This window comes from Cardiobacterium valvarum (genome assembly GCF_900460955.1).
Classification (GTDB): domain Bacteria; phylum Pseudomonadota; class Gammaproteobacteria; order Cardiobacteriales; family Cardiobacteriaceae; genus Cardiobacterium; species Cardiobacterium valvarum.
Genome location: NZ_UFUW01000001.1, coordinates 1,767,824 through 1,825,494, shown reverse-complemented (window position 1 = coordinate 1,825,494; position 57,671 = coordinate 1,767,824). Strand labels below are relative to the sequence as shown.

Here is a 57,671-nt window from a genome sequence, read left to right as displayed (position 1 = left end):
CGGTGAAGTTGAATTCGGTGTGCAGCCAGTAGGAATGGCGGATGGCGTCTTTGAATTCGAGCAGTTCCGGGTATTCGTAGGGTTTGATTTCCAGGCGTTTTTCGAAGAGATTGCGGGGTTTCATGGGGTTTCCGTCTGAATAAAAAGAAGGGTACGCGCAGGCGCGATTGTGCGGCATTGTAGGGAGATTTTTCCGGATGGAAATCTTGACAAAATACACGCCGGCTTAGTCGGCTGAAATGGTGGAGATTTTTGTTAAGCGCAAAATATGGGGTGGGGTTTGTGACGGAAGCACCATATGTTGTGTCGGCGCGTGAGGTGCGCACATTATTGAGGCGGCTGTCAGGACGGCACAGCGGGGATGGTGGCGTGTCGTCCGGTTATAGGCGCCTGCCCGTCATGATGTTGCGCGGCAATAGAAGGGATCCGCCAAGCGGCGTGGTTGCTGGGTTTGCCAAGCGGTACGGTTGCCGGGTTTTGTCGCTACGCGGGTTGGGAGGAAGGGATTTTTTTGATGATTAGAGATTTTTGATGGCATCCGCGCCGAGGATGCCGGGGTGGTTTCTGATGAGGTCGTAGGGCAGGATGGTGTCTTCGGGATGGGCATGGGCGGCTTTGCTGGGCGGCAGCAGCGGGCCGATGTAGAGACCGCGCGGGGTCAGGTAGAAGTAGGGGTATTGGTAGTCCTGGGCGCGGTAGGGATAGCGGCGCATGCTTTGTGGTGCCGCCGCTTGTAACGCATCCAGCAGCCAGGCGGCGCGGGTTTCGCGCAGGGCTTGATCGGCGGGGGCGTCGTCAGCGAGGAGGTGCGGTGCGCCATCGCCAATCCAGAGTAGATCTTCGAGTTCGAGGCCGCGCGCCTGCTCAATGTCGTAGGTGATGCCGTAGTGGCCGCCAAAGCCGCAGGGGGTTTGTTCGTGGATATGGGCGCTGATGTAGCGCGGGCCGAGGTAGGTTGGCTCCATGTCAACGCGGTAGTTGAGCGCGGCGCGTTTGTCCGCCGGCAGGGCAGCCAGGCATTGGCGGCGGGCATAGAGGGTGGTGAGTGCTTGGGCGCGCAGGTAGGGGTTGATGGTGTCGCGGTTATCGTCGTAGCCGCCGCTGATGAGGAAGTGTTCGAGACCGCTGACAGGTTCGCGCCAGTATTGCAGCTTGATGGCGTTGTCGTTGTGAGCGGTGGTTTGGCTCGGTGTAAAGGTGATGTCGTCCAGCAGTGCTGCTTCGTAGGGCAGTTCGGTGGCGAAGAGGCGGTTGGCGGGGTCGCGGACGGGCGGGGTGTAGGGCGTGAGCGTCGAGTCGCCCTTGATGTGCCAGTTATCGCCGCGCTGTTCGAGGTGACTGCCGGTAATGGTGCAGTAGCAGCGGGTCTCTGCCGGGCAGTTATCATTTGGTGTGAGCGGGAAAGGCAGGCGTTCGTCTTCGTAGTGGTGGGTCAGGGTGTCGCTGTCGAGGACAAGGACGCGCCCCGCATCGTTGCCGCGATAGACGGCAGAATGGGCGATGCAGGCGGCGGTTAACGTGAGTGGGGCAAGCAGGCGACGCATGGTTCAGAAGCGGTAGCCGACGGAGATCGCGCCGAAGCTGGAGCTTTTTGCCAGTGGGCTTTTGAATTCGCGACTGCGCCAGTTGACGGTGTAGCTGATGCGGAAGTTTTTGTGGTTGTAGGCGGCGCCGAGGGCAAGGTCGTGCACGAAGGGGCGGCGTTTGACGTGATGGCTGTCTTTCCAGGTGTTGCCATCGAGGAAGATGTTGTGCGCCATAAGGCGGGCATCGTAGCCGAGGTAGGTCATCCAGCCGTGGCCATCGGTATATTCGAAGTAGCCGCTGCCAGGAATGGCGGGACGGACGCGCACCGGCTGGGTCTGCCAGCGCAGGTTGGTCGGGGTGAGGTCAATGGTGAAACCGGCGTTGGCGTAGGTATAGACGTTGCCGAGGGTTACGCCGCCATGCGGGGCGAAGCGGGCGTGCAGATTTTTGCCAATATCGGCGGTGTACCAGCCCGGCCAGGAGCGTTCCCAAGAGAGGATGATGCCGGGCTCGTCGCGCAGTTGGTACTTCCAGCCGTGCGGCTGGTAGTCGGCGTGAATGAGACGGTGGAATTTGTCCTGGATAAATTCGCCTTGTGCGGAAGGGCCGATCCAGCCGAGGGTGAGTTCGACATCGTCCATGTGGCGGTCGGTGATGGTGCTGATGCCTGCCGAGCCATAGAGGAAAGCGGCGTAGGGACGGTCGCGCACGTCAAGGGTGCTGCGGTCAATGTCGCTGGGGGTGTAGAGATTGTGGCCGAAGGAGAGATAGGTGCTGGTGGTTTTGTTGGCGTCGAAAGTCGGTACGAGGCGGTCAATCCAGTCGGCATAGAAGGGCTGCCCGGCACCAACGTTAAACCAGGTGATACGCAGGCCGTTGGTGTAGTCGCGGTCGTAGCCGCTGCCGAATTTGTCGTTTTCGATATTGAGGGTGAGGAAGCGGTCATTGCCGTTCAGGATGTGTTCAGGTAGGCGTTCGACCAGCGGTTCTTTCGGCTTTTCGATGGTGACTTCCGGGGTTTCCAGAATCACGCCTTCCTTGGGGGTAAAGAGTTGTTTCCATAGGTTGCGTTCTTCGGCGCGAGCGGTGACAGCAAGCAGCATCATGACGAGGTAAGAAAGTTTGCGCATGGGTTTTGGCGGTGGTTTGTGAGGAAGTGGTAATGTAACGTAATCCGACCGTGCGCGGTAGCCCTGCCGTTGACTTTATATAGGGGCGTCCGTATGATTGCGCGCTTTGAATTTTCCCCGATGGAGTTACCGAAATGTCAAAAAGAACGTTCCAACCGAGCAATATTTCCCGCAAGCGTACGCACGGTTTCCGTGCCCGTATGGCTACCAAAAACGGTCGTAAAATCCTGAGCCGCCGTCGTGCCAAAGGACGCCATCGTTTGACCGTCTGATGACGCGGGTCGTCGCGCCGTGAACGCATCTTTTCCCCACACGGCAAGGCTGACACAGCGCCGCGAATACGACCACGTTTTTCAAGCCCCCGAACGTAAAAGCAGCGACCGCTGTTTTACCGTTTTGGGGCGTTCTCGTTTACAGGGCGAGCCGGCCCGCCTCGGACTGGTCGTCGCCAAGCGGCAGATCCGCCGCGCCCACGAACGCAACCGCGTCAAACGGCTAGTGCGGGAGGCTTTTCGCCAACTACCGCAACGTGAAGAGGCTGCGCTGGATATCGTCGTCATCGCGCGGGCGGCAGCGCAGGATACCGACAACGTCGCCTTATTTCGCACATTACACCGTCACTTTCAGCGGATCATTCCATGAAACGGCTGCTTATCGCTCTCATCCGCCTCTACCGCCGCACTCTCAGCCCCTTCATCGGGCAACAATGCCGCTTCGAGCCGACCTGCTCACACTACGGAGAAGAAGCCATTGCAAAACACGGCGTATGGCGCGGCACATTACTGACCCTTTGGCGCATCCTGCGTTGCGGTCCGTGGTGCAAAGGCGGTTATGACCCCGTACCTGACACATTCTTGGTGAAGCATGAAAAATAACCCTAAATTACTTCTTTACATAAGCGCCGCTATCCTGGCGTTTATGCTGTGGCAAAAATGGCAAATTGCCAATCTGCCGCCCGCGCCACCGCAGACTGCGGTGACCCCTGCGGCCGTTACCCCGAGCAATACCGGAGCGGATGTGCCTCAGGCAACGGCTGGCAGCGACATCCCGGCCACCGCCGCCAGTAGTGACATCCCGGTGACGAACGCAGAAACCGGTGCCACCATCCGTGTCAAAACTGACGTATTTACCCTGCAAATCACCAGCAAGGGCGGCACCATCGTCCATGCCGATCTGCTGCGCTACGCCGCGAACAAAAATAGCGATCAGCCGCTGGCCCTGCTCCATCCCGACAACCCGGCACGCTTCCTGCTGCAAAGCGGCCTGACCTCAGGTAATGGCGACAAAGCACCAACCCATCACGCTATTTTTACGGCGCCCGCCAGTGAATACACCCTGGCCGACGGGCAGGATAGCCTGAGCGTGCCGCTTACCTGGCAAGAAAACGGCATCACCGTCACCAAAACCTACACCTTCAAACGCGGTGCCTACGACTTTACCCTCGAACAAAAAGTCCAGAACGACAGCGACAAAACCTGGTCAGGCAACGCTTACCAACAATGGGTATTCGGCCAACCGTTGCCATCCGGCGGCATGGGGCAAGTCGGCACCTACACCGGCGGCGTTGTGTCCTATGACAGCGACCCCTACGAAAAAATCAAACTGGGCACCCAATTCAACACCAAAACCGAAAACGGCTGGGTAGCGATGATCCAGCACTACTTCGTTGGCGCCATCGTCCCGCCGCAAGGACAAACGCAGGAGTTTTACACCAACACCAACGCCACCAGCGGTGATCACTTCATCGGCGTGACCAGCGGCGTGCAACAAATCGCCGCAGGCCAAAGCGCCCGCTTCACCAACACCATCTACATCGGTCCGAAAATCCAGAAAGACCTCAAAGCCGTCGCCCCCAACCTCGATAAAACCGTTGATTACGGCTTCCTCTTCATGATCGGCCAGCCGATGTACTACGTCCTGCACTTCATCCATGGCATCGTCGGCAACTGGGGCTGGGCACTCATCCTCATGACCCTGCTCATCAAAGTGCTCTTCTTTACCCCGTCCGCCTGGGCCTACAAATCCATGGCGAAAATGCGCCGCTTGGGGCCGGAAATGCAGCGCATCAAAGAACAATACGGCGATGATCGTCAGGCCGCGAGCATGGCGATGATGAAACTCTACAAAGACGAAAAAGTGAATCCGGCCAGCGGCTGCCTGCCGATGCTGCTGCAAATCCCCTTCTTCATCGCCTTCTACTGGGTACTCATCGAATCCGTCGAACTGCGCCATGCGCCGTGGCTCGGCTGGATACACGACCTCTCGGCGATGGATCCCTACTTCATCCTGCCGATCATCAACGCCGCGCTGATGTTCCTGCAACAAAAACTCAACCCGCCGCCGCCCGACCCGACCCAGGCCAAAGTCATGATGATGTTGCCGCTCGTCTTCGGCTTCATGTTCATGTGGTTCCCGTCCGGCCTTGTCCTTTACTGGACCGTCAGTAACGCCTTTGGCATCGTTCAGCAATACATCATGAACAAACGCTACGGCGACCGTAAGCACCCGCCGCACGACGCCCACGGCAAAAAACACAACAAAAAATGACGGCACACGACACTATAGCCGCTCTCGCAACGCCGCCCGGAACGGGCGGCGTTGCCATAATCCGCATCAGCGGCCACGACGCCCTCGCCATCGGCACCCGCCTTAGCGGCAAAACCCCGGTGCCGCGCCACGCCACCCTCGCCGCATTACACGACGCGGACGGCAGCCTCATCGACCAGGGCCTGCTACTCTACTTCCCCGCGCCCCATTCCTACACCGGCGAAGACACCCTCGAAATCCACGGCCACGGTGGCATCGCCGTCAGCCAAACCGTCCTCGCCGCCGTCTTGAACGCCGGTGCCCGCCTGGCCGAACCCGGCGAATACAGCCGTCGCGCCTACCAGAACGGCAAAATCGACCTTGCCCAGGCCGAAGCTATCGCCGACCTCATCAACGCCCGCACCGCCGCCGCCGTCAAAGCTGCTACACGCTCACTACAAGGCGCCTTCTCCCAGGAAGTGAACGCGCTTGCCGCCGAACTGCTCGCTCTGCGCGCCTACATCGAAGCCGCGCTGGACTTCCCCGAAGAAGAAAACGACTACCTCAGCGAAGGCGACCTCGAAACGCGCCTGTACCGCTGGGGCGAACGCCTCACCCGCCTGCTTGCACAAAGCGCCCAGGGCCGCCTGATGAACGACGGTATCAACCTCGTCATTGCCGGCAAACCGAATGCCGGCAAATCCAGCCTACTTAACGCCCTCATCGGTGAAGAGCGCGCCATCGTCACCGCCCAGGCAGGCACCACCCGCGACATCGTGCGCGAAACCCTCAACATCGCCGGCGTCCCGGTCAACATCCTCGACACCGCCGGCCTGCGCGATGCCACCGACCACATCGAACAAGAGGGCATCCGCCGCACCAAACAGGCGCTTGCCAGTGCCGACCTCATCCTGCTGCTGGTGGATGGCAGCACCCTCGCGGACAGCGACGACCCTGCCGCTGACCTGCCGTCGGAAACCGCTACCACCCCACGCCTGCTCGCCTACAACAAGGCCGACCAAACCCCGGCGGACATCCAGGCAAACTACCGCGAAGGCCTGTGGCTGTCGGCAAAAACCGGCGACGGTATTGACGCCCTGCGCCACGCCATTGCCGCCGCTGTCGGTCGTGACGAACGCGAAGAAACCCCCTACATCGCGCGCGAACGCCACCTGCGCGCCCTCAAACAGGCCGCGCAACACCACCGCGACGCCCTTGCCCAACTGCATGGTGCCCGCAACGGCGAACTACTGGCGGAAGACCTGCGCCTCGCCCACGACGCCCTCGGCAGCATCACCGGTGCAACCAGCAGTGACGATCTGCTCGGCCACATCTTCTCCACCTTCTGCATCGGTAAATAAACCCTTCGCGCAGCCGCCAAGCGGGATAAACACTGGGTTCCTGAATCGCGGCCAAGCGGGATGAATACTGGACTTCCGAACCGCTACCAGGCGGGATAAACACAGGGCTCCTGAATCGCCGCCAAGCAGGATAAACGCTGGGTTCTCAAACCACCGCCAAGCGGGATAAACACTGGGCTCCTGAATCGCTGCCAAGCGGGATAAATGCTGGATTCCCGAACCGCCGCCAAGCGGAATAAACACTGGGCTCCTGAATAGCGGCCAAGCGGGATAAGACCAGGGTTTTGTGGGCAGGTAATTAAAGGTTATCGCCCCAGCTTGCTTTCCACTTGCGCGCCTTCGCTGTCGCCCGCACTTTTCAGGCGGTTGAGCAGTTCCTGCCAATCGATTTCGCGGGTGTGGCCGATGATGTCGAGGTGTGGCACGCCGCGTCCTTTCACAAGGTAGTAGCCGTCGCTGCCGTCTTTTGCAGGGGCGATGCCGTCCAGGGTCAGCACGCCGTTTTCAAGATGGGCGGTGAAGCCGAGGCGGTCGTAGGGGAAGCGGTTCAGAACGCGGATAAACTGGTTGAGCATGACGTTGCCGCCACCGGCGCGGGCCAAGTAGGCCACCGCTTCGTGGCTGATGCGGCGGTGCCCCGGGTTGTGATTCGCCGTATGCAGCGCGGCGCGGAAGTGCTGCGGTTTCCAGTTGGTGAGGATGACGTCCGTTGCTTCGCCTTCAATGCGTCCTTCGATTTCACCGATACCGAAAGCCTGGGTCAGCGGTTGCAGGTCAAGGTCGCGCAGGCGCAGGGCAAAGCCGGCATAGGGGGTGTCGCTGAAGAAGCGGCTGATGTGCAGGTGGTCGATATGGATGGTGCCGCCGAAGGTATGGAGGTTGACCGGCTGTTGTAGTTGCAGGCCGTCGCGGTTGAGGCGGATGTCCGGCAGGGTACCGCCGAGGGTGCCGGGAAAGCGGATGGTGTCAAGCGCTGCGCCGAGTTGGCTGAGGCTGATGGGCTCAATGCGGGCGCTGATTTTGTAGGCTTCCCGCTGCGGTTCGAGGCGGTGCACGGTGATGCCGCCGTCGAGGATGGGGATGTGCAGCGGTTTTGCGAGGGTGATGCCGCGTTCGTCCCAGCGGTAGTCGGCATGGATGGCGCCAATGGGCAGTTTGCGCCAGCGGCCGCCGGCGAGGGTGAGGCGCGAGGGGCTGCCGTTATTGCCGGTCTGGCCATCAAGGTCGCGCAGTTGGTAACGGTCTTGTTGGTCTTCGATGTGGATGTGGTGGAAGACGGCGGCGAGGTCGGTCAGGCGGCCGTCGCGGTAAGCCCCGCGCAGGTAGAGGCCGCCTTTGAGCGCAGCGTCGCCAAAGAGGCCGTCGCCGAGGTAGGGCTTGAGGTAGCGGCGGTAGAGGTGGTCGGCGTCGCCCGTGAGTTGGTATAGGGTGAGGGCGGCGAGGCGGTTTGTGCGACGGTTCCAGTCAAGGTCGGCGCTGGCGCTGGCGCGAGCATCATCAAGGTTGAGGTTGCGGATTTGCAGACGATCGGGGTGGTACTCAATGTGGGCACGGACGGTAAGCGGTGCGCCTTCGTGCCGGTAGTAGTAGGGGGTGAGGAGGATTTCGCCTGCGCTCAGGGTGAGGGCGATGTCGCCCCGCCAGTGATCGCCGCTGCCATGCAGGTCGAGCTGGATGCTGCCGCGCAGGTGTTCTGCCGCTTGCAGGCTGTCGGCACTGTTGTAGCGGGCGTCGTGCAGGGTGATGCTGCCGCTTGTGTGGTAACCCGTGTGGTCACGGCGGATCGTGAGGCTGGGGCGTATTTCACCGCCGAGCTGCTGCGCTTTGAGCAGGGGTTCGAGCAGGGCAAGCGGCAGTTCGGCGTCAATAGCGGTAGTGTTATCCGCATAGGCAAGCGTGGTGTGCAGGCGGTGTTTGCCCGCCTCCAGGATGAGGCGGCTATCCGGCGGGAGGTGCAGTGCACCGCGCAGGATGTTCGCGAGGATGAGACGGTCACTATGCAGGTGTAGCGCGGTGCGGCCAAGTGTGCCGCGCAAGTGGAGGGTTTCGAGGGTGAGGGTGTCGTGCGCACGGCGCAGGCGGGCGTCAAGGCGGGTGTTTTTCAGCGGGCTGCCGGCGAGGCGGGTTGCGGGCAGGTCGCCGCTGATGCGCCAGTCGCTGCCGTCTGTGCTTTCGGCACGCAGGCGCAGGTTGTTCACCGGTACGCCGCCGATTTTGCCGCTGCCAATGTCAAGTTCGATGGTAATGGCGGCGGTGGCAGTGCAGATAAGGATGAGGAAGGAGAGGGAAAGACGCCGCTTCATGGGATTTTTATGCCGCCCGGTGAGTGTTTGCTGCGCGGGTGTTGCGATGATAAAGCCGCCCAAGCGGGCGGCTCTTGTCGTATCAGCGTTCTTGCAATGCCTGTTTCATCCGGGTAATCGGTTTGATGAGGTACTGGAAGACGGTTTTTTTGCCGGTCTTGATGTCCACGGTCGCGACCATGCCGGGGATGACGCGCAGTTCTTTACCATTTTTGTCGGTAAGGTGGCTGTCTTTGGTTTCAACGAGCACGCGGTAGTAGGACTGGTTGGCATCAAGGTTGAGCTCGCTGCGGCGGCGTTCGTCGCTGAGGGTATCCGGGCTGATGAGGGTGACGGTGCCGTCCAGGCCGCCGTAGATGGCGTAGTCGTAGGCGGTGATTTTGACGACAGCGGGCAGTCCGGGACGGACGAAGGCAACGTCCTGCGGGCGGATGTAGGCTTGCACCAAGAGGTTGTCGTCCATCGGCACGATTTCCATGATGTCCTGCCCGGCGCTGATGACGCCGCCGACGGTGGTGATTTTGACGTTATTGACGATGCCGCGCACGGGCGAGCGGATTTTTGAGCGTTCGACCGGATCGGCATGCATGGCGAGGTTTTCGCGTGCCTGGGCGAGTTCGGCTTCAGTGCGGACGAGTTCGTTGTTGGCTTCGGTTTTGTACTGGTTGCGGCGCTCGTTGATTTGCAGGGCGAGATCAGCAGATTCGCGCTGCATGCGCAGCAGTTCGATTTCGGAGGAGACGCCACGTTTGACCATAGCGGCTGTACGGCGGATTTGTTCGTCAAGGATACGTTTGCTTTGTTGCAGGCCGGTGACGGCTTCGTCTAGCGCTTTACGCCGTGCTTTGTAGGCGCTGGTTTCGCGGTCACGCAGCTCTTTGGAGACGATGTCGGGGAATTTGAGCGGCTTATCGTAAGCTTCGCTGCGGTAGCGCGCCAGCATGGCTTCAAGGTTGACGACCTTGGCTTCGCTTTCGCGCAAGACGGCAGAGCTGCGGGTATCGTCAATAGTGACGAGGACATCGCCCGCTTCGACCTGATCGCCTTCTTTGACATGCAGTTCGGCGAGGATGCCGGGATCAAGGCTCTGGATGACTTGCAGGCGGCTGCTGGGGATGATGGAGCCCTGGCCGCGTGTAACTTCTTCGAGTTCGTTATTGTAGGCCCATATGACGAAAGCGGTGAGGAAGGAGGCAAGGAAGAAGACGCTCCACCACAGGCCGCGATGTTTTTCTTCTTGCAGGGCGGCGTTGAGGTCGCTGACGAGTTTCAGGTCTTTTTGCGACAGTTTTTGTTTTTTTCTAAATGCCATGTACGCCTCAGATGTTTTCTTGTTTGCCGTGACCGGCAATGATGGTTTGTCCGCTGGTCTGCGCTGGTGGTGGCGGGCTGGCAGGTTTGCCGCTCAAGCGGTCAAGTACAGCCTGTTTCGGGCCGTCCATCACGATTTGTCCTTGTTCCATCACGATGATGCGATCCACCAGCATGAGAATTTGCGGGCGGTGGGTGACAACGATCATGGTGCGGTCGCGCACCCAGTCGGCAAGCGCATGCAGGACTTGTTGTTCGGTATTCTGATCGAGACCGCTGGTCGGTTCGTCAAGCAGGACGACGCGCGGGTTACGCAAGGTGAGGCGGGCAAGATTGACGATTTGTTGTTGTCCGCCGGAAAGGCCGGCACCGTTTTCGCCGAGCTGCATGTCTAGGCCATGTGGATGCGACTGGATGAGGCGTTCGAGGCCGAAGCGTTTTAGGGCATTCAGCAGGATTTCGTCGCTGTAAAAGCTGTCGGCACGGGCGAGGTCAAGGTTGTCGCGCAGGCTACCGAGGAAGAGGCGTGGCGACTGGGCAAGGAAGGCGATGGTGTTGCGCAGGTAGTAAGGATCGATTTGCCGCTCGTCCACGTCGTCCAGTGCGACCAGGCCTTTTTGTGGTTCGTACAGGCCGGAGGCGAGTTTGAGCAGGGTGGATTTGCCACTGCCGATGCGGCCAAGGATGGCAACTTTTTCACCGGCGCGGATGTGGACGGTGAGGTTATCCAGCACGCGCTTGCCTTCTTTGCCGTAGGCGAAGCTGACGTTTTCGAAGGTGATTTTGCCTTGCGGGTGGTCAAGAGTGATGTATTGACGGTCAACGTGGCGCTCAATCGGACGCTTGGTGATGTTGTTCACGCCCTGCAAGGCAAGGCGCGCCTGCTGGAAGCGCACGGCCAGGCCTGCAATTTGTGCGACCGGGCCGAGGGCTCGACCGGACAGGATGACGCAGGCAATAAGCGCGCCCATGGTAATACGGTCATGCGGGCTATCGGCGTGGATGAGGTAGGTGCCGTACACGACGAGGATAACGGTGTTGAGCTGCTGTACGGCGGCTGAGAAGCTGGTGACGAAGTTACTGATGTCACGGGTTTTGATACTTGATGCCGAGGTTTTTGCGGTGTAGGCGTCCCAGCGGCGCTGCGCCCAACTGAAGGCATTGTTGGCTTTCAGGGTTTCGATGCCTTCTATGGCTTCAACCGCAAGCCCCTGCCGCTGCGAGGATTCACGCATGGATTCGTTGATGGAACGCGATAATGGGAATTGCGCCAGTATGCCGGCAAGCATAACAACTGGAATGATGGTCAACGGTACGATGGCAAGTCGCCCGGCTACTAAATGCATCACTGAAATGAAGAGCAGGAAGAACGGCATATCAACAAAGGCGAGCAGGCTGGCACTGGTCATGAAATCGCGCACGGATTCGAAATCACGCAGATTGTTGGCGTAGGAACCGGATGAGACGGGTTTTTCCGCCATGCGTAACTGCATGACACGGCGGAAGAGGGCTGAAGAGATAATAAGGTCGGCTTTTTTGCCGGCGATATCGGTCAGGTGACCGCGGATGAGTTTGGCGATGAATTCGAAGGTGATGGCGAGTGTCACGCCGATACTCAGTACCCACAGGGTTTCCATGGATTTATTCGGGATGACGCGGTCGTACACGTTCATGACGTACAGCGAGCTGACCAGCGCCAAGAAGTTAATGATAAAGGTGGCAACAACGACCTGGTAGTAGTAGCGGCGGAAACGCCAGATGACGCGCCAGAACCAGCCTTTTGGCAGTTCGTATTCGGGCAGTTCGGAGCGAACGTCTTTTTCAGCTTTGGGCTTGATGAACCAGGTGTAGCCGAGGTATTGGCTTTGCAGGTCGGCAAGGGCGATGCGCCGCTCACCCATACCGGCAAATTCCACTAGCGCTTCGTCTCTCTCGATTTTTTTCAGCACGGCGGCTTCGTGGTCATGCAGCATGATGACGGCGGGCAGAGCCAGATTGGGGATTTTGCGCAGCGGACGCTCTTGTAGATAGTTGTCAAAGCCTTGGTATTTCAACACTTCGGACAGTTCATGGAAATCAAAATCGCCGACTTGGTCGCGTGGGGTCAGGGTCGCCAATGTCACGCTGGCCAGTGGGGTTCCCATGAGGCGGGTGAGCAGGCTGATATGTTCGAGCAGGGCTTGCATGGAATGCCTTTTCCTTTTGGTTGTTTGTGGTTAGCGGCGGCGCCGTGGGTTGGTGGTGGTCTTGCTTTTTTTGTCGGCTTTTTTGCCATCCGCTGCCAGTGTGGTGCTTTTCGCTTTTTTCTTCGGTGCGGGTTTATTGTTAGCAACGACTTTGCCGGGCGTTCTCGCCGCTGGCTGCGGTTTGGCTTTTGTCCGGATGTCGAGGTTACCGGTTTCCATGATGAGTTCGCCGGAGTCGCTGACGTGGACAAAGACTTGTTCCGGGCCGGTATAGGGTTCACCTTCGTCTGCGTCGTCGTTATAGGATTCAAGATCAAGGGGAGTAGCGGCATCATCAGCCTCACCATCCAGTGAGGTCAGTTTTAGCGACTGTTCGGCTTTATCTTTGCCGCCTTTTTTCTTGTCTTTATCGTTTTCTTGATCTACCTCTGCTTCTCCCGCTTTGCTGACGTCCGGAATTTTTGCCCATTGCGCCAAATTGCCGGTGGCAGACAGGTAGTCGAGCTTGGCTTTCATCAGATCGTATTGTGCCTGCACACGCAATTGTTTGACGCTAGCCAGTTCGCTGTATGCGTTCACTACATCCAGCAGGGTGCGGGTAGCTATCTTGAATTGGTCTTCGTAGTCCACTACGACTTGTTCCAATGCGCGCGCCTGTGATTCACTGATTTCGATACGTGATTGGTCTTCGCGCATTTGCAGCGCGGCGACTTCGGCGCGTTGCACCAGGCTGTCATGGATTTGATCCAATTTGGCCTGCGCCGCTTGTGCCTGATGGCGTTGTAGTTCGATGGTCGGCGTCGTCGCCTTGTTGAAGACGTCCACTGACATGGTGAGGTACACGGAGGAATTATTGGTATTGGCTTCGCCTTTCAGGCCAACGGCCGGATAGCGCGAGCGTTCCGCCGCTTTCAACGCTGCCTGGATGCTTTCCAGTTCACGTGCCTGCGCGCGGTAGCTGGGGTGCGCCAACGCATCTTCTTCGCTGACTTTGTATTTGTTGAGGATGTCGGTAATCGGCATTTCGGCAAATGGGTCAGCCAGCTCGCTTTCGGTCACGGGCGGGTCAACGTAGCGCGCCAGGCGGCGCAGGGCCAACCCTAAGGAGCGTTCATAACTGATGATAGTTTCTTGTACTTGTATTTGTCGTGCTTCGGCTTGGGTAAATTCGGAACGGCGGCCGGAGTCGTATTCAAGGATAATGCGCAGCTGCTTGACGATATGTTCGTGCCGCGCCAGGTTTTCTTTGGCGACACGCAGCGATTCGCGCGCCTGCAAGGCTTCGAGGTAATCAGATGCGATTTGAAAGGCGAGTTCTTCTGCTGTCTCGCTGGTTTTGTGTTTGTAGTATTGGGTTTTTACGCGGTCACGCTCAATACCCGCTCGGGTAGCACCGAAATCGTAAAGACGCCATTCGGCTTCAACGCCGGGGGTGAATTTGTATTTGCCGCCGCTTTTGAGGACGGGCTGGTTCACACCAGCCCGCACTTTGGGCCACAGTTCGGCTTCCGTTTGTTCCAGGGTGCTTTGCGCCACGCGCTGGTTGGCCTGCGCTTCGACGATTTGTGGATCTTTGGTCACCGCTGCACGCAGGATTTGCGGCAGGTTTCTGCCGCTCGCCCAAAATGAACAAGCTACCGCCACAAAAGCAGTGACGGTAGCAATCCGGATAAGCCGTTTCATGTCATCCTGTTATAGCAAGGTTCGCTTCATATCGCTGAGGATTTGTGCGAGTAATGTCGTCATTCTCGCCCCCAACGCTCCATCTATTACACGATGATCATATGACAGGGACATGGGTAGCATCAAGCGCGGGGTGAAATCTTTGCCGTTCCACACCGGCTGCATAGCCGAGCGGGAGACGCCGAGGATCGCAACTTCGGGTGAATTGACGATCGGGGTAAAGAACGTTCCACCAATACCGCCCAAACTGGAGATGGTCATGGATGCGCCGGACATGTCTTTCGGGGTCAGCTTGCCGTCGCGCGCCTTTTTGCTGATGGCTGCGAGATCGCTGGACAGTTCGAAGATGCCTTTTTTATCCACATCGCGGATGACCGGCACGACCAAGCCATTCGGCGTGTCAACAGCGATACCGATGTTGTAATACTTCTTCAGGATCAGCGTCTTGCCATCCGGTGACAACGAGGAGTTGAAACGCGGCAGTTCTTTCAGCGCGCTAACCAGGGCTTTCATCAGGAAGGCCAGCATGGTGACACGCACGCCGCGTTTTTCCGCTTCGGCTTTGAGTGAGACGCGGAAGGCTTCCAGTTCGGTGATGTCGGCATAATCATGCTGGGTGACATGCGGGATGTTCAGCCAGCAGCGGATCATCGCGGCACCGGTCAGCACGTTGATGCGCGACAGAGCCTGTTCTTCGATTTCACCAAATTGCGAGAAATCCACGGCAGGTACCGGCGGGATGCCGTTACCTCCGCTGGCAGCAGCGGAAACGGGGGCACCATCAACCAAAAGGCCTTTGACGTAAGCCTTGATGTCGCTTTCGAGGATGCGACCACGCGGTCCGGTACCTTGGACTTTGCCGAGATCCACGTTCATTTCGCGGGCGAATTTACGCATGGAAGGGCTGGCGTGAGCGGTGGCGAAGGCGGCTTCGTCAATTTTGGCATTGGCAGCAGCCGGAGCAGCAACAGCTGGAGCAGATGCAGGAGCGGGCGCCGGTTTGGGCGCTTCTACCGGGGCAGCAGGTGCTGCTTGTGGTGCTTCTACCGCAGGTGCAGCGGCTGGCGCAGCAGCGGCACCGCCGCTAACGGTGGCGACCAGATCGCCCTGTTTGACTTTATCGCCGACTCTGATGGCAATGCGGTCCACTTTACCGGCGATTTCCGTTGGTACTTCCATGGAGGCTTTGTCGGATTCCAGCACCAGTACGGATTGGCCGACTTCGACAGTGTCGCCGGCTTTGATCAATACTTCGATGACATCAACGGCGTCAAAATCGCCAATGTCGGGGATGCGAATTTCATTGCTCATTTCAATATCCTGTTTCTATTCTGGAATTAACGGTACAAGGGGTATTTGTCTTCGGTGTTGATACCGTATTTGTCGATCGCTTTCTTCACGTCGGCGGTAGTCGCCTTGCCTTGATCGGCCAACGATTTCAATGCAGCCACGACGACGTGGTAGCGGTTCACTTCAAAGTGGCGGCGCAGGGCTTCGCGGGTATCGGAACGGCCGTAGCCATCGGTGCCAAGTACCAGCATGTCGCGGTCTTTCGGCAAGTATGCGCGGATTTGATCCGGATAGGCGCGGATGTAGTCGGTCGAGACGATAATCGGGCCTTCTTTGCCGTGCATCACTTCGTTCAGATAGGCAGTGCGTGGTTTGCTCTCCGGATGCAGGCGGTTGTAGCGCTCAACATCGGCGGCCTCGCGCGCGAGCAGGGTGAAGGAGGTGGCGCTCCATACATCGGAACCAATGCCCCATTCATCCGCCAGCAATTTGGCGCCTTCCAGCACTTCTATCAGGATGGAACCGGAGCCCATCAGCTGTACGTGTCCCTTGCTGCCTTTGTGGGCGGCGACGGGATGCAGGCCTTTGAGGATGCCCTCCGTGCTGCCTTGCGGCATTTCCGGATGCGGGTAGTTTTCGTTGAGCAGGGTCAGGTAGTAGTAGACGTCCTCATGCTCGGCGTACATGCGGCGGATGCCGTCACGCACGATAACCGCGACTTCATAGGCGAAAGTCGGGTCATAAGGGATACAGTTCGGAATCAGCGCCGCATGCATATGGCTGTGGCCGTCTTCGTGTTGCAGCCCTTCACCGTTCAGGGTGGTGCGGCCGGCGGTACCGCCAAGCAGGAAGCCGCGCGCACGCTGGTCACCCGCTGCCCAGGCGAAGTCGCCGAAACGCTGGAAGCCGAACATCGAGTAATAGACAAGGAACGGAATCATCGGCACGCCGTGCACGCTGTACGCGGTACCAGCCGCGATCCAGTCACACATCGCGCCGCCTTCGTTAATCCCTTCTTGCAGGATTTGTCCGTTGGCAGATTCCTTGTAGTACATCAACTGGTCGGCATCGGACGGTGTATATTGCTGACCGAGCGGGTTCCAGATGCCGTATTGGCGGAACATGCCTTCCATACCGAAGGTGCGGAATTCGTCCGGCACAATCGGTACGATGTGCTTGCCCAGGGCCTTGTCTTTCATCAGCGCGCCCAGCACGCGGACAAATGCCATCGTAGTGGAAATTTCGCGTCCTTCCTTGGTGGCAGCGGTGATGGAAGAAAACATGTCCATCGCCGGTACGGGTAGGGACGGCGCACGGTCATTGCGTGACGGCACGAAGCCTTCCAGCGTGCGACGGCGGGCGAGCAGATATTCCTGCTCCGGCGAGCCGTCGGCGAACTTCAAATACTCAACCTTTTCGACCTGCTCATCGGTCAGTGGCAGATGGAAGCGGTCACGGAAGGCGAGCAGCTGCTGCACATCCATCTTCTTGGACTGGTGTGCAACGTTTTGCGATTCGGCCGAACCGCCCATCGCCCAACCTTTGACCGTGTGCATCAGAATCAGCGTCGGTTTGCCGCTTTCCTGTGCCGCCTTGTACGCCGCATAGACTTTGAGTGGATCATGACCGCCGCGTTGCAGCGCCCAGATTTCATCGTCAGTCATGTCGGATACCAGAGCCTTCAATTCGAGCGAATTGAAGAAATGCTCGCGGACATAGGCGCCGTTTTTAGATTTATACGTCTGATAATCGCCATCGACGACTTCCATCATGCGCTTGCGCAATACGCCGTCCACATCGCGGGCGAGGATTTTGTCCCAGTTGCTGTCCCACAGTACCTTGATGACATCCCAGCCGGCGCCACGGAATTCACCTTCCAGCTCTTGTACGATTTTACCGTTGCCGCGTACCGGGCCGTCCAGGCGTTGCAAGTTACAGTTGACGACGAAGACCAGATTGTTGAGATTCTCGCGTGCGGCGAGGCCGATTTGTCCGCGTGATTCCGGCTCGTCCATCTCGCCGTCGCCGAGGAAAGCCCACACCTTGCGGCCTTTCGCCTCAATCAGATTGCGGCTTTCCAGATAACGCATGAAACGCGCCTGATACAGCGCCATCATTGGGCCCAAGCCCATGGAAACCGTCGGGAACTGCCAGAAATGCGGCATCAACCACGGGTGCGGATACGAAGAAAGACCGTTACCGTCGGTTTCCTGCCGATAATTGTCGAGTTGCTCTTCCGTCAAACGGCCTTCAAGGAAGGCGCGGGCGTACATTCCCGGTGCGCAGTGGCCCTGGAAGAAAACCAAATCGCCGCCCTGATCGCCATCCTGGCCGTGCCAAAAGTGGTTTTGTCCGACCTCATACATCACGGCTGAGGACGAAAAACTGGCGATATGACCGCCGACATTGGTGTGCTTGCCGGCGCGGATGACCATCGCCAACGCATTCCAGCGCACGAATGCCTCAATGCGTTTTTCCAGGGCGAGATCACCCGGATAGGCGGGCTGGCGCTCGACCGGAATCGTATTGTAATAAGGGGTGGTAAAGCCGCTGGTGAAGCCCAGACCATCGCGCGAAGCTTGCTCCAGCAAGGTCTCAATTATGAAGTGGGCGCGCTCTTCGCCCTCTTCGCGCAACACGCTGGCAAGCGATGCCAGCCATTCCCGGGTCTCTTGTGGGTCGATGTCTTTTTTCATCTTGGTGTTTTCTCCGAAAAAATACGCAGATAGTTGTGCTCCGGCGCACTAGCAGCCCGGATTGTAGCACGGCTGCATGTCTGTCGCACGGCAGTGTGGATTGCTGTTGAAAAAAGACAATAATAAACAGGACATTATCTTGTAAGTCAACGCAATAATAAGTGATGACGATATATAGCTGCCGCAATTTTATGGAGAGCTGCCTATGGTAGCGGCAGGCATGAAAAAATGTCCGCAATGGCGAGCGACTGAATACAGCCGCTTCAAACAGGATTGAGACAAGGCGGCGGGCCCAGTATTGACGCCGCTTGGCGAGCACGGTAATGACGCTGTTCAACGAACCCAGCAACGATGCCGCTTGACGGACCCGGTATCAATGCCGCTTGGCGGTTCCTTGTCATGTCCGAAGGAAATGACTATAAAAAATCGCCCGCATGGCGGGCGATTCAATAAAGCGAGATTCAGCGGGCGCTGATGACGCGGCCTTTGCTGTGGATAGTTTTGCTTTCTTTGGCCAAGCGTTTGTTGTTGGCTGTAATCGCTTGACGCCGGGCGAGTTTGGCCTTGCTCTCCGCCGCTTTGCGCGCTGCCTTGTCGTTTTTCGCAATGAGTTTGCCGCTTGCTGCCGCTTTTTTGCCTCTGCTGTTCGCGGCGAGGGCAATGAAGGGTTTGTCTTTCACTGCTTTGCGCGCCCCGGCGTAGCGCCCCGGCCATTTGCCACGCTTGATATTCTCGACACGCACGCGCATGCCGGTTTGCGGGGCGTGCAGCATGCGCCCGCCGCCGAGATAGAGGCCGACGTGATTGATGACGCCTTTTTTGCGGAAGAAAACGAGATCGCCGGGTTGCGGTTCGCTGGTGGCTTGCAGGCGGGAAAACTGTTCGCGGCTGTTGCGCGGAATATTCACCCCTTCCTGATGATAGAGGTAATGGATAAGGCCGGAGCAGTCGAAGCCTTTGGGAGTCGTGCCGCCCCACAGATAGGGGGTGCCGATGTATTTCTTGCCTTTCAGCAGGACGGTGTGGCGGGTCTTGGCGTTACCACTGAGCGATGCCGTTTGGGCTTTGCCGGGTTTGTCCGCTTTGACCAGGGATTTATGCGCTTTTTTGCCTTTGTCGGTCGCTTTATCGTGTTTGGCGACGGTCTTCTTCTGTTCCGCTTTGGGCTTTGCAGCGGGTTTTGCCGTTTTGGCTACTGCCTTCTTTTCTGCGGCGGCTTTAGCGGCAGGTTTGGCTTTTTCTTTACTCTTTTCCGCTGTTTTAGCGGCAGTTTTAACTTTTTCTTTGCTCTTTTCTGCAGCTGTGGCCGGTTTAGCTGCCGTTTTTTTGCTCGCGCTGGCGGCGGGTTTACCGGTATGGGCGGCGGGTTTTGCCGGTGCCGCCACCACGCCTTGCCAGACCAGCAGACAGGCGATCAGGATGATTTTTTTCATATTCTTGGGATGAGTGTGAGGGTGGACGTGTGTTGCGGCAATCCTAATGGAAAATGACGGCGTTGTCATCGTGTATCACACGTTTTGCGTCAGGTTTGTGCCTTTTTCGTCACCTTATCGGCTACCAGCGGATGATGAACAGTATCGGAGGCAAAGCTCTCGCGCAGGATATGCAGCACTGCCGCGACGCGGCCCGCTTGCACACGGTGCGGGGTAACGGCATAGATGGCGAACGGCGGCAGCGTCCAGTCAGGCAGGACAACGCGCAAACTGCCATCAGCCACGGCGTCTGCCGCTTCACCATCGGCCAGCAGCGCCAACCCCAAGCCTGCCACACACAGACGGCACACAGCGGCGAGGCGGTTACAGTAGAGGCCGCTTTCGATGTTGAGCAGATGGTGTTCACCGTCGCGGCACAGTTCGCCGCGCGGCAGTTCGTGATAAATCCATGTGTGTGCGGCAAGGTCGGCGGGGTGGGTGATTGCAGGCGCGTCGCGCAGGTAGGCAGGCGCGGCGTAGATATGCCAGCGCCAGTCGGCGAGGTGACGGGCGACGAGGTCGGGCGCATCCAGCGCATGTGCGCCGCCGCGCAGGGCAATGTCGATACTGCCGTCGCGCAGGTCGGCCAGCGCCTCGTCGAAGTAGAGGGCAAGGCGTATCGCCGGATGTTCGCGGCGGATGCGTCGCAGGGCCTGCTGGAAGGCGGCAGCGTCGGCCATGCCGGTCGGCGCGGCAAGGCGCACCTCGCCGGCGATGTCGGTTTTCAGGTTGGTCAGCGTCAGACGGGCGTCCTGCACGCTGGCGAGCAGGCGGAGACAGTGTTCGCCCAGCGCGCTGCCCGCGTCGGTTGGGGCGAGGTGTCGTGTGCTGCGGTGCAGCAGTTTGACGCCGTGCAGTTTTTCGAGGCGGCTGATGTGCTGGCTGACGGCGGATGGGCTCATGCCCAGCACTTGTGCGGCGGCGTTCATGCTGCCATGTTCGAGGACGGCGGCGAAGGCAAGCAGGGGGCGCAGATCGTCCATCAGTGCAGGGTCAGCAGACGGGTGAGCAGGGCATCGTCGAGGAGGCGGCTTGGCTCGCGCAGCCAGTCGCCGTAGGCTGCGGGGAAGGCGTTGCGGCAGTAGCCCGCGTGAGCGATGAAGTCGAAGACGGCATGAATGTAGCCGTTGATTTCCAGTGCGGCGAGGTCGAAGGTTTCGTCCCAAAGGAGACTGATAGTTGAAGGAGTGTCGCGGTCGGTTACGTCTTCGACGTTGTAGATGTGCAAGGCGTCAAGGATGCCTTGTTCCGTATGGGCGGCGTAGAAGTAGCCGGTATCGCCGTCGTCTTCAAAGACGATGCCGTAGGGCGTCTCTTCGAACCAGGATTCGAGGACGCATTTATTGCCGGGACAGTGTTCGATGCTGTCGCAGCCGAGGTAGAGGGTTCTTTCGTGCATTGTTTAGTCCTGCTTGATAATGGGTGAAGCGCAAGCGGCATTATCAATGCTAACAAGCCCTGCCTACAATAAGTGCTCCTTCACTTGGTTACTTAGCGAGGTGTTTATGAAATACGCCGTTATTGGTGGCACCGGTTATATCGGCAATGCCGTCGTGCGCGAACTCGCCGCGCGTGGTCATGCAGTCATCGCTTTCGCGCGGCACACGGATAAGGTCTTCGCCGCGCCGAATGTGCAGGCAGTCAGGGCCGATGTGCACGACGCGGATTTTGCCGCACAACTGGCGGGCTTCGATGCCGTAGTCAGCGCGTTCAGCCCCGGCTGGGATAATCCGCATTTTGCCCGCGATTTCACGGCGGCTTATGCGGCAATTGTGGCTGCCGCGCAGACGGCACAAGTGCCTTATTTGTTAGTTATCGGCGGTGCGGGCAGTTTGCTGGTGGATGGTGTGGCGCTGGTCGATACGCCCGATTTCCCGCCACAGCTGTTTGCCGTCGCTGATGCGGAGCGGAATCTGTGGCGCGATTTGTGCAGGAAGCGTGAGGTGAATTGGGCTTTTCTCGCCCCACCGCTGCGTTTTGGCGAAGGCCGCGCCGCCCGTCCCGCCCGCACGGGCCGTTATCGTCTGGGCACGGATACGCTGCTGCTGGCCAATGACGGCCCGGCGGGTATCGGCCTGGCCGACTTGGCGGTGGCCATTGCCGATGACGTTGAGCGCAAGGCGCATCTGCATCAGCATTTCACGGTGGCTGCGGTGTGATGCCTTTGCGGTTGCCTGAAAAATCCCGCTTCGGCGGGATTTTTTTCTAGGGGGAACTTCATAGCAAAAATAGACCTATTTGTTTATGATTTTTCCACTGTCCGCGCAGTCACCACCATAATCAACAAAGGAACCCCCAATGCTCGCCGCTTATTGTCAGGCCGCCGCTACACGTGCCGCCCTCGGCATTCCCCCGTTACCGCTTACCGCCCAGGAGACCGCTGCGCTGGTCGAATTGCTCATCAGCCCGTCGGCGGATGAAGACCCTGCGTTTTTGCTCGATTTGCTCACCAATCGTGTGCCGCCCGGCGTTGATGATGCCTCCAGGGTGAAGGCGTCTTTCTTGGCTGCCGTCGCCGAGGGCAGTGTGCACAGTCCGCTGCTCACGCGTGAGCGCGCTGCCGAGTTGTTGGGTACGATGCAGGGCGGTTATAACGTCAAACCGCTGATCGATTTGCTTGATGACGCTACGCTGGCACCGATTGCCGCGCAGGGGCTGAAGCACACGCTGCTGGTGTTTGACGCTTTCCACGATGTGCAGGAAAAAGCCGGGCAGGGCAATGCCTTTGCGCGTGCGGTGCTGCAATCCTGGGCGGACGCGGAATGGTTCACCACGCGGGCGAAGGTGCCGGAAAGCATCACTGCGACGGTGTTCAAGGTGGCGGGCGAGATTACGACGGACGACCTCTCGCCCGCTCCCGATGCCTGGTGCCGCTCCGATATTCCGCTGCACGCGCTGGCGATGTTCAAGAATGCGCGCGCGGATGTCGTGCCGGATAAACCCGGCGAAGTCGGCCCCATCAGCCTGTTTGAGCGCCTCAAAGCGCAGGGGCATCCCGTCGCCTTCGTCGGCGATGTGGTCGGCACGGGCTCATCGCGCAAGTCCGCTACCAATTCGCTGATTTGGCATTTCGGCGCGGATGTACCCTTCGTGCCGAACAAGCGCAGCGGCGGCATCACCCTCGGCGGCAAGATTGCGCCGATTTTCTTCAATACCCAGGAAGATTCCGGCGCGCTGCCGATAGAGGTGGATGTATCGGCACTCGCCATCGGCGATGTCATCGAAATCCAGCCCTATGCGGGCAAGATTGTGAAAGATGGCGAAACGGTCGCCGAATTTGCCCTGCGCTCGCCGGTATTGCTGGACGAAGTACAGGCAGGCGGGCGCATCAACCTGATTATTGGCCGTGGCCTGACCGCGAAGGCGCGTGCCGCGCTGGGGCTGCCGCCGTCCACCGTGTTCCGCCTGCCGCAAGCACCTGCCGCCAGTAACGCGGGCTTTACCCTTGCGCAAAAAATCGTTGGCCGCGCCTGCGGACTGCCGGAAGGGCAAGGCATACGCCCCGGCACATATTGCGAGCCGCGCATGACTACCGTCGGCTCGCAGGACACCACCGGCACCATGACCCGCGACGAGCTGAAAGACCTCGCCTGCCTCGGTTTCTCCGCCGATATGGTGATGCAGTCCTTCTGCCACACCAGCGCCTATCCGAAACCGGTCGATGTCAAACTGCACAAAGAACTGCCGCCCTTTATTTCCACACGCGGCGGCGTCGCGCTGCGCCCCGGCGACGGCGTCATCCACTCCTGGCTGAACCGCCTACTTCTGCCCGATACCGTCGGCACTGGCGGCGACTCGCACACCCGCTTCCCCATCGGCGTTTCCTTCCCCGCCGGCTCCGGCCTTGTCGCCTTTGCCGCCGCGACCAGGGTGATGCCGCTGGACATGCCGGAATCCGTGCTGGTGCGCTTCAGCGGCACCCTGCAAGCGGGTATCAGCCTGCGCGACCTCGTCAACGCCATTCCGCTCTACGCCATCAAACAGGGGCTGCTCACCGTCGCCAAAGCGGGCAAGAAAAACATCTTCTCTGGCCGTATCCTCGAAATCGAAGGCCTGCCTGATTTGAAAATGGAGCAAGCCTTCGAGCTGACCGACGCCTCTGCTGAGCGCTCCGCCGCCGGTTGCACCGTCAAGCTGAACAAAGCACCGGTCATCGAATACCTGCAATCCAACATCGTGCTGATGAAAAACATGATTGCCGACGGTTACGAAGACAAACGCGCCCTCGAACGCCGCATCAAGGCAATGGAAGCGTGGCTGGCCGACCCACAACTCCTGGCAGCGGACGCCAACGCCGAATACGCTGCCGTCATCGACATCAACATGGACGACATCCAAGAACCCATCATCGCCTGCCCGAACGACCCGGATGATGTCTGCCTCCTCTCCGAGCGGGCCGGGACGCCGATCAACGAAGTCTTCATCGGCTCGTGCATGACCAACATCGGCCACTTCCGCGCCGCCGCCACCCTGCTCGCCGGACAGAGCGACCTGCCGGTGCGGCTGTGGCTGGCACCGCCGACAAAAATGGACGCGCGCGAACTCAGCGAAGAAGGACACTACAACACCTTTGGCCGCGCCGGTGCGCGCATAGAACCGCCGGGCTGCTCACTGTGCATGGGCAACCAGGCACAAGTGCGCGCGGGCACAACCGTGGTCTCCACCTCGACCCGCAACTTCCCGAACCGCCTCGGTAAAGACGCGAACGTGTACCTCGCTTCGGCGGAGCTGGCGGCCATCAGCGCCCGCCTGGGTCGCCTGCCGACGGTGGCAGAATACCGCGCTGCCATCAGCGCCATCGACCCGACGGACGGCGAGGTGTACCGCTATCTCAATTTCAACGAAATCGAGGACTACAACGCGGTAGCGGCGACGGTGGACGTATAGCTGCTATGGCCCATAAAAAATCCCGCTACGGCGGGATTTTTTTGTGGGCAGAATGGTTGCTAGGGCGGGATAAATGCTGGCTTCTTACACAGGGTGGGCTTCCGTCTACCAGATAGGTACCGCTGTTTTGCGCACGCAGTCTCGAAGCGTTTGTCCATGACAATCAGGCAGTTACGCTGCCATTGCCGACAAACGGCGACAGACAGCAGAAAAAATCATCGCGTATTGGTAAGACTGAAATTCAACATAATGTTCTCAAAAGATATTCCCGCGCAAATAAAATATATTCTCATGTAAAATACGCTCCTTTCCAACACGCAATAAAGAGGTAATCTGTGTATACCAAACTGGCACTCCCCATTGCCATCATGACCGCCCTTACCGCTTGCGGTGGCAGCGGCGGCAACGATAACCCTGCGGCAGGCGGCATCCAGCCGCCGCCCAACCAGAGCCCCCAGCGACCGCAAACGCCCAATGATCAAGCGGGGCAAAATAGCGGCGGTAATAACGCACAAACCCCGGGCGGCAACGGTAACCAAACCCCGGGCGGCAATGGCAACCAAACCCCGGGCGGCAACGGCAACCAAACCCCGGGCGGTGGTAACGGGAATGGTAAACCCCCACAAATTCCGCCGTCACCGCCGCCACACGAACCGAAAGCCCTCACCTACACCGTCAGTGCAGTGGAAGGCGGCAGCTACACCAATACCATCAGTATAGAAGGAAAGAGCGAGGCCGAAATCAATGAAATAAAAGCCAAAGTCCGCAATACGTTCTATTTCAAAAAAGGTAACGATATTGTAGAGATGCCGCTGCTTTCCGAAGACAAAAAAGAAAGCCCTGATAGTGTGACTGAGATGTATCACGAAGACACAAGAAATTTCGTACCAAGAGCCTACAAAGCCTTCCATGTCAGTGGCAGCAGCTATAAAAACGTCCGTTTCGGCTACGTCGCTCCGAAGACAGGCTCGTACAATTATCCAGACTTACTCTTCCACCAGGGCGACATTACCACCAATATGCCGAATGAAGGCCAGGCAACCTACCGGGGTAGTGCCGTTCATGTCTTGGCCCAGACGCAAGGCTCGGGTAATTACCCCGGCACATTGGAAGCAAAAGCTGATTTCGGCACGAAGAAACTCGATATTGCGGTTACAGCCGCCCCGCAAAAGCGGGATACGATATTCGCCGGCCTCAATATTAAAGGGGTGGATATCAAGGGTAGCCAGTTTGTCGGTAACCAGTTGGATGCCGAAAAACGGAGTGTTGTTAGCCGTAACAGTCAGGAGCTTGTAACACAACTTATCAAGGCCAATGTGGAAGGGGCATTCTATGGTGACCAAGCCGCAGAAATGGCTGGGACTTACAGCACATCGGATGCCAAAGGCGTTTTTGGCGGACACAAACAGCCATAAAAACAACGCACAGAAAAGCCTGCCGCATCCGGCAGGCTTTTTTATATCCGCAGGCAGTGTTTGCGAAGATTACCACCACCCCGCAGTCATGCGGCACGACGGCCTTCTTCAACCGACCAGCCACTGATGCAGCAGGAAGATGCCGGAGAGGGTGAAGACGGAGAGGACGTTGGTGGTGATCATGCTGACCGTGCCGCGATGCGGATAGCCGTAGTGCTGCGCGAAGATGGCGACGGTGTTTGCCATGGAGATGCCGCCCATCAGTGCGCCCGCAAAAATCACTTCTTCGCTGCCGCCGAGGAGCCAGATGAAGAGCGTGGCCAGCGCCGGCATGAGGAAGAGTTTGCCGATGGTGATTTGCGTGATGGCGATGACGTTACCCTCGATTTTGATACCGTTCAGACCGCAACCGATGACGAAAATGGCAACGGGGGCTGCAGCATCGGCGACGAGGCTCACCGCACGGTTGATCGGTGCGGGCAGTTTCCACTGAAACGCCGAGAAAATCATGCCGAGGATGAGGGCCACGATCAGCGGTTTGCGCAGCATGTTGAGGAGAATTTTGCCGAGACGCTGACCGAAGGTGCCTTCCTTGTTGTTGCCGTGTGATTCGGCGATGGCGAGGAAGAGCGGGATGAGCATGACGTTTTCGACCAGTGTGTTCAGTGAGAAGTAGATGCCTGCGTTGCCGCCGATGACACTGAGCAGGAGCGGGTAGCCGATGAAGGCGCTGTTGGAGAAGGTCTGGCCGATGGCGCTGACCGCCGCACCGCGCAGGTTCTGCCCGACCAGGCGGGAAAATACCAGGCCGATGAAGAAGCAGAGCAGTGTTGCTGCGCCATAGCCGAAGAGGTAAGAGGGAATGAAGACCTCACCCAGGCTTTTCTCCGAGAGGGCGCGGAATATCAGGGCGGGCAGGGCGATGCTGATGACGAAGCGCCCCAGTGCGGTTAGTCCTTCGAGGGTGAAGGCACCAGCGCGCGTGGCAGCGTAGCCGAAGGTGATAACGATAAAAATCGGGATGAGCGAAGTAACGATGTTAAGCATGATGGTGGTTGGTGGGTGGATGTGGCGCGCATTCTACGTTTTTTTAAAACGGTCGGCGCAGCCGCTGCTTGCCGACGGGCAGGGTGCCCAAAGGACGGAAGGGGGATAAAAGCTGCCAAGCGGGGGTAAATACGGGTCCGCCAAGCGGCATCACTTCGTGCCACCGGTTTTGTGTAGCCAGCTGTCAATATCTGCCGCGTGGCGGTGCAGCCAGGCCAGATTGAGGAGGATGGCCACCAGGACAAGCGGTGTGAGGGTGAGGAGCAGCGGCCATGAAAGGGGTTGTTGGCTCAGGTAACAGGCGAATAACCATAGCAGCAGCGGGAAGGTGAGGACGGCGGTGATGCCGCCCGGCACTGCGCGCCGGAAGCGCAGCACTTCGGCGATGTGGACAAGCAAATGCAGGGTGTGGCAGATGCCGAAAGCCAAGGCGAGTTCGGGGATATGCCAGTTGATGGCGATGAGCAACCCGATGGAGGCGAGCAGGTATTCTTCGGCGATTATTACAGCGATGGTTTCGGTGGAGGGGTAGTGCGCTTTGCCGGCGATAAAGAGTTCTTTCCGGTAGCGCGGGTCGTATCGGTGCTTTTCTATCCAGGGGCGGATCAGGATGATTTCGTCGAATTCATGCAGCATGAAGAGCGACAGGATGATGAGGGAGAGGTGGGCAATGGTCATGGTGGGTGTTGTTCGATAGGTGGAATAAATGCCGGGGACAGTTTTTGGGTGGAGATGTTGCAGGCAACATCCCTACATTTTTCTTTTTGCGCAGCACCATCGTGCTAATGGAAACCGCTCAAGCAGCGTAAATACCGGGGTTGCACGCTGGTGCAATAAGCCCCCTTGCGGGGGCTTATTTCATTTTTTGCCAAGCAGGGAGTCAACAACCGGGTTCATGATGGTTTCGGTGGACTGCCATTTGTTAACCACAAATGCGCCCTTGGCCAGCGGTTTGTATTCGGCATCGGCGATAGCTTGACCGTCTTTGTAGAGTTTGAGCTCTGCCCATGAGATATAGGTTTTCAGGCTCCACGAACGTTTTACCGTGTATTCAAGGGTGTACGGGCATTGTGATTTATCCGCTGTTTCTACCAAGTGGCTGTTGATGCCGTAGTGTTGCAAGCGGGTTTGGATGGTCGGGACAAAGTCCGTCACGATCACGTCGGGATTTCTGATGATGCAGATGTTATCCGGATGCACGTCTTTTGCGACAGCATGGCTATTCACGCTGCTGCAAGCGGCAAGGCCTATGGATACGGCGATAAGCGGTATATTGTGCTTCATGGTCAGTCATCTCAGAGCTCTTTCACTTCCCACGGCAGGCCGTAGGCAGCGAGTTCTTCTAGGAACGGGTCTGGGTCGAATTGCTCCATGTTGCGTACACCCGCCGCGCGCCAGGTGTTTTTCAGCATCATTTTCGCGCCGATCATCGCCGGTACGCCGGTGGTGTAGGAGATCGCCTGCGAGCCGGTTTCTTTGTAGGCTTCTTCGTGGTCGCAGATGTTGTAGATGTACACGGTTTTGTCTTTGCCGTCTTTTTTGCCTTTAGCGACGCAGCCGATGCAGGTTTTGCCTTTGGTACGCGGGCCGAGCGAGGCAGGATCGGGCAGGACGGCTTTCAGGAACTGGATAGGGATGATTTCGCGCCCCTCGTACATGACGGGCTCAATCGAGGTCATGCCGACGTTTTCCAGCACTTTGAGGTGGTTCAGGTAATTGTCGGAGAAGGTCATCCAGAAGCGCGCGGTTTTGATTTCCGGGAAGTGTTTGACCAGTGATTCGAGCTCTTCGTGGTACATCATGTAGATGTTTTTTTCGCCGATTTGCGGGAAGTCGAAAACGCGTTTGTGCGAAAGCGCCGGGGTGGTCTGCCAGGCACCGTTTTCCCAGTGGCGGGCGTCAGCGGTGATTTCGCGGATGTTGATTTCGGGGTTGAAATTGGTGGCAAAGGGCAGGCCGTGGTCGCCGGCGTTGGCGTCGATGATGTCGAGCTCATGGATTTCATCGAGCAGGTGTTTCTTGATATAAGCGGTGAAGACGTTGGTAACGCCGGGGTCAAAGCCGCTGCCGAGTAGTGCCATGATGCCGCGCGCGCGGTAGCGCCCGTCATAGGCCCATTGCCATTTGTATTCGAATTTGGCTTCTTCCGGCGGTTCGTAGTTGGCGGTGTCAAGGTAGTTGATGCCGGCAGCAAGGCAGGCGTCCATGATGTGCAGATCCTGGTAGGGCAGGGCGATATTGAGGACGAGTTGCGGGCGCAGTTCTTCAAGCAGGCGGGTGAGCGCGGGGACGTCGTCGGCATCAATCTGGCGGGTATCAATGGTCACGCCGTGTTTTGCCTTGACGGCAGCGGCGATGGCATCGCATTTCGCCAATGTCCGGCTTGCCAGGGTGATTTTGTGGAAGGTGTTTTTGTCTTCGGCGCATTTATGGACGACGACGTTAGCGACGCCACCGGCGCCGATGATGAGGACGTGGTTCATGATGGGTTCCTGTGTTGTGTGTAAGCGGTGATTTTAGCGGATTATGAGGGACGGGCGTCGCGTGGGTTTTGGATTAAATACGGCCAGGGATAAACAGGATTGTGCCGCTGTTGGAGCGGCCTATTGCCTACTCCCTGTCCGTCAGACCAAGGCAATCTTCTATTCCGCTGAAGCCGCTATTATCAGCACTTACGAAGCCCGGCAAGACCTCATAAATGTCGGGTTTGTGGTAGCTGCCAAGCAAGATGAAAGCTGTGTTTGTGAGCAACAGCCAAACAGAATAAATACTGGGTTATTGGATAGTGGCCCCAACATTTATCCCGCTTGGCTCGCCCTTAGAACGTGTTTATAGTCTTCGCAGCAGGATTCCCAAGAAAGCCAAAACGATCATCTGCAAGCTGGTACTCAACTTATGCCCGCAGTTTTTCCAAAGCCGCCTGTGCTTTTCCAACCAGGAAAAACTGCGCTCTACTACCCATCGCTTCGGCAATACCGCAAAACGGTGCAATTCGTTTCGTTTGGCAATCTCTACCTCCGCACCCATCAACTCCTGTACCGACGAAGCAAATGCCTTACCCGTGTAACCACCGTCAGCAAGGATTTTTTGTACCGCACCAAGATTATCTCTGTCGCGTTCCAAGGCGAGTAGGCAGCCTTTTCTATCCGTAACATCCGCTGCCGTCACCGCAAGGGCATGCGGCAAACCCTGCGTGTCAACCGCTATATGCCGCTCACTTTTCTGCCGGCATCGTAGCCTTTTTCCATAACCGTATCCGTGTTCTTCACACTCTGCGCATCAATAATCAGGAAGGTGGTTGCTTCATTACGTCCCTGCTGGCGACGTGCTACGGCCATCTGCCATCTGATTTCTTTAATGCTTCCTCTTACGAACCCAGGTTTTATCTCGCTTGGCGGTGAACCCAAAATAGAGAATTGCACAAGGAGGCCCTTCCTTCGGAGGGGAAGGATGGGGGCAGCGAACAAACTATGCAGCGGAAAATCCAGTATTTATCCTGTCTGACGCGAGCCTAGGATTGACGTCGCTTGGCGCAGAAAGCCCCATTAGGGAAGGCTTTTGCAAAGAGGGGGCAAATCGCGATAGCGGTAAAACCCGGTAACCGCACTACTTAACACCCATCACCTGCAAACCCCGTACAATTCCGCCGAACTTACAATCAGGAAGTATCTCCATGAACAATCTTAATGCCTACGACCGCCCCGGCTTCTTCTACCTCTGGTCCTTCCTCATCCCTTGCGTCTGCTGGCTGGCAGCGGGCTATATTAGCCACACCCCTGGTCTTGATATCCACACCACCCTGCAAGGCGCCCTCGGCATCATAGGTTTGGCTGCGCCGACTGTCGTCGCCGCTTGGCTATTCCTGCAAAAACCGGTACTGCTCGCCGACCTCAAACCTCGCCTCAGCCTGCGCACCATCCGTCTGCGCTACCTGCTCGCCGCCGTGTTTATCGGCCCCGTTACCCTCGTTCTCGCCCAGCTTATCTCGCTTGCCTTCGGTTACAGCGCCGGGCAATTCCGCATCACCGGTCACCCCAGCTTCACCAGCGCCCTTTTCTCGCCGTGGCTGCTGCTCGCCCTCGCGCCCTTGCTCGAAGAACTTGCCTGGCACAGCTACGGCACCGACGTACTGCTTGCCCGCTTCCGCCTCATCACCGCCAACCTCATCTTCTTCGCCTACTGGTTTCTCTGGCACGTCCCGCTTGCCAGTATCAAAGGTTACTACCAGGCTAACCTCGTCGCCGAAGGCTGGCAACACGGTATCAACTTCATGGCAAGCATGATCTGCTTCGTCTTCATCATGAACTGGCTTTATCTCAAAAACGCGCGCAACATCTGGATTGCCGTCGTCTTTCACCTCTGTGCCAATCTCGGTAACGAAATCTTTGCTACCCATCCGGACAGCAAAATTATCCAAACCGGCCTCTTTGTCCTCATTCTCGCTTGGCTTATAGGCAAAGAAAAAACCCTTTTCTTGCGTCATCTTTCCCAACAAAGCGGGGAGAATCCGTGAAAAATACCCCTTTACCGCGCTTATCGCCGCAAACCTTGTCGCGTTTCCTCGCCGCCATTCCGGATGAATTAAAGATGGATAGTAAAGACAAGCCGAAGGCCGTACAGATGTTTAACGATATATGCAAAGAGACGCCTGGCGGCGTCTCTTTTCTGTATCGCGGATAAGCGGGGCAGGGCGTTCAACTGGCCTGTGGTAGCGGCAGGTTTTCGCCGTAGTCAATCTGGATGTCGCTGTCGCGGTCAAGCTGGATGCGTTGCCAGCTTTGTGGTGCGGCAAGCAGGGCCAGGCACAGTTTGTTGTTGAGGTCATGTCCGGATTTGTAGCCCTGGTAGTGGCCGATGAGCGGCGCGCCGAGCAGGTAGAGATCGCCGACGGCGTCCAGCAGCTTGTGGCGCACGAATTCGTCATCAAAGCGCAGACCGTGTTCGTTCAGGACGCGGTAGTCGTCCACAACGACGGCGTTGTCGAGACCGCCACCCAAGGTCAGGCCATGGCTTTGCAGGTATTCGATGTCGCGCAGGAAACCGAAGGTCCGGGCGCGGCTGATGTCGCGGATGTAGCGGCGGCTGGTGAAGTCGAGGCGGGTGTGGTTGTTGCGGTGGCGGAAGACGGGGTGGTCAAATTCGATGGTGAAGTCGAAGCAGCAGCCGTTGTGCGGGCTGAGGCGTGCCCATTTGTCGCCTTCGCGCACTTCGATGGTGTCGCTGATATGGATGAAGGTTTTCAGCGCATCCAGTTCGCGGATACCTGCCTGTTGCAGGAGGTAAACGAAGGGAGCGGCGCTGCCGTCCATGATGGGGACTTCCGGCGCGTTCAATTCGATGGTGAGGTTGTCGATGCCGAGGCCCGCCAGGGCGGACATGAGGTGCTCGATAGTAGCGACACGCACGCCGTCTTCGTTGGCAAGTGCGGTGCAGAGCTGGGTATCGCGCACGAGGTCGGCGCGGGCAGGGAGTTCGACAACGGGGTCAAGGTCGGTACGGCGGAAGCGGATGCCGCTATCGGCAGGCGCGGGCAGCAGGCGGATGTCCACCCGTCTGCCGCTGTGTACGCCGATTCCGGAGCCCGCAATGGGCTCGCGGATGCTGCGTTGTCTGGCCATCAGTGGGTACGGCGGCGCAGGATTTTGCTGAGGCTGAAGCCACCGCTGTCGTTGTCGTTGCGGTAGTCGCTGCGATCGTCGGCGCTGTCGTCGTAGGCGTTGTTGTCGCTGTTGGCGCGCACACCAAAGCCGAGATCGCTCAGGTCGGTGTAACCGCCGGCGTTGCGGCTACCGCCGCTGCTGTTATTGCTGTTGGCGTAGGTGCCGAAGGTGTCGCCGAAGTAGCCGTTGTCGTCGCTGCTTTCGATGCCGGTTGCAACGACGGTGACGCGCAGGGTGTCGCCCATGTTGTCATCAACGATGAGGCCGATTTTGAGGTTGACTTGTTCGGGGTCGATGATGTCGTAGATGACGTGGCCGACCATGTGGTATTCGGCGGTTTTGACGCTGGAGCTGGCGCTGACGTTGACGAGCAGGCCGCGCGCCGAGGCGAGGTCGATATTTTCCAGGAGCGGCGATGAGATGGCACGTTCGGTGGCGGCGCGGGCGCGGTCTTCGCCTTTCGCTTCGCCCGAGCCCATCATGGCGATGCCGCGTTCGCTCATGATGGTTTTGACGTCTTCGAGGTCGGTGTTGATGACACCGAGTTTCTGGATGATGGTGGCGATGCTGTACACGGCGTCGCGCAGGACGTTGTCCACGGCTTTGAAGGAGCCGATAAGGGTGGCGTCTTCGCCCATGACGGAGGTGATGCGGTCGTTGGGGATGACGACAAGGCAGTCCACTTCGCTTTTCAGCACTTCGATGCCCGCTTCGGCTTTGCGCATACGCGGCACGCCTTCGAAGGTGAAGGGTTTGGTGACGATGGCGACGGTGAGGATGCCCATGTCGCGGGCGACGTTGGCAATGACCGGGGCAGCGCCGGTACCGGTGCCACCGCCCATGCCGGCGGCGATGAAGACCATGTCGGCGCCGTTTAAGGCGTCACGGATTTTGTCACGGTCTTCTTCGGCGGCCTGACGGCCAACTTCGGGTTTGGAGCCTGCACCCATGCCGCGCGTGGTTTTGACGCCGAGTTGCAGTTTGTTCTGGATGGGGTTTTCTTGCAGGACTTGTTTGTCGGTGTTGGCCACGATGAGTTCTACGCCTTGCAGGTCGAAATCCATCATTTGTTTCAAGGCGTTGCATCCGCCGCCGCCGATACCGATGACTTTGATCATGACGGGGGATGTGTTGTCGGTCTCGTCCATTTGTATTGTGAAGGCCATGTTTTACCTCTTGTGTGCCAGTGAGCCAATGTGTGATGCGTTAGGGTGACAGGTAACGCTTTAAAAAGTTTGTAACGTTTTGGATTATACCGTCGTTTTCTTCTTTGGCCCAAACGTAGTCCGAGAGCGGAACTTGTTGCAGGTAGAAGAGGCCGAGGGTGGTCACCATGCCCGCGTCGCGTTGCAGGTGTTCGGGCAGGCCTTCGATGGGCGGGGGGATGAAAACGCGTACCGGGCATTCGAAGTGTTCGCCGGCGGCTTCGGCGAGGCCGGGGATTTGCGCGGCGCCGCCGGTGAAGATGATGCCGCCGTCAAGCATTTTGCGCAGGCCGACGCGGTGCAGTTCTTTGTTGATGTGGGTGAAGTGGTTTTGGTAGCACATGGCGAGTAGCTCGACCATGTCGTTGCCGGCGAGCTGGCGGTCGGGCAGATGGCCGGTACTGGGCAGCGGGATGCGGTGTTGCTGGCTGTATTTGTTGCGCAGCGCCCCGTAGCGACATTTGAGGGTTTCGGCAGCGGGGCGCGGGGTGCGCAGGGCGGTGGCGATTTCGCTGGAGATTTGTTCGCCGCCGATGGGCAGGGTGGCGGCGTGCATGGGCTGATTGTGCAGCCACAGCATGATGTCGGCAGTGCCGGCGCCGAGGTCAACGGTGCAGATGCCGAGTTCGCGTTCGTCCGTGCTGCTGGCGGCGTAGGCGGAGGCGAGGCCGGCATAGACGATTTGTTCGATTTCGATGCCGGCTTCGCGTACGCACTGGCTGAGGTTGTCCATGGCGGCGCTGCGGGCACTGATGACGTGGACGCGGGCGTCGAGTTCGTCGGCGGTCATGCCTTTGGGGTCGGTGATGCCTTTGTGACCATCGACGATGAATTGTTGTTCGAGGACGTGCAGCAGGGTTTGCCCGCCTTTGTGGGCGAGGTTGCGCGCGCGCATGACGGCGTGGACGACATCGTTGTTGCGGATGCGGCGGTTCCTGATGTGTGCCTGACCGTCGCTGTTGACACCGAGGATGTGCTGGCCGCTGATACTGATGATGGCGCTGTTGATTTTGACGCCGGCTTCTTGTTCGGCGATGGCGACTGCCTGACGGATGGCGGCGGTGGCGGCGGGGATGTTGGTGACGATGCCTGCCTTGACGGCACCACCAGCGGCAACCCCGCAGCCCAGCACTTCAAAATAGCTGTGGTTGCTGCCGATTTCGGCGATGGTCACCCGTGTGCGTGAGCTGCCGAGGTCGATGACGACTTTGATGGCCTGTTCGTTCATTTTTTCTCTTTTGTCTTGTCTTTTGCTTCTGTGGTCACGGGTCTGACGCCGGCTTTCCAGCGCACGGAGAAACCGTCATGATAGCGCAGGTCAATGGCGTCAATGTACGGATGGTAAGGTTTGATGACTTTGTCGTTGACCACGACGAGTTTTTTCAGACGTTCGTTTAGTTGGTCACGACCAAGGATGATGTCGGTACCGCCGCTCAGTTCGGCATGCCAGACGAGGCGCGGGTCGAGGGTGAGGCGGGCGACATCAAGATGGCGTGCGGCAAGCCACGGTGCGATGTCTTCGTAATATTGCAGCACCTGCTGCTCGTAGCCGTCCGGCCCTTGCAGTTTGAACAGGCCGCGCAGCTTGTCGCTGTCAGGCACGGTAAACGGTGTGCCGCTGGCGTCAAGGAAGCCTTCCTTGCCCCAGCGCACGATGGGGACGCGTTCGACGAGTTTGATTTCCACCGCATCCGGCCAGCGCTTGTACACACCCGCCTTGGCAATCCAGTCGAGCTGCTGGATTTCGCCGGCGAGCAGCGACACATCCATATGCAGCAGATCCTTCTGGTGGTGATGGCGGATGATGTCGCTGATGTCGGCCATATCGCCGTAGCGCAGCGGTTCGGCAATGATGACGCGTTTCAGCGGGAAAAATGCCTGCTGCGTCAGGCGCTGATAGGTCACATAAATCCCGTAAGCGATGCCGATTAGCAGGAAAACAGCCAGTGTGCATTCGCCAATCAGCCAGGCAATTTGCCACAGCGTGCGTTCCTCGCGCGGCACGCTGACCGAGGAACGGCTCAAATAGCGGTTTTTCGGAGACGTGGCCATGACTTACAACGTCTGCGCGAGGATTTTCAGCACGACCGCCTGAAAATCGAGTCCCGCCGCCTTGCCCGCCAGCGGCACCAGCGAATGCGAGGTCATGCCGGGCGCCATATTGATTTCCAGCAGCCACGGGCGGTTCGCTTCATTGAGAATAAAATCGACGCGTGCCCAGCCTTTCGCGCCGATGCTGGCAAACGCACGCCTGGTGAGCGCCTGAATTTCCCCGCTTAACGCCGCATCCAGCGGGGCAGGGCAGAGATAGCGGGTGTTGTCGTCGCGGTACTTGGCGTCATAATCGTAGAACTGATGACTGTTGGCGGGGCGGATTTCCACCACCGGCAGGGCCTCGTCGCCGATGATGGCGCAGGTCAGCTCACGGCCAGCCACCCACGGTTCCGCCATGACCTTCTCGCTGGCGCCGCCCGCCTTGGCATACGCCGCGGCCAAATCCTCCTGACCGGATACGCGGCTGATGCCGACGCTTGAGCCTTCCAGCGCGGGTTTGACCGCAAACGACGACGCGCCCAAGCGGGTGACCAGCGCGTCGAACGACGTCGACCCGTCAATCACCATATCCGGCTGCACCGGCAGCCCGTCCGCCGCCCACAGCCGCTTGGTCAACACCTTATCCATGGCAATCGCGCAAGCGGCGACGCCCGCGCCTGTGTAGGGAATGGCTAACGCATCCAGAATCGCCTGCGTCTGTCCGTCCTCGCCGCCGCGCCCGTGCAAAATCACAAAAGCGCGCGCAAAACCGCGTTCCCGCAAAGAAAACAGCGCCTGCCTATCCAGCGTATCCACCAAATGCGCATCCACGCCTGCCGCACACAGCGCCTCGTGCACCGCTGCACCGCTGACCAGCGATACCTCGCGTTCCGCCGACATCCCGCCATACAGGACAGCGACCTTGCCAAAATCCATACTCATTGCGTTACCCCATGTTCCATAACCATATCTTTGGCGACGCGGCCAATATCGCCCGCGCCGAAATAAATCACGACATCACCGTCTTGCAACAAATTATCGTACAAGTGCTGATTAATTGCGCCCTTGTCGGCAATCAGCACCGGCTCGACCTTGCCATGCGCGCGGATGGCGCGCGCCAGCGCCCTGCTGTCCGCACCAGCAATCGGCGCCTCGCCCGCACTGTACACATCCGTGAGCACCAGCGCCTCACAATTCGCCAGCACCTCGGCAAAATCATCCAGACAATCGCGGGTGCGGGTGAAACGGTGCGGCTGGAACACCGCAAAAATCCGCCGTCCGGCAAAGCCTTCCTTCGCCGCTGCCAGCACCGCGCGAATCTCGTTCGGATGATGCCCATAATCCTCGAACACCTCGGCCGTGCCGTGCTCATGCGCAATCACGCCGTGATACGTAAAGCGCCGCCCGACGCCCTTGAACTGGCGCAGCCCGGCGACAATATCCTCATGCGGCAACCCCAACTCGCTGCACACAATCAGCGCCGCGAGCGCGTTCAGCACATTATGCTTGCCGGGCATGGATAGCGACAGCGGGAACGTCTCGCCGCGCGCCTTATCGACTACATCAAACAGCATATCCAGGCCGACCTGACGCACATTCACCGCGCGCAAATCCGCCTGCTCCGAAAAACCATACGTGCGCACCGGCCGCCCGACCTCGGACAACACCGAACGCACCCCCTCATCATCCACACACATCACCGCCAGCCCGTAGAACGGCAAATTGTGCAAAAAGCGCACAAAACCCTGCTTCAAATTATCGAAACTGCCGCCGTAATTCTCCAGATGATCCGCATCAATATTCGTTACCACCGAAATCATCGGCTGCAAAAACAAAAACGACGCATCCGACTCATCCGCCTCCGCGACCAAATACTGCCCGTCGCCCAGGCGCGCATTACTGCCCGCTGCCGTCAGCACCCCGCCGATGACAAACGTCGGGTCCAGCCCGGCATCGGCGAGGATGGAGGCAATCAAACTCGTCGTCGTTGTCTTGCCGTGCGTACCCGCGACCGCAATCCCGAAACGGAAACGCATCAACTCGGCCAGCATCTCGGCACGGCGGATGACCGGAATCCCCAGCTCGCGCGCGTGCAGCACCTCAGGATTCGCCGGATCAATCGCCGATGACGTCACCACCACCGACGCATCACCCACATTCTCCGCACTATGGCCGAAAAACACCGTGGCGCCCTTTGCCTGCAAACGCTCCGTATTGGCGGACGGTTTCAAATCCGAACCGCTTACCGCATAACCCAGCGTAATCAGCACCTCGGCGATGGCACTCATGCCGACCCCGCCGATCCCGACAAAAAACACATTACGCACACGACGCATCTGGCGGCGTTCAATCCGCCCAAAATGAATATCAGCACTCATCTGAAAAACCTGAACCTGAAAAGTGAGTTAAAAACAAACCCCGCGACAAAACCCCGTGAAGAGGAGTTGGGGGAAACAGAAAACCCGCATGGCGAGAAAGAAAAAACATCCGGATAGCCCCCGCCAAGCGGGACAACCACGCGAAAAAACCTCTCCCGCTTGCGGGGGAGGGCAGGGCGGGGAAGCCCCGCGCCAGCGAGAAAAAGAGCCAACATAACAAAAAACTAGCGCGCCGCCTTGCCCGCCAGCAGCGTTTCAACCTCGGCCAGAATCCGTCCCAGCGCCTTCGCATGCGAACGGCTGCGGGCGCGGTCAGCCTGCATCAACAGCGCACCGCGATCCTGACGGGCAGCAATCAGCCCGGCCAGTGACTCCGCCGACAAATCCCGCTGCTGTACCACCACCGCTGCGCCGGCATCCACCAGCGCTTGCGCATTTGCCGTCTGATGATCATCAACCGCAAACGGGAACGGCACAAACAGCGCTGCCAGCCCGGCAGAGGCGACCTCGGCGACCGTGAGCGCACCCGAACGGGCAATCACCCAATCCGCCGCACTATAGGCCGCCGCCATATCCACAATAAACGGCACCACCTCGGCCTCGACACCCGCTGCCGCATACGCCGCGCGCGCCTCATCCAGCCAGCGCTCGCCGACCTGATGCGTGACAGCGGGACGGGACTCGACCGGCAACAGCGAGAGTGCCTGCGGCAGCAGCGCATTCAGCGCCTTCGCCCCCTGCGAACCACCCAGCACCAGCAAACGGACCGGCCCGCGATGCCCCAAAAAACGCTGCGCAGGCACAGGCATTGCAGCGATCTCAGGGCGTACCGGATTACCCGTGACCACAAACTGCCCCCCGGCCAGCCCCATCCCCGCTGCCGCACGGCCATCAGCGAGCAGCACCCGATTGGCGACCCGTGCCAGACGGCGGTTAGTCAGCCCCGCCACCGCATTCTGCTCATGCACCACCAGCGGCACCCGCCGCCAGTGCGCCACCAGACCGCCGGGGCCGGAAGCAAACCCGCCCATGCCGATGACCACATCAGGACGCAGACGACGCAACACCGCGTTTGCCCGCCAAAACGCGCGAGCGAGCATAAACGGCGCCTGCAACCAGCCGGGCAGACCCTTGCCACGCAGCCCGCGTACCGCGATGTCATGCAAAACAAAACCCGCAGCAGGTACCTTCTGCCCCTCAAACCCCTTGGCATTACCGAGCCAATGCACCTCGGCGCCCAAATCGCGGGCGGCACTGGCCACAGCGAGGGCGGGAAATACGTGCCCGCCGGTGCCACCGGCCATCATCAACACCCGCTTGCCCTGCCAGCGGGCGGGATCAAGCGCGTCCAGAACATTCAAAACACTTGCGGCAATAGGCATGAAAACTCTCGAAAATGTGTGAGTAGAAACCAGTCATCGGCGCGGACAAGTTAGCGGTGGCAACCGGTACGCGCGAAAAAAACCGCGCAATTATCCCGCGTAACAGCGTAGTGCACAAAAAAAAACCGCCCGGCTGCTTTTGCCGGACACATGCTGCTCATGAAAAAACCGCGTGGTTATCCCGCTTGGCATTGTTTGCAGCGGTACCCACGCGGTAGTGAAGAGCAGGAATTGTCAGAAGTTGTAAGTCGCGCCGACCATGCCGCTGTATTCGGTTTTTTTATCGGTCATCGGGCTGTCTTTGACTGCGCCGGAAAGTTGTTCGGCGCGCGCGCCGACGAAGGTGCTGATGTGCGGGCTGATTTGGTATTGCGCGCTGAGGTCAATATAAGGATTGATGCCGCCTTTGGCGTTATAGGCGGACAAGCCGCTGCGCGCCGCTTCCTGTGCGCTCACGCCGTAGTAGTACTGGTTATATTTTTTGCTGGCATAGGTCGCACCTACGGCCGGGGTGATGGCAAATTGCGGGCTTACTTCCCAGGTATAGCCGTATTGCGCATCTATTTGTGTGCCTTTGCTCTTGCCGGAGATGTCTTGCGAGATGCCGGTTTGCAGGCTGCCATAGCCGGTGTCGAGGCTGTAATTGAGGTTGGCGCTGACGCCCGCTTTGCGTTTGTCCAGTTGTTGCAGGCGGGCGTCGCGGCTACGGTTCGGTTTGAATTCGTTGCCGCTGAACCCCGCACCCAAGGTGAGAGCCTGGTTTTCGCTGTTGTAGAGTTTGACACCGGCTGAGCCGCCGTCGAAGTAGAAGTGCTGGTCTTCGTAGTGCAGCAGCGGTACTGCACCCCAGCGGCTGCTGTCGTAGTCTTTGTACACGCCGCTGTTGTAGCCGGCACCGATGCCGAGGCTGAAATGGCTGTCGCTCTCTTCATTGGCATGGGCGCTGACAGCTAGGGCCAGCAGGGCAAGGAGTGCGGGTTTGGTGTGGTTCATGGTGTCTCCTGATATTGGGCTGAAGGGGTGTGCCGCCATTCGTCGGCGGTAACGGGATATTACACCGCTTGTCGTGGCTGTGCAGATAGTGCAAGGAGCTGCGGAAACGGTATTTGTCGTGTGAGTTCATGCGGGTAGGGTAAGAGAGAGCGGCGGACGATTGTTGCGTTTTTACCAGCGGCACATGAAAAAGCCCGCTGCTGCGGGCGGGGGTGAAGGTTAGCTGTTCTGGTAACGTTTGCTTTCGCGCGTGGCCAGCCAGAGGATGAATTTGTCCATGAGGAAGGTTGGCAGCAGGCGTTTGGCACCCGCCATCAGCCAAGTGAGGGCGGTGATGTAGTAGCGCGCTTTCGGACGTGGTGATTCGATCGCGTGGATGAGTTTTGCGACGACGGCTTCCGGCGGCAGGGTGAAAGGGATCGGTTTGTCGCTTTGCAGACGGTTTTGCATGACGAGGTAGCGCTCTTTGTGCGGGCTGTTTTCGATGTCGATCCACTGTTTGAATTGCTGGAAGGAGTTGCCGCGAAAGGCCGTTTTGATCGGGCCGGCTTCAAGCAGGCTGACGTAAATCCCTGTGCCGGCGAGTTCGAGGCGCAGTACGTCGCTCCAGCCTTCGAGTGCGTGTTTGGTGGTGCAGTAGGCGCCGCGAAAGCGCATGGCCGAGAGTCCCATCACTGAGCCGGTGTTAACGATGCGGCCATGTCCCTGCGCGCGCATGACGGGCAACACGGCCATGGTGAGTTCATGCCAGCCAAGCAGGCCGGTATCAATTTGGTAGGCGAGCGCGACACGGCTCAGGTCTTCGAGGGCGGCGGGGATGGCAAAGGCACCGTTATTGAAAAGGGCATTAAGGGTGCCGCCGGTCTGTTTCAGTACCCAGTCCAGCGCCATGCGGATGCTGTCGGTTTCGTTCAAATCGAGCTGCACCGCGTTCAGGCCTTCTTGTTTCAGGTGTTCGACAGCGGCGGCATCGCGCGCGCTGGCGAAGACTTGCCAGCCGCGTTTGTGCAGCATATGCGCCGCCGTATAGCCGATGCCGCTGGAACAGCCGGTGATAAGGATGCTTTTGGGTTTGTTCTCTGCCATGGGGGGGTCCGGTGGGTGGCGTTGTAGTCGTCCCAAATAGAATGGATACGGTGTTGGCGGGCCTCGCCGTACCAGTTTGTACCGTCTTTGGCCCGCCGCCTGGTCTCAGTCCTATTTGAAACGCCTACATGGTAAGGGAAAGCGCGGGGCGGTGCTATTGGCGCGATCCACCAGGCGGTGCTGTGGCGCGTTCTTCACCTGACCCAGTCCCGCGTGTGCTGGGCGACCAGATCGGCAAGCAGGGCAATGTGGGCGGGATCGTCGTTCAGTGCCGGGATGTAGTCGTAGTGTTTGCCGCCGTGTTGCAGGAAAAGGTCGCGGTTGGTCATCGCCATTTCTTCCAGGGTTTCGAGGCAGTCGGCGGTAAAGCCGGGGCAGATGACGCTCACACTGTCGCAGCACGCCTCAGCGAGTGCGCGGATGGTCTCATCGGCGTAGGGTTGCAGCCAGGTTTCTTTGCCGAAGCGGGACTGATAGACGAGCTGATAGCGTTCGGCGGGCAAGTTGAGGGCTTGAGCGACGGCGGCAGTGGTTGCTTCGCACTGTTGCCGGTAGGGGTCACCTTCGCGGACGTAGCGTTCCGGCACCCCGTGGTAGGAGAAGAGCAGTTTTTCCGCCTGACCGTGGGCGAGGAAGTGGCGGCGGATGCTGGCGGTCAGGGCGTTGATGTAAGCGGGGTGCCGGTGCCAGTCGCGCACGAAGCGCAGTTCGGGGATGCCGCGCCGCTTGGTGAGTGCTTGCGCGACACCGTCGAAGACGCTGGCGGTGGTGGCGTCGCTGTATTGCGGGTACATCGGGATGACGAGCAGTTTGTCGATGTTGGCGGTAGCGAGGCGTTGCAGGGCATCGCCGATGCCGGGGCGACCATAGCGCATGGCGTATTCGACGGCAATGTGCTGCCCGCGTGCGGCAAGGGCATGGCGCAGGGCGACGGTCTGCCGCGCACTGATGGTAATCAGCGGTGCGCCGTCTTCCTGCCAGATTTGCTGGTAGGCATGGGCGCTGCGCTGGGGACGGGTGTTGAGGACGATGCCGTGCAGGATGGGCAGCCATTTCCAGCGCGGCAGGTCAACGACGCGCGGGTCGGAGAGAAATTCGCTGAGGTAGGGGCGTAGAGCCTGACGGGTCGGCGCGTCGGGCGAGCCGAGGTTGATGAGGAGGACGGCGGCAGTTGGTGAGGTCATAAAGGATCGGTGTGAGGGGAAATAGTGCGTGGTTGTTTCGCTTGGCGGCTGTCAGTCAGGCAGAAAAATGGCGGGCCGGAAGCCCGCCTGATGCCTGGTGCTGCCATTACAGTTCGAGATTTCTCAGATACTCGCGGAAGCCTTCGCCCAGTTCGGGGTGGCGCAGGCCGAGTTCGACGTTGGCTTCCAGGTAGCCGAGTTTGTCGCCGCAGTCGTAGCGTTTACCTTCGAAGCGGTAGGCGAGCACGGTGCGTTCTTTGATCAGCGCACTGATCGCGTCGGTGAGCTGGATTTCGCCGCCCGCGCCTTTCGGCGTGTTTTGCAGGAGCTGCATGATGTAGCCCGGCAGGATGTAGCGGCCAATGACGGCGAGGGTGGAAGGCGCTTCTGCCGCTTCGGGTTTTTCGACGATGGCGTCAACGGTGACGATTTGTTCGGACAGCGCCGCGCCTTCGGTGATGATGCCGTAACGCTTGGTGTCTTCGCGCGGCACGTCCATCACGCCAAGTACGCCCTGCTGGTGTTTTTCAAAGACTTCCACCATCTGCTTTATCACGGATTTGCCTTCGTTGATGACGAGGTCATCGGCAAGCAGGATGGCGAAGGGGCGGTCACGCACGATGGGCTGGGCGCAGAGCACGGCGTGGCCGAGGCCCATCGCCATTTCCTGGCGGATGTAGGTGACGCTCATGTCGCGCGGCTTGATGCGGCGCACGAGTTGCAGGAATTCTTTTTTGCTGCGCCGTTCGAGTTCGTTTTCGAGTTCGTAGGCGATATCGTAGTGTTCGGTAATCGCCCATTTGTTGCGTCCGGTCACAAAGATCATGTTGCGGATGCCCGCTTCGTAGGCTTCTTCGACGGCGTACTGGATCAGCGGTTTGTCCACCACGGGCAGCATTTCTTTCGGGGTGGCCTTGGTCGCGGGCAGGAAGCGGGTGCCGAATCCGGCAACGGGGAAGACTGCGAGTTTGACGGGTTCACTCATGTGTTTCGTACCTCTTGTTACAGGGATGTGAGGACATCCAGCGCGGCGGCGAGGGTCGCGGCCGGGTGGATATTCAGGCCGCGCATTGTAGCAGAGGCGCGCGGGCGGTTAGCTTCGGGCAGGATGACCTGCTTGAAGCCGTGCTGCTGCGCCGCCTTGATGCGCGCTTCACCGTTGGCGACGGGGCGCAGTTCGCCGGATAACCCCACCTCGCCCATCAGCACCAGTTCGCGCGGCAGGGCGCGTTCGCGCAGACTGGACCAGACCGCTGCCAGCACCGCCAGATCCGCTGCGGTCTCGCTGATTTTCAGGCCGCCGACAACATTCACGTACACATCCATGTCATGCAGGGCGACCCCGCCGTGGCGGTGCAGCACCGCGAGCAGCATGGCCAGCCGTCCGCTGTCCAGTCCCAGGGTAACGCGACGCGGATAGCCACCCCCGCCGCCATCCACCAGTGCCTGCACCTCAACGAGCAGCGCACGCGTCCCTTCCCACACCGGTACCACCGCGCTGCCAGGCTGCTGCCCGTCCGGCCGCGAGAGGAAAATCGCCGACGGATTGGCGACCGGCTTCAAGCCAGCTTCCAGCATGGCAAACATCCCCAGCTCGTTCACCGGCCCGAAGCGGTTTTTTACCGCGCGCAGCATACGGAAGCGGCTGCCCGCCTCGCTTTCGAAATACAGCACCGTGTCCACCATGTGTTCCAGTACGCGCGGTCCGGCAATCGAGCCCTCTTTTGTCACATGACCAATCAGGAATACCGTCGTGCCGGTGCTCTTGGCAAAACGCACCAACTGCGCCGTGCATTCGCGCAACTGGCTCACCGCCCCCGGCGCGGCGGAGAGCGCCTCGCTGTATAGCGTCTGAATCGAATCGACCACCAGCACCTCCGGTTGCTCCGCCAGCGCCGTTGCCAGAATCTTCTCCACCTGCGTTTCGCTGAACAACAAAATCCGCTCGCGCGCCAGACCTAGCCGCTCGGCGCGCAGCCCGATTTGCCGGGGCGATTCCTCGCCGCTCACATACAGACAGCGGCGCGTGGCAGCGATGTGATGCACCGTTTGCAACAACAACGTCGATTTACCAATGCCCGGATCGCCACCAATCAGCACCACGCCGCCACTGACCAGGCCGCCGCCGAGGACGCGGTCAAACTCGCTGATGCCGCTGGGCAGGAGCGCCTCCTCAATCAGTTCCACCGCATCCAGCCGCTGCACCTTGCCGGCAGCCACACCCGCATAACCGCCACCCTTGCTGCCGCGCGACGGCGCCGCCTGCACCGCTTCCTCATCCAGCGCATTCCAGGCACCACAATCGCGGCACTGTCCCTGCCACTTCGGATAGACCGCGCCGCACTCGCGGCAGACAAACTGCGACTTCGCCTTAGCCATTTTTCACCACCGTGTGCACACGCGGCGACAACATCGTCGTCAGCGTATAAGGAATCGTCCCTGCCTGCGTGGCGACCATCTCCACCGGATGCCCGTCGCCAAAAACCAGCACTGGACTGCCGACGGGAACCGCCTCACGTCCCAGCCAGACCAGCGCCATATCCATCGCCACCCGCCCGACCAGCGGGAACGCCGCCGCACCGATACGCACCTGCACCGTGCCGCTTGCAATCGCGCGCGGGAAACCATCACCATAACCCAGCGCAATCGTCGCCAGATAACCGTCCTCAGTGGCGACAAAACCGCAGCCATAACCCGCCCCCTCGCCGCGCGTAACAAAATGCGTCGCCAGCACCGCCGAATGCAGGCCAAGCACCGGACGCAGCCCCAAATCCGCCGCTGAGCGGCCGGCAAACGGTGACATCCCGTACAGCGCCAAACCGGGCCGCACCCAATCCGCGCGCGACTGCGGCAGGGCGAACAGCGCCGCCGAATTCGCCGCCGTGCGCAACCAGCCGGGCGGCAACGGCAACGCGTCAAATACGCGCCACTGTGCCTCGGCGTGGGACAAATCCGCCTCATCGGCGCAGGCAAAATGCGTGGCAAGACCACGACAGGGCAGGCCCTGTAACGCCGCCACCGCTTGCGGCACCTCGCTTGGCGCGAACCCCAGGCGGTGCATGCCGCTATCGACCTTCAGCCAGCAGGCGGGTTTGGCTGCCGCGTGGCGATACCATTCCAGCTGCCGCCCGTCATGCAGCCACGGCTCAAACCCCTCGGCGGCGCACACATCCAGCTCATCGGCGGCAAACACCCCTTCCAGCAACAGCACCGGCTGCGCAAGCCCCAGCGCACGCAACGCCAGCGCCTCTTCCATGCAGGCGACAGCAAAACAGGACATCTCGCGCAACACCGGCAGCAGCGCCGCCACCCCGTGCCCATAGGCATCAGCCTTGACCACCGCCATCACCCGTGCCGCCCCCGCCTGCGCGGCCAGCATCCGCACGTTGTGCCGCAACGCCGCGAGATCCACCTCTTTCCACAAAGAACGCATCACATACCCCAAACAAAAAAGAAGCGCGGATTATACGCCGCTGCTCAAGCGCAAAAACCGATGGCAACTTCCCGGGAAACGGCGTAACCATGCCCGCCGCGTCTCATTTTTACCACTGCCCCGCCAATTGAAAACACGGCGGGCACCGTTATAAACTGCGCCCAACTCACCATCCGGAAGCGTCATGTTCCTCTTACTGTCCAACGACGACGGCTATCTTGCCCCGGGATTGCGCCGCCTGACCGAAGCCCTGCACCATGAAGTGACCCGCCTCGCTGTTATCGCCCCTGACCGCGATTGCAGCGGGGCCAGCCATTCCCTCACTCTGAAACGCCCGCTCAGTATCACCGAACACGGCGCCAACATCTGGAGCGTGGACGGCACCCCTTCCGACTGTGTCCACCTCGCCCTGACCGGCTACCTTGACACCCGCCCCGATATGGTCATTTCCGGCATCAACCACGGCGCCAATATGGGCGAAGACGTGCTCTATTCCGGCACTGTCGCCGCCGCTTTCGAAGGACACAACCTCGGCCTGCCCGCCATCGCCGTCTCCATCGCGGCACGCAACCCAGCCCACCTTGACAGCGCCGTGAAAATTACCACCGACCTCTACCGTCACATGAGTGAAAGTCCCATGCCGCGCAACCTCTTCCTCAACATCAACATCCCCGATTTGCCCTACAAGGACATCAAGGGCATCCGCGCCACCGTCCTCGGCGCGCGTCACCCCGCCGGCCCCCTGCAACAAACGAAAAACCCGCGCGACAAAATCCTCTACTGGATCGGTTCGGCGGGCAATTTCGCCAGGGGAGGTGACAACACCGATTTCCACGCAGTTGAGGCCGGTTACGTTTCCGTCACGCCGCTGCAATTTGATCTCACCGCGCACGACCAGCTGCACGATCTTGGCACCTGGCTGGAGGATGCCCGATGAAACGCCTCACCACCCTTACCCTGTTTGCCCTGCTTCTCAGCGCCTGCGGCACACATTACCGCCACGGCCCGACCGCCGCCGAACTGCACGGACAGCGTGGCGCGTTGCGTCCCGGTGCCGACTACATCGTTCGCCCCGGCGACACTCTCTTCGGCATCTCCTGGCGTTATGGCCTCGATATGCAGGAATTTGCCCGCTGGAACGGCATCAGTGATCCCAACCGCATCCTCGTCGGCCAGCGTCTGCACACCCAGCCGCCGCGCGGCGTCATGCGTACCCCGGTCTATACCCCGCAAATATCCAGTGCCGGGCAGCCCGGCTGGAGCTGGCCGACCCAGGGCCGCGTCGTGCGCGAATACGATCCTGCTACCCCAGGTGGGCAGGGGCTGAAAATCACCGGCAGCCGGGGTCAAGCCATCCGCGCTGCCTGCGATGGCGAAGTCGCTTACGTCGGCTCCGGCCTCTCCGGTTTTGGCCGCATGATCATCCTGCGTCACGAAGACAAAGTCCTCTCCGCTTACGGTTACCTTGCCGATGTTCAGGTCAGTGAGAAACAACGCGTGCAGCGCGGCCAGCAAATTGCCACCATGGGCATCAGCCCGCAAAACATCCCCGCCCTGCACTTCGAGACCCGTAAACAGGGTCAATCCGTCAACCCTTACGCCTACATCGGCACTACCCCCCGCTATTGAGAAACCGCATGGATTACCGCTACCGCGTCGAAAACGACACCGAAACCTATCGCGGCTTCTTCCGTGTGCGTCGCTACGCCGTCGCTTACGAACGCTATCGCGGCGGCATGGGCGAGCTGGTTGAGCGCGAATGCCTGGGTCGGGCGGGCAGCGCCGTCGTTGCTGCCCTGCCTTACGACCCCGAACGCGGCGAACTCATCTTCGTTGAACAATTCCGTATCGGCGCGATGGTGGCAGGCGTCAATCCGTGGCAGCGCGAAATCGTCGCCGGCTTCATGGACGAAAAAGACACTACCCCCGAAGCCGCCATTCAGCGCGAGCTCGAAGAAGAAATCGGCATCCGTGCCCGCCGCCTCGAATACGTTGCCGGCTACTTCGGTAGCCCCGGCGGTAGCGCCGGGCGGGTTCACCTCTACCTCGCCGAGATTGACAGCAGCCAAACCGTCGCTTACAGCGGTATTGCCGCCGAAGGCGAAGACATCGCCGTGCACCGCCTCAGCTATCGCGAAGCCCTGGACTGGCTCGCCGCCGGCAAACTCGACAACGCAAACACCCTTATCGCCATGCAGGCTTTCCTGCTGCGCCATCCGCATCTCGCGGCACAACAACATTCACAGGCAACCCTATGATCCACACCACCACCTTCCGCCGCCTCATCCTGAGCACCATTCTTGCGCTTGCTGTTCCCATTACCGATGCTGCCCCGGCCAAACCCGCCGTCAACAAAGCTGTCGCGACCGCCAAGGCAGGTAAAACGAGCAAACCTGCTGCAAAGAACACAAATAAAGCCGCCAGCAAACCCACCATCAGCGGTAAAAGTAGCGCCAAAAACAGTAAAACCGCCCCGGCGGCCAAGCCCGCTGCCAATAGCAAAAACAGCAAAGCTGTCGCAGGTAGCAAAACCGCCAAATCCACCGTAAACGGCAAAGCAGCCGCACCGGCCAAAACCGCGCAAACCCCCTGCGGCAAAGCACAAAGTGCCGTCTTCCAGGCTGCTGCCGAAGGTCGTCTCGATGCCTTGAAACAACACAAAAACAACAAATGCGACCTGAAAAAAACCGACCCGCGCGGCTTCACGCTTTACGACATCGCCACATTAAACGGTCGCAAGAACATCACTGACTGGCTCGTCGCCAACAAAATCGCGCAGAAAAACCAATACAGCAGCGCCCTCGTCAAACTCGTGCAAACCGGCCTGCGCTACCTCGGCCATGATGCCGGTGCGGCGAACGGCAAACAGACTGCCGCCACCGCCAAAGCCATTAAAGCCTTCCAAAGAGCAAACCACCTGAGCCAAAGCGGCAAAATCGATGCTGCCTGGCTACCCGCCTTCAACAAGGAACTTGGCAAAAAGACGCAAAACACCCTGAAAAACCTCGGCTACAAAACCGGTAAAAACACCGGTATCAGCACCGCCATCCAGGCCTTCCGCCAGGAACGCAAAATGGCCAAAAGCGGCAGCTATCTAGACGATCAGCTCATCTACCAGCTCATGCTGGCCGAAAACGAAGCGGGCAAAAAAACCGACAAACGCAAAGGTGCCGACCGCCGTGCGCGTCTTGCCGCGCAAAATGCCGCGCAACAACAGGAAGAAGCGCAACGCAGCGCGGAAAACCAGCGCAAGGCCGCCGAAGCGCGCGCCCGCGCCGAAGCCGCTGCCAGAGAGGCCGCCGAAGAAGAACGCCGCATCGCCGAACAAGAACGCATTGAAGACGAACAACGCGCTGCGCGTAACGCCGCCGAACTCGCCGCTGCCCGTCAGCAAACCGAAGCGGCAACCCGCGAAGCCCAACAACTGCGTGCTCAGGCGCAAAACATTAGTAACGCCAACCCCGGCGAAGCCGAACAGCGCCGCCTCAACGAAGAACGCGCCGCCCGCCGCGCCGCAGCGGCGGCCCAGGCCGAACGCACCCGCCAGCAAGCCGAAGCGGCGCGCCGCGCTGAAGAACAGGCGCGCCAACAAGCGCAGACTGCCGCACGCAGCGCCGTCCAAGCCCGCGTTGAAGCTCAAAACGCCCTGCGTACCGCCAGCGATCCCATCCTCGCGCAAAGTGCTGGCAGACCCGCCGCCAAACCGCGTGGCAACAAAGGCTTCACCCGTGCCAACGGCATTCTCAGCCTCGGCACGAGCGGCGGCGTCCTCAGCAGTTGCAGCGTCGGCGGACGCAGCATTGACATCGGTTGGTGCCAGCAGTACTACCCGGATGGCGACGGGCGGCAATGCAGTGCCGTTATCAGCAACAGCGGAATCGTTGTCTCGCTCACCTGCAAATAACGGCCAGCTTTCTTGCAAAGGAGCATAAATGACAGAAAAACCCAAGGTTTCATTTTCCGGCCTCCCCGTGCTGATTGCGGCACTGCTTTTCCTCGGTTTTTATTTCATCGCGTCCATTGATGCAAAAAATGAAGCGAGCATCATCCTCGGTTTCCCGTTGTTGGCTCTGGTGATTTTTGTTATGAGCGGCTGCTATAAGCTGGAACCGAATCAGGCGGTGGTGCTGAGCTTCTTCGGCAAATACAGCGGCACGGTACGCGATACTGGTCTGCGCTGGAACAACCCGCTGTATCAAAAGAAGAAAATTTCGCTGCGCGTGCGCAATTTCGAGAGTGGTCGCTTGAAGGTAAACGAGCTGGACGGCTCACCGATTGAAATCGCCGCCGTCATCGTCTGGCAGGTTGAGGGCGCTGCTGAGGCGGTGTACAACGTGGATGATTACGAGAGTTTTGTGCATATCCAGTCCGAAGCGGCGCTGCGCGCAATGGCGACCAGCTATCCCTACGACCAGCACGAAGAGGGGCAACTCGCGTTGCGCAGTCACGCCGCCGAAATCTCGGCGCATCTACAAAGCGAATTGACTGACCGCCTGGTCGATGCGGGCGTCGCTGTACTTGATGCACGCATCAGCCACCTCGCCTACACGCCGGAAATTGCCCAAGCGATGCTGCAACGGCAGCAGGCCAACGTGGTCATCGCCGCACTCAGCCGCATCGTTACAGGCGCCGTCAGCATGGTGGAAGCGGCGTTGGCGCAGCTGCAGACGCATGGCACGGTCAAACTTGACGACGCGCAAAAAGCGGCAATCGTCGGCAATCTGCTGGTGGTGCTGTGCTCGGAACGCGGCAGCCAGCCGACGATTAACGCAGGGTCGTAAGCGATCAGACAGCGATACACACCTATTTACCCAAACCCTGCTCTATGCAGGGTTTTTTATTGCCGCAACATGACCAAAACCCTTGAGCCATACGTGCGCGCTTCCCGGCAGAAGCGTACGGGTGCTTCTCCCACTTTCTTGCACCATTCCAATAAAAACTGCCAAAAAGGACAGGCAGATGAAAAAATTTTTACTGTTTTTTAAGGCGCTTGTTGTAATTACTCCCTGAATTTATTGCTGAAATTCATGAACACTTTATAATGTGGGAAAAAGTGCAACGAATAGTGCAGGATCGCTCACTCACATGTTTCGCGGGATTTATCACATTACGCTTGATACCAAGGGTCGGTTATCCGTTCCGGCCAAAGTACGGGCGCAATTTGAAGCGGAAAGTGCGGGCGGGCTTATTCTCACCGCCGAGCTGGAAGGGCAGCTTTTGCTTTACACGCTGCCGGAATGGGAAAAGGTGGAGGAAAAGCTGGTCAATCTGCCGAGCTTCGACCCGCAAATCCGCCGCTTGAAGCGGCTGTATATGGGCAATGCCGCCGAGTGTGAGCTGGATTCGACCGGCCGCATCCTGATTCCGCCGCCGCTGCGGCAGCGCGTCGGTCTTGACAAGAAGGTGGTGTTAAGCGGTATGGGCAACAAGTTTGAGTTGTGGGCGCAGGAGGCGTGGGACGCGATCAATGTGCAGGATGCCGATGAGTTGCGCGCCGATGGTCTGGATCTCACGGGTGCATTGGAGACGCTGGCGCTATGAACGGTGTGCATACGACGGTGTTGCTGCAGGAAGCGGTGGATGCGCTCGCTATCCGTCCGGCGGGGCGTTATCTCGACGGCACCTTCGGACGTGGCGGGCACAGCCGTGCCATTCTCGACCGGCTTGGTGCCGACGGTCATTTGTTTGCCCTCGACCGCGACCCGCAGGCAGCAGTTGTTGCCGCCGCCTGGTCTGACCCCCGTTTTTCTTTCGCCCGTTGTCCTTTTTCACAAATGGCGACAGCTTTTGCCGAGGTTGGCGCGGGCAGTCTGGATGGCGTGTTGCTTGATCTCGGCGTGTCGTCCCCGCAACTCGATCAGGCGGAACGCGGTTTTTCTTTTAACAAGGAAGGCCCGCTTGATATGCGCATGGACAATGAGAGCGGCATGACCGCCGCCGACTGGCTTGTTGCGACGGATGAGGCGACGCTTGTCCGCGTGATCCGCGACTGGGGCGGCGAACCGCATACGGTGGCGTGCCGCATCGCCCGTGCCGTGATGGCTGCCCGTCCGCGCCTGCATTCGACACTGGATCTTGCTGCGGTGGTTGCCGACGCTGTGCCGCGCAAGTTGCACCGCGCCGGTTTCCATCCGGCCACGCAGACGTTTCAGGCGATCCGCATCGCGGTCAATGATGAGGTCGGCGAGATTGAGCGCGGCCTGCGTGCCGCGACAGGTTTGTTGGGCAGTGGCGGGGTGCTGGCCGTGATTACTTTTCACGGTCTGGAAGACGCGCTCGTCAAACGTTTTATCCGCGCCTGCGAGGGCGCGGTTTTGCCGGCGGAAATTCCGTCGGCGCATGACCGGGTGAACCCTTTGCTGCGACTGGTGCCACCCGTAATCAAGCCGTCCGCCGGGGAAGTGGCGGATAATCCAAGAAGTCGCAGTGCAAGACTGAGAAAGGCAGTAAAGATATGAAGATCATGATGTTAATTCTGGCGACACTGCTGGGCGGTGTGTGTTTCAGCGGGGTGCAGGCGGCAAAGTCCGCGCATGAGCAGAGCGACCTCGTCAATGAGGTGCAATCGCTGAAAAAGACGCGTGACCAGATTAACGCCGAATGGACGCAACTCCTGCTTGAACAGAAGATGCTGGCGGATGACAGCGTCATCGACCATGCGGTGCGAAACGGACTGGACATGCATATGCCGCAAGCGACGCAAGTCGTGTATCTGGACTGAACCGGTGGCGCGTTCCGCATCCCGCTACGGGGCCACGGCCCGCCGCAATATTGTTGTGGCTGCGCTGGTGTTCATGACGCTGCTCCTGATCGGTCAGCTCATCCGCCTGCAAGTAACCACCGCGCGCGAACTCACTGCGCGTGGTTATGACCGCAGTCTGCGTATCCAGACGGAAGACGCCCTGCGCGGGTTTATTTTCGACCGCGAGGGCGAGCCGCTGGCCATCTCGACTCCGGTCAGCACCCTGATTGCCGATCCGACCCGCCTCTGGGCGACGCTCAATGGCGATTTTGACCGCCTGCGCGAGGCGTGCCTGTCCGACAAGAATTACAGCGAGGACTGCTCCTGGGTGAACAGCGGCGATGAAGAGGAAACCCGCCTGCGCTATCACTATGAAATCCTGCGCCCGCTGGCCGGGCTCCTGGATGAAGATCTCGCCCGTTTTTACGACGAGCTGGTAAAACGCGGCGACAGCCAGTTCATGTACCTCGCCCGACAAATCCCGCCCAACATCGCCAAGGAAGCGATGGATTTGAAAATCCCCGCCCTGCGTCAGGAAAACGGCTACAAGCGCTTCTACCCGTCCGGCGAGATCATGGGGCAAATCATCGGCTACACGGACGTGGAAGACAAAGGGCAGGAAGGGCTGGAAAAGCTCTATGAAAACACCCTCGCCGGCCGTCCGGGCAAGATGAAAATCCTGCAAGACCGCGCCGGACGCGCACTGCGCGTGGTCGAAGAAGTCGCACCTGCCGCCAAGGGCTCGCAACTGCAACTCTCTATCGACAAGCGCATCCAGTTCATCACCCATCAGGTGTTGCAGGACACCATGAACCAGTACCGTGCCGCCTCCGTGACCGCCGTCGTCATTGACATCAAGAGCGGCGAAATCCTCGCGATGGTATCGCTGCCGGCAGGTAACCCGAACGTATCCGCCGAGCGGCGCGCCGAATTGCTGAAAAACCGTGCCGTCACCGACACCTTCGAGCCCGGCTCGACCATGAAGCCGCTGGCCGTCGCTGCCGCCATCGAACTTGGTGCCATCTCGCCCAACACGCGCTTCAAAAAGGGCATGACCTACCAGATGGGCAAAAACACCGTGCGTGACACGCACAACTACGGCACACAGGACACCGTCGGCATCATCCGCAAATCCTCGAACGTCGGCATGGCGATGATCAGCGAGCGCACCCCGCGCAAAAAATACCGCGCCTTCATGCACGAACTCGGCTTCGGCGAGCCCAGCGGCATCAACTTCCCCGGCGAACAGCGCGGTCACTTCCCGCGCACCGAAAAGCTGGGCAACTTTGAATACGCCACCATCTTCTACGGCTACGGCGTCAGCACCAGTGCCCTGCAACTGGCCCATGCCTACGCCACCATCGCCAACGACGGCGTCGCCATGCCGCTGTCGCTGCTGAAAGTCCATACCCCGCCGGAAGGCAAGCGGGTGATGTCGGCGAAAACTGCCGCCAGTGTGCGCAAAATGCTTGAAGCCGTGGTCGGCGACGGCGGCACCGGACGGCGCGCCAACACCGATACCTATACCGTGGCAGGCAAAACCGGTACCTCGCACAAAGTGCGCGCCGGTGGTGGTTATGCCGAAAAAAACTATCGCGGCATCTTCGCCGGTTACGCTCCGGCACATGATCCGCGCATCGCCATGGTTGTCGTCGTGGACGATCCCAAGGGCAGCGACTACTACGGCGGCCTGGTCGCCGCGCCACCTTTTGCCCGCATAGCCGAAGCCTCGCTGAAAATGCTCAACGTCCTGCCGGACAAAATCACCAAGACCGACGCCATCGCGCTGGTCAGCGACAGCGGCGACCCCTTTGAAGACAACGACACAGTCGGAGCCCCCGATGTCCCAGCCAAAGAAATCACTCAGTAGCCTTCTCGCCCCTTACCTCCCCCTTGACCCCGCCGCCGAGCGGATGATCGGCGCCATCACCACCGACAACCGCCAGCTTGATGCCGCCACCCTGTGGCTTGCCGCGCGCGGCGTCAACCATCACGCCCTCGACTACTACCACGGCGAACCGGCTGCCGCCATCGTTTACGAACCGCCTTATCCGGCGCCACCGGCGGGTGCCCTGCCCTGCCCCGACCTTGGAGCGCACCTCGGCGACATCGCCGCCCATTACTATGACCACCCCGCGCGCACCATGACTGTCATCGGTGCCACCGGTACCGACGGCAAAAGCTCGCTCGTCCATTTCCTCGCCCAGGCGACGGGCGGCGCGATGCTTGGCACCATCGGCTACGGCCCGCTGGAGGCGCTTGAAGCCGCCAGCCACACCACCCCTGACCCGCTGCGCATCCAGCAGCACCTTGCCGCCTGGCGCGAACGCGGCATCAAGACCGTCGCAATGGAAGTGTCCTCACATGCCCTCGCCCAGCACCGCGTCAGCGGGGTGGATTTCACCATCGGCGTTTTCACCAACCTCAGCCGTGACCACCTCGACTACCACCGCGACCTCGAAGACTACTTCCAGGTGAAAGCCCGCCTCTTCGCGCAACCCTTGCCGTATGCCGTTATTAATATTGATGACGCGCATGGCCGCCGCCTGCTTGACGACAACCTTGTCCACTCCGCGACGCGCATCATCGCCGTCAGCAGCGCAGGCAACCGCCACCCGCGTGCAGCCGCAACCGTCAGCGCCGGAAACATCGCGCTTGACGCCGACGGCATCCATTTCACCCTGCAATACGAAGACGCCAAGCGGGATAACCACGCGGTTTCCAGCCATAACGCCCCCGTTACCTCGCACCTGTTGGCAAGATTCAACGTCGATAACCTCTTGAATACCGCCGCCTGCCTGCTCGCCCTCGATACCCCGTTCACCGATATTCCCGCCATCCTCGCTACCCTGCACGGTGTCCCCGGTCGCGCCGAACGCATCCGCCTGCCTAACGGCGCCGCCGCCATCGTCGATTACGCCCACACCCCGGCAGCACTGGTCAACATCCTGCAAGGCATCCGTCCGCACGTTCCCGGCAAACTGTGGTGCATCTTCGGCTGCGGCGGCGACCGCGACCACGGCAAACGCCCGCTGATGGCGCAAGCGGCAGAACACTACGCCGATGTCACCGTCATCACCGACGACAACCCGCGCACGGAAAACCCCGCCGACATCATCGCCGACGCCCTGCGCGGCACGGGCAGGCGGGAAAACATCTGGGTCAAGCGACCGCGCGAAGAAGCCATCCGCTGGGTACTGCCGCAATTGCAGGCGGGCGACGCCGTCGTCATCGCCGGCAAAGGCCACGAGGACTACCAGATTATCGGCACGACCAAACACCATTACTCAGACCAGGAAACCGTCCGCACATGGCTTACCAGTCCCTAAACGCCCCGCTTGACGCCGCCCGCATCGCCGCCCTCTGCGACGGCAAGCACCACGGAGCCGACTTCCGCGCCCTCAGCATCAGTACCGACAGCCGCAGCCTGCCGCCGGACGCGCTCTTTATCGCCCTCAAAGGCAAAAACTTCGATGGTGCGGACTATCTGGAAGCCGCCAAAACGCGCGGTGCCGTTGCCGCCATCGTCGAAGCACGACGCGACACCGGCCTGCCGCAAATCGTCGTCAAAGACAGCCTTGCCGCGCTCACCGCCCTTGCCCGCGATCGCCGCGAACGCAGCCGCGCCACCTTCATCGCCATCACCGGCACCAACGGCAAAACCACTACCAAAGAAATCCTGCAACGCATCCTGCAACAACAAGGACAAACCCTGGCCACCCAGGGCAACCTCAACAACGACATCGGCGTGCCGCTCACCCTGCTGCGCCTTGCCGACGAAGACCGCTATGCCGTCATCGAAATCGGCGCGAACCACTCCGGCGAAATTGCCCCGCTCACTACCCTCGTCCGCCCCGACATCGCCGTTATCACCAACACCTCGGCGGCCCACCTCGCCGGATTCGGTTCGCTGGAAGGCGTCATCGCCGCCAAAAGCGAGATTTACGAAGCGAGCCAGGGCGCGCTCGTCATCAACCTCAACGCCCCTGCGGGCAGACGCTGGCGCGACAAATACCAGCACCGCCCGCAAAAAAAATTCGCGCTGGACCCGCTGAAAGGTGCCGACCTCTACGCCAGCGACATCAGCGACGATGGCCGCCGCTTCACCCTGCACATTGACGGCAGCGCCTACCCCGTCGCCTGGCAACTCGTCGGCCAGCACAACATCGCCAATGCCTTGGCCGCTGCCGCTGCCGCCACCCTCGCCGGCATCAGCGGCGCACACATACAGGCCGCATTGCACGGCCTCGCCCTGCACCAGTCGCGCCTCACCGCCTACCGCGTCGGCCCGCACACCGTCTATGACGACACCTACAACGCCAATCCCGCTTCCTTCAAGGCGGGTATAGACGTCATCGCCAGCGCCCCGCACAGCCTCGTCATCGCCGGAGCGATGGGCGAACTGGGCGAACGTGCCGCCGCCCTGCACCGTGAAGTCGCTGCCTACGCTGCTGCCAAAAACATCGGCGCCTTCTGGGCAGTTGGTGACGGACTCGCCCGCGAATACCCCGTCACCTACACCGCTGCCAGACAAAGCGACGGCGACTGGGCCGATGACGATACCCTGAATGACGGCCAGACCACCCGCCACTACCCCGACACTGCCACCGCAGGCGCCGCCCTCAGGCAACTGCTCGCCGACCCGGCAACACCGCCGACCACCGTCCTCGTCAAAGGCTCGCGCGCGGCGAAAATGGAAGGCGTTCTTGACGCCGCCGCCATTGACAGAACCCCCACCAA

General features: G+C 59.7%; 49 protein-coding genes and 2 pseudogenes (2 of these 51 running past the window's edge). 21 read left to right on the top strand and 30 right to left on the bottom strand.

The window, feature by feature from the left end:
* The 3 genes from DY250_RS08865 to DY250_RS08855 form a co-directional block, all read right to left on the bottom strand.
* On the bottom strand, positions 1 to 124 hold the beginning of the coding sequence (locus tag DY250_RS08865) for a ribonucleotide-diphosphate reductase subunit beta (protein ID WP_115611983.1). The gene continues 857 nt to the left of window position 1, outside the view; the window shows 124 of its 981 coding nt (coding positions 1-124); the start codon lies at positions 122 to 124; its stop codon lies off the left edge, out of view.
* A gap of 394 nt (positions 125 to 518) precedes the next feature.
* On the bottom strand, positions 519 to 1,544 hold the full coding sequence (locus DY250_RS08860) for a hypothetical protein (protein WP_115611982.1): 1,026 nt from the start codon (positions 1,542 to 1,544) through the stop codon (positions 519 to 521).
* Between the two features lie 3 nt (positions 1,545 to 1,547).
* On the bottom strand, positions 1,548 to 2,657 hold the full coding sequence (locus tag DY250_RS08855; protein WP_115611981.1) for a lipid A deacylase LpxR family protein: 1,110 nt from the start codon (positions 2,655 to 2,657) through the stop codon (positions 1,548 to 1,550).
* 134 nt (positions 2,658 to 2,791) lie between these two features.
* Between DY250_RS08855 and rpmH the strand changes: the two genes are divergently transcribed.
* From rpmH to mnmE, 5 genes are read left to right on the top strand one after another with little or no spacing between them, the layout of a single operon-like run.
* Positions 2,792 to 2,929 carry a 50S ribosomal protein L34 gene (rpmH, locus tag DY250_RS08850; RefSeq protein ID WP_115611980.1) on the top strand — a complete coding sequence of 46 codons (138 nt, stop codon included), beginning with the start codon at positions 2,792 to 2,794 and terminating at the stop codon, positions 2,927 to 2,929.
* 19 nt (positions 2,930 to 2,948) lie between these two features.
* Positions 2,949 to 3,299, top strand: coding sequence for a ribonuclease P protein component (rnpA, locus tag DY250_RS08845; RefSeq protein ID WP_006986417.1), 351 nt, complete (start codon positions 2,949 to 2,951; stop codon positions 3,297 to 3,299).
* On the top strand, positions 3,296 to 3,532 hold the full coding sequence (yidD, locus tag DY250_RS08840; RefSeq protein ID WP_115611979.1) for a membrane protein insertion efficiency factor YidD: 237 nt from the start codon (positions 3,296 to 3,298) through the stop codon (positions 3,530 to 3,532). The genes rnpA and yidD overlap by 4 nt, the downstream gene beginning before the upstream one ends.
* Positions 3,522 to 5,204 (top strand): membrane protein insertase YidC, encoded by a 1,683-nt coding sequence (gene yidC, locus DY250_RS08835; protein ID WP_115611978.1) that lies wholly within the window; start codon positions 3,522 to 3,524, stop codon positions 5,202 to 5,204. The genes yidD and yidC overlap by 11 nt, the downstream gene beginning before the upstream one ends.
* Positions 5,201 to 6,544: a tRNA uridine-5-carboxymethylaminomethyl(34) synthesis GTPase MnmE gene (gene mnmE, locus DY250_RS08830; RefSeq protein ID WP_115611977.1), complete on the top strand. Its 1,344-nt coding sequence runs from the start codon at positions 5,201 to 5,203 to the stop codon at positions 6,542 to 6,544. Before yidC ends, mnmE begins: the two co-directional genes overlap by 4 nt.
* Positions 6,545 to 6,849: 305 nt before the next feature.
* Here mnmE and DY250_RS08825 read toward each other — a convergent pair whose 3' ends face one another.
* The 9 genes from DY250_RS08825 to DY250_RS08780 form a co-directional block, all read right to left on the bottom strand.
* Positions 6,850 to 8,847, bottom strand: a complete 1,998-nt coding sequence (locus tag DY250_RS08825; RefSeq protein ID WP_115612812.1) for a hypothetical protein — start codon at positions 8,845 to 8,847, stop codon at positions 6,850 to 6,852.
* Between the two features lie 82 nt (positions 8,848 to 8,929).
* The gene (locus DY250_RS08820; protein ID WP_115611976.1) at positions 8,930 to 10,159 is read right to left on the bottom strand and encodes an HlyD family type I secretion periplasmic adaptor subunit; all 1,230 of its coding nucleotides are present in this window, start codon (positions 10,157 to 10,159) and stop codon (positions 8,930 to 8,932) included.
* A gap of 7 nt (positions 10,160 to 10,166) precedes the next feature.
* Positions 10,167 to 12,344, bottom strand: a complete 2,178-nt coding sequence (locus DY250_RS08815; protein WP_115611975.1) for a type I secretion system permease/ATPase — start codon at positions 12,342 to 12,344, stop codon at positions 10,167 to 10,169.
* Positions 12,345 to 12,374: 30 nt separating this feature from the next.
* Complete coding sequence (locus DY250_RS08810; protein WP_115611974.1) at positions 12,375 to 14,027, bottom strand: TolC family protein; 1,653 nt, start codon at positions 14,025 to 14,027, stop codon at positions 12,375 to 12,377.
* Between the two features lie 9 nt (positions 14,028 to 14,036).
* Positions 14,037 to 15,338: a dihydrolipoyllysine-residue acetyltransferase gene (aceF, locus tag DY250_RS08805; RefSeq protein ID WP_115611973.1), complete on the bottom strand. Its 1,302-nt coding sequence runs from the start codon at positions 15,336 to 15,338 to the stop codon at positions 14,037 to 14,039.
* Between the two features lie 26 nt (positions 15,339 to 15,364).
* Positions 15,365 to 18,013, bottom strand: coding sequence for a pyruvate dehydrogenase (acetyl-transferring), homodimeric type (aceE, locus tag DY250_RS08800; RefSeq protein WP_115611972.1), 2,649 nt, complete (start codon positions 18,011 to 18,013; stop codon positions 15,365 to 15,367).
* 461 nt (positions 18,014 to 18,474) lie between these two features.
* Positions 18,475 to 19,446, bottom strand: a complete 972-nt coding sequence (locus tag DY250_RS14310) for a C40 family peptidase (protein WP_218565570.1) — start codon at positions 19,444 to 19,446, stop codon at positions 18,475 to 18,477.
* An 89-nt stretch (positions 19,447 to 19,535) separates the two neighbouring features.
* The gene (locus DY250_RS08785) at positions 19,536 to 20,468 is read right to left on the bottom strand and encodes a LysR family transcriptional regulator (RefSeq protein ID WP_115611971.1); all 933 of its coding nucleotides are present in this window, start codon (positions 20,466 to 20,468) and stop codon (positions 19,536 to 19,538) included.
* Positions 20,468 to 20,884, bottom strand: coding sequence for a DUF2251 domain-containing protein (locus DY250_RS08780; RefSeq protein ID WP_115611970.1), 417 nt, complete (start codon positions 20,882 to 20,884; stop codon positions 20,468 to 20,470). Before DY250_RS08780 ends, DY250_RS08785 begins: the two co-directional genes overlap by 1 nt.
* A gap of 106 nt (positions 20,885 to 20,990) precedes the next feature.
* On the opposite strand from DY250_RS08780, the gene DY250_RS08775 reads away from it, so the two are divergent.
* The 3 genes from DY250_RS08775 (at position 20,991) to DY250_RS08765 (ending at position 25,787) form a co-directional block, all read left to right on the top strand.
* Positions 20,991 to 21,644 (top strand): NAD(P)-dependent oxidoreductase, encoded by a 654-nt coding sequence (locus DY250_RS08775; RefSeq protein WP_115611969.1) that lies wholly within the window; start codon positions 20,991 to 20,993, stop codon positions 21,642 to 21,644.
* A gap of 139 nt (positions 21,645 to 21,783) precedes the next feature.
* Positions 21,784 to 24,372, top strand: coding sequence for a bifunctional aconitate hydratase 2/2-methylisocitrate dehydratase (gene acnB / locus DY250_RS08770; protein WP_115611968.1), 2,589 nt, complete (start codon positions 21,784 to 21,786; stop codon positions 24,370 to 24,372).
* 335 nt (positions 24,373 to 24,707) lie between these two features.
* Positions 24,708 to 25,787, top strand: coding sequence for a transferrin-binding protein-like solute binding protein (locus DY250_RS08765; RefSeq protein WP_115611967.1), 1,080 nt, complete (start codon positions 24,708 to 24,710; stop codon positions 25,785 to 25,787).
* Between the two features lie 108 nt (positions 25,788 to 25,895).
* Here DY250_RS08765 and DY250_RS08760 read toward each other — a convergent pair whose 3' ends face one another.
* From DY250_RS08760 to DY250_RS08740, 5 genes and pseudogenes are all read right to left on the bottom strand, one after another.
* On the bottom strand, positions 25,896 to 26,834 hold the full coding sequence (locus DY250_RS08760; RefSeq protein ID WP_115611966.1) for an AEC family transporter: 939 nt from the start codon (positions 26,832 to 26,834) through the stop codon (positions 25,896 to 25,898).
* Between the two features lie 150 nt (positions 26,835 to 26,984).
* Entirely contained in the window at positions 26,985 to 27,512 is a 528-nt protein-coding gene (locus DY250_RS08755) for an HXXEE domain-containing protein (protein WP_115611965.1), read from the bottom strand.
* 180 nt (positions 27,513 to 27,692) lie between these two features.
* Positions 27,693 to 28,118 (bottom strand): Sbal_3080 family lipoprotein, encoded by a 426-nt coding sequence (locus DY250_RS08750; RefSeq protein ID WP_115611964.1) that lies wholly within the window; start codon positions 28,116 to 28,118, stop codon positions 27,693 to 27,695.
* A gap of 11 nt (positions 28,119 to 28,129) precedes the next feature.
* Positions 28,130 to 29,317, bottom strand: coding sequence for a saccharopine dehydrogenase family protein (locus DY250_RS08745; RefSeq protein ID WP_115611963.1), 1,188 nt, complete (start codon positions 29,315 to 29,317; stop codon positions 28,130 to 28,132).
* Positions 29,318 to 29,663: 346 nt separating this feature from the next.
* Positions 29,664 to 30,175 (bottom strand): annotated as a pseudogene (locus DY250_RS08740) (IS5 family transposase); the annotation flags it as partial.
* A 332-nt stretch (positions 30,176 to 30,507) separates the two neighbouring features.
* On the opposite strand from DY250_RS08740, the gene DY250_RS08735 reads away from it, so the two are divergent.
* Positions 30,508 to 31,347, top strand: coding sequence for a CPBP family glutamic-type intramembrane protease (locus tag DY250_RS08735; protein ID WP_115611961.1), 840 nt, complete (start codon positions 30,508 to 30,510; stop codon positions 31,345 to 31,347).
* Entirely contained in the window at positions 31,344 to 31,514 is a 171-nt protein-coding gene (locus DY250_RS14045) for a hypothetical protein (protein ID WP_172542306.1), read from the top strand. Before DY250_RS08735 ends, DY250_RS14045 begins: the two co-directional genes overlap by 4 nt.
* Before the next feature lie 14 nt (positions 31,515 to 31,528).
* Here the strand turns inward: DY250_RS14045 and lpxC are convergent, their stop codons facing one another.
* The 13 genes from lpxC to alr all read right to left on the bottom strand — a co-directional run bounded on the left by lpxC (position 31,529) and on the right by alr (position 46,189).
* Entirely contained in the window at positions 31,529 to 32,452 is a 924-nt protein-coding gene (lpxC, locus tag DY250_RS08730; RefSeq protein WP_115611960.1) for a UDP-3-O-acyl-N-acetylglucosamine deacetylase, read from the bottom strand.
* On the bottom strand, positions 32,452 to 33,660 hold the full coding sequence (ftsZ, locus tag DY250_RS08725; RefSeq protein ID WP_115611959.1) for a cell division protein FtsZ: 1,209 nt from the start codon (positions 33,658 to 33,660) through the stop codon (positions 32,452 to 32,454). The genes lpxC and ftsZ overlap by 1 nt, the downstream gene beginning before the upstream one ends.
* Before the next feature lie 40 nt (positions 33,661 to 33,700).
* A complete protein-coding gene (ftsA, locus tag DY250_RS08720; RefSeq protein ID WP_115611958.1) occupies positions 33,701 to 34,927 on the bottom strand; it encodes a cell division protein FtsA in 1,227 nt (408 codons plus the stop codon).
* Entirely contained in the window at positions 34,924 to 35,751 is an 828-nt protein-coding gene (locus DY250_RS08715) for a cell division protein FtsQ/DivIB (RefSeq protein WP_115611957.1), read from the bottom strand. Before DY250_RS08715 ends, ftsA begins: the two co-directional genes overlap by 4 nt.
* Before the next feature lie 3 nt (positions 35,752 to 35,754).
* Positions 35,755 to 36,675, bottom strand: a complete 921-nt coding sequence (locus tag DY250_RS08710) for a D-alanine--D-alanine ligase (protein ID WP_115611956.1) — start codon at positions 36,673 to 36,675, stop codon at positions 35,755 to 35,757.
* Positions 36,672 to 38,111: a UDP-N-acetylmuramate--L-alanine ligase gene (gene murC, locus DY250_RS08705; protein WP_115611955.1), complete on the bottom strand. Its 1,440-nt coding sequence runs from the start codon at positions 38,109 to 38,111 to the stop codon at positions 36,672 to 36,674. Before murC ends, DY250_RS08710 begins: the two co-directional genes overlap by 4 nt.
* A gap of 224 nt (positions 38,112 to 38,335) precedes the next feature.
* A complete protein-coding gene (murG, locus tag DY250_RS08700) occupies positions 38,336 to 39,493 on the bottom strand; it encodes an undecaprenyldiphospho-muramoylpentapeptide beta-N-acetylglucosaminyltransferase (RefSeq protein WP_115611954.1) in 1,158 nt (385 codons plus the stop codon).
* Between the two features lie 234 nt (positions 39,494 to 39,727).
* On the bottom strand, positions 39,728 to 40,486 hold the full coding sequence (locus DY250_RS08695) for a MipA/OmpV family protein (protein ID WP_172542303.1): 759 nt from the start codon (positions 40,484 to 40,486) through the stop codon (positions 39,728 to 39,730).
* Between the two features lie 219 nt (positions 40,487 to 40,705).
* A complete protein-coding gene (locus tag DY250_RS08690; RefSeq protein WP_115611952.1) occupies positions 40,706 to 41,572 on the bottom strand; it encodes an SDR family NAD(P)-dependent oxidoreductase in 867 nt (288 codons plus the stop codon).
* Between the two features lie 194 nt (positions 41,573 to 41,766).
* A complete protein-coding gene (gene hemH / locus DY250_RS08685; RefSeq protein WP_115611951.1) occupies positions 41,767 to 42,756 on the bottom strand; it encodes a ferrochelatase in 990 nt (329 codons plus the stop codon).
* A gap of 106 nt (positions 42,757 to 42,862) precedes the next feature.
* The gene (gene galU / locus DY250_RS08680) at positions 42,863 to 43,741 is read right to left on the bottom strand and encodes a UTP--glucose-1-phosphate uridylyltransferase GalU (protein ID WP_006986522.1); all 879 of its coding nucleotides are present in this window, start codon (positions 43,739 to 43,741) and stop codon (positions 42,863 to 42,865) included.
* A 17-nt stretch (positions 43,742 to 43,758) separates the two neighbouring features.
* Entirely contained in the window at positions 43,759 to 45,135 is a 1,377-nt protein-coding gene (gene radA / locus DY250_RS08675; protein WP_115611950.1) for a DNA repair protein RadA, read from the bottom strand.
* Positions 45,128 to 46,189, bottom strand: coding sequence for an alanine racemase (gene alr / locus DY250_RS08670; protein WP_245951084.1), 1,062 nt, complete (start codon positions 46,187 to 46,189; stop codon positions 45,128 to 45,130). Before alr ends, radA begins: the two co-directional genes overlap by 8 nt.
* A 184-nt stretch (positions 46,190 to 46,373) precedes the next feature.
* Between alr and surE the strand changes: the two genes are divergently transcribed.
* The 11 genes and pseudogenes from surE to DY250_RS08615 form a co-directional block, all read left to right on the top strand.
* Complete coding sequence (surE, locus tag DY250_RS08665) at positions 46,374 to 47,126, top strand: 5'/3'-nucleotidase SurE (protein ID WP_115611948.1); 753 nt, start codon at positions 46,374 to 46,376, stop codon at positions 47,124 to 47,126.
* On the top strand, positions 47,123 to 47,818 hold the full coding sequence (locus tag DY250_RS08660; RefSeq protein WP_115611947.1) for a peptidoglycan DD-metalloendopeptidase family protein: 696 nt from the start codon (positions 47,123 to 47,125) through the stop codon (positions 47,816 to 47,818). The genes surE and DY250_RS08660 overlap by 4 nt, the downstream gene beginning before the upstream one ends.
* A gap of 8 nt (positions 47,819 to 47,826) precedes the next feature.
* A complete protein-coding gene (locus DY250_RS08655) occupies positions 47,827 to 48,447 on the top strand; it encodes an NUDIX domain-containing protein (protein ID WP_115611946.1) in 621 nt (206 codons plus the stop codon).
* Positions 48,444 to 50,093, top strand: coding sequence for a peptidoglycan-binding protein (locus DY250_RS08650; RefSeq protein WP_115611945.1), 1,650 nt, complete (start codon positions 48,444 to 48,446; stop codon positions 50,091 to 50,093). The genes DY250_RS08655 and DY250_RS08650 overlap by 4 nt, the downstream gene beginning before the upstream one ends.
* Before the next feature lie 187 nt (positions 50,094 to 50,280).
* Positions 50,281 to 50,970, top strand: a pseudogene (locus DY250_RS08645) (SPFH domain-containing protein); the annotation flags it as partial.
* Positions 50,971 to 51,274: 304 nt separating this feature from the next.
* Positions 51,275 to 51,730 (top strand): division/cell wall cluster transcriptional repressor MraZ, encoded by a 456-nt coding sequence (gene mraZ, locus DY250_RS08640; protein ID WP_115611943.1) that lies wholly within the window; start codon positions 51,275 to 51,277, stop codon positions 51,728 to 51,730.
* Entirely contained in the window at positions 51,727 to 52,647 is a 921-nt protein-coding gene (rsmH, locus tag DY250_RS08635; protein WP_115611942.1) for a 16S rRNA (cytosine(1402)-N(4))-methyltransferase RsmH, read from the top strand. Before mraZ ends, rsmH begins: the two co-directional genes overlap by 4 nt.
* Positions 52,648 to 52,652: 5 nt before the next feature.
* Entirely contained in the window at positions 52,653 to 52,910 is a 258-nt protein-coding gene (ftsL, locus tag DY250_RS08630) for a cell division protein FtsL (RefSeq protein ID WP_245951083.1), read from the top strand.
* A gap of 73 nt (positions 52,911 to 52,983) precedes the next feature.
* The gene (locus DY250_RS08625; protein ID WP_115612810.1) at positions 52,984 to 54,801 is read left to right on the top strand and encodes a peptidoglycan D,D-transpeptidase FtsI family protein; all 1,818 of its coding nucleotides are present in this window, start codon (positions 52,984 to 52,986) and stop codon (positions 54,799 to 54,801) included.
* Entirely contained in the window at positions 54,773 to 56,260 is a 1,488-nt protein-coding gene (locus DY250_RS08620; protein ID WP_172542301.1) for a UDP-N-acetylmuramoyl-L-alanyl-D-glutamate--2,6-diaminopimelate ligase, read from the top strand. The genes DY250_RS08625 and DY250_RS08620 overlap by 29 nt, the downstream gene beginning before the upstream one ends.
* Positions 56,242 to 57,671, top strand: the 5' portion of a protein-coding gene (locus DY250_RS08615) for a UDP-N-acetylmuramoyl-tripeptide--D-alanyl-D-alanine ligase (protein WP_115611940.1). It continues 7 nt past the right edge of the window; 1,430 of the gene's 1,437 nt are visible here — the first part of the coding sequence; the start codon lies at positions 56,242 to 56,244; its stop codon lies off the right edge, out of view. Before DY250_RS08620 ends, DY250_RS08615 begins: the two co-directional genes overlap by 19 nt.

Excerpts from the sequence above, each read along its gene's own strand:
- DY250_RS08860 (WP_115611982.1), bottom strand. The coding sequence starts at position 1,544 with ATGCGTCGCCTGCTTGCCCCACTCACGTTAACCGCCGCCTGCATCGCC.
- DY250_RS08855 (WP_115611981.1), bottom strand. The coding sequence starts at position 2,657 with ATGCGCAAACTTTCTTACCTCGTCATGATGCTGCTTGCTGTCACCGCT.
- rpmH (WP_115611980.1), top strand. The coding sequence starts at position 2,792 with ATGTCAAAAAGAACGTTCCAACCGAGCAATATTTCCCGCAAGCGTACG.
- yidD (WP_115611979.1), top strand. The coding sequence starts at position 3,296 with ATGAAACGGCTGCTTATCGCTCTCATCCGCCTCTACCGCCGCACTCTC.
- yidC (WP_115611978.1), top strand. The coding sequence starts at position 3,522 with ATGAAAAATAACCCTAAATTACTTCTTTACATAAGCGCCGCTATCCTG.
- mnmE (WP_115611977.1), top strand. The coding sequence starts at position 5,201 with ATGACGGCACACGACACTATAGCCGCTCTCGCAACGCCGCCCGGAACG.
- DY250_RS08825 (WP_115612812.1), bottom strand. The coding sequence starts at position 8,847 with ATGAAGCGGCGTCTTTCCCTCTCCTTCCTCATCCTTATCTGCACTGCC.
- DY250_RS08820 (WP_115611976.1), bottom strand. The coding sequence starts at position 10,159 with ATGGCATTTAGAAAAAAACAAAAACTGTCGCAAAAAGACCTGAAACTC.
- DY250_RS08815 (WP_115611975.1), bottom strand. The coding sequence starts at position 12,344 with ATGCAAGCCCTGCTCGAACATATCAGCCTGCTCACCCGCCTCATGGGA.
- DY250_RS08810 (WP_115611974.1), bottom strand. The coding sequence starts at position 14,027 with ATGAAACGGCTTATCCGGATTGCTACCGTCACTGCTTTTGTGGCGGTA.
- aceF (WP_115611973.1), bottom strand. The coding sequence starts at position 15,338 with ATGAGCAATGAAATTCGCATCCCCGACATTGGCGATTTTGACGCCGTT.
- aceE (WP_115611972.1), bottom strand. The coding sequence starts at position 18,013 with ATGAAAAAAGACATCGACCCACAAGAGACCCGGGAATGGCTGGCATCG.
- DY250_RS14310 (WP_218565570.1), bottom strand. The coding sequence starts at position 19,446 with ATGAAAAAAATCATCCTGATCGCCTGTCTGCTGGTCTGGCAAGGCGTG.
- DY250_RS08785 (WP_115611971.1), bottom strand. The coding sequence starts at position 20,468 with ATGGACGATCTGCGCCCCCTGCTTGCCTTCGCCGCCGTCCTCGAACAT.
- DY250_RS08780 (WP_115611970.1), bottom strand. The coding sequence starts at position 20,884 with ATGCACGAAAGAACCCTCTACCTCGGCTGCGACAGCATCGAACACTGT.
- DY250_RS08775 (WP_115611969.1), top strand. The coding sequence starts at position 20,991 with ATGAAATACGCCGTTATTGGTGGCACCGGTTATATCGGCAATGCCGTC.
- acnB (WP_115611968.1), top strand. The coding sequence starts at position 21,784 with ATGCTCGCCGCTTATTGTCAGGCCGCCGCTACACGTGCCGCCCTCGGC.
- DY250_RS08760 (WP_115611966.1), bottom strand. The coding sequence starts at position 26,834 with ATGCTTAACATCGTTACTTCGCTCATCCCGATTTTTATCGTTATCACC.
- DY250_RS08755 (WP_115611965.1), bottom strand. The coding sequence starts at position 27,512 with ATGACCATTGCCCACCTCTCCCTCATCATCCTGTCGCTCTTCATGCTG.
- DY250_RS08750 (WP_115611964.1), bottom strand. The coding sequence starts at position 28,118 with ATGAAGCACAATATACCGCTTATCGCCGTATCCATAGGCCTTGCCGCT.
- DY250_RS08745 (WP_115611963.1), bottom strand. The coding sequence starts at position 29,317 with ATGAACCACGTCCTCATCATCGGCGCCGGTGGCGTCGCTAACGTCGTC.
- DY250_RS08735 (WP_115611961.1), top strand. The coding sequence starts at position 30,508 with ATGAACAATCTTAATGCCTACGACCGCCCCGGCTTCTTCTACCTCTGG.
- lpxC (WP_115611960.1), bottom strand. The coding sequence starts at position 32,452 with ATGGCCAGACAACGCAGCATCCGCGAGCCCATTGCGGGCTCCGGAATC.
- ftsZ (WP_115611959.1), bottom strand. The coding sequence starts at position 33,660 with ATGGCCTTCACAATACAAATGGACGAGACCGACAACACATCCCCCGTC.
- ftsA (WP_115611958.1), bottom strand. The coding sequence starts at position 34,927 with ATGAACGAACAGGCCATCAAAGTCGTCATCGACCTCGGCAGCTCACGC.
- DY250_RS08715 (WP_115611957.1), bottom strand. The coding sequence starts at position 35,751 with ATGGCCACGTCTCCGAAAAACCGCTATTTGAGCCGTTCCTCGGTCAGC.
- DY250_RS08710 (WP_115611956.1), bottom strand. The coding sequence starts at position 36,675 with ATGAGTATGGATTTTGGCAAGGTCGCTGTCCTGTATGGCGGGATGTCG.
- murC (WP_115611955.1), bottom strand. The coding sequence starts at position 38,111 with ATGAGTGCTGATATTCATTTTGGGCGGATTGAACGCCGCCAGATGCGT.
- murG (WP_115611954.1), bottom strand. The coding sequence starts at position 39,493 with ATGCCTATTGCCGCAAGTGTTTTGAATGTTCTGGACGCGCTTGATCCC.
- DY250_RS08695 (WP_172542303.1), bottom strand. The coding sequence starts at position 40,486 with ATGAACCACACCAAACCCGCACTCCTTGCCCTGCTGGCCCTAGCTGTC.
- DY250_RS08690 (WP_115611952.1), bottom strand. The coding sequence starts at position 41,572 with ATGGCAGAGAACAAACCCAAAAGCATCCTTATCACCGGCTGTTCCAGC.
- hemH (WP_115611951.1), bottom strand. The coding sequence starts at position 42,756 with ATGACCTCACCAACTGCCGCCGTCCTCCTCATCAACCTCGGCTCGCCC.
- galU (WP_006986522.1), bottom strand. The coding sequence starts at position 43,741 with ATGAGTGAACCCGTCAAACTCGCAGTCTTCCCCGTTGCCGGATTCGGC.
- radA (WP_115611950.1), bottom strand. The coding sequence starts at position 45,135 with ATGGCTAAGGCGAAGTCGCAGTTTGTCTGCCGCGAGTGCGGCGCGGTC.
- alr (WP_245951084.1), bottom strand. The coding sequence starts at position 46,189 with ATGCGTTCTTTGTGGAAAGAGGTGGATCTCGCGGCGTTGCGGCACAAC.
- surE (WP_115611948.1), top strand. The coding sequence starts at position 46,374 with ATGTTCCTCTTACTGTCCAACGACGACGGCTATCTTGCCCCGGGATTG.
- DY250_RS08660 (WP_115611947.1), top strand. The coding sequence starts at position 47,123 with ATGAAACGCCTCACCACCCTTACCCTGTTTGCCCTGCTTCTCAGCGCC.
- DY250_RS08655 (WP_115611946.1), top strand. The coding sequence starts at position 47,827 with ATGGATTACCGCTACCGCGTCGAAAACGACACCGAAACCTATCGCGGC.
- DY250_RS08650 (WP_115611945.1), top strand. The coding sequence starts at position 48,444 with ATGATCCACACCACCACCTTCCGCCGCCTCATCCTGAGCACCATTCTT.
- mraZ (WP_115611943.1), top strand. The coding sequence starts at position 51,275 with ATGTTTCGCGGGATTTATCACATTACGCTTGATACCAAGGGTCGGTTA.
- rsmH (WP_115611942.1), top strand. The coding sequence starts at position 51,727 with ATGAACGGTGTGCATACGACGGTGTTGCTGCAGGAAGCGGTGGATGCG.
- ftsL (WP_245951083.1), top strand. The coding sequence starts at position 52,653 with ATGATGTTAATTCTGGCGACACTGCTGGGCGGTGTGTGTTTCAGCGGG.
- DY250_RS08625 (WP_115612810.1), top strand. The coding sequence starts at position 52,984 with ATGACGCTGCTCCTGATCGGTCAGCTCATCCGCCTGCAAGTAACCACC.
- DY250_RS08620 (WP_172542301.1), top strand. The coding sequence starts at position 54,773 with ATGTCCCAGCCAAAGAAATCACTCAGTAGCCTTCTCGCCCCTTACCTC.